The organism is Thermodesulfobacteriota bacterium (assembly GCA_034189135.1).
Classification (GTDB): Bacteria; Desulfobacterota; Desulfobacteria; order Desulfobacterales; family JAUWMJ01; genus JAUWMJ01.
In genome coordinates, this window is the sequence record JAXHVO010000081.1 from 1 (window position 1) to 57,671 (window position 57,671).

Sequence of the window (57,671 nt, forward strand, 5' to 3'; positions counted from 1 at the left end):
TTCCGTTTTAAATGAGGAAACTGTCTGAGTGTATTAGAAATCGTTGAGAAAGAACTTAAGTGCAATATGGTTTATTGAAGTAGTTGTAGTATTGAAATTAAATATAATACAGACAATTAGTTCTTTCTTTACGATTTCTTATATACGAGTTTTTCATCGTTTAAAACGGAATATATTTTTGAGAAACAGTATAAATATTGACACTATCAGCTGTTTTAGATAAATTTTATCTGGAAAGGAAAATGGCATGATTATCGGACTTGATGTTGGCGGCACCCATACGGATGTGGTTCTTTTAGACAAGGATGGTCTTCTTAGGGAGATTAAGGTAACCACAGACCCGTCAGATCTTTTTAACTCGGTATTGACCGGCCTGATAAAGATCACCGAGGGAATTGAACCTGAGAAGATCAAGCGCATTGTGCTAAGCACTACCCTGACAACCAATGCCATTGTCCAGAGAAAATTTTCCCCAGTGGGGATGATCGTCTCCGGCGGCCCCGGGCTTGATCCCGAACTGTATCGAACCAATAAAAATTATTTCGCCGTTTCCGGTTCCATTGACCACCGGGGGAAAGAAATTGAGCCGGTTAATGAGGACGAAATCAAAGAAATCGGAAACCGGTTTCAAAAAGAAAACATACCATGTCTTGGAGTTGTATCTAAATTTTCGGTACGAAATCCTGAGCATGAACGTAAAATTCATGAAATTTTAAAAGGCTCTTTCGAAAAAGTATTTTTAGGACATCGGATTTCCGGTAACCTGAATTTTCCCCGACGTATTGCCACCACTTACCTAAACGCAGCCGTTTACCCCATTCATAAAGCTTTTTATGAGGCCGTACAGAAATCTCTTGAAGCAAAGGGGCTGTCGCCTACGATTCGAATCCTCAAAGCGGACGGCGGAAATATGAATTTCAACTCATCCATCGATATTCCCGGACAGACCATACTTTCCGGACCTGCGGCAAGCATTATGGGGTCAGTGGCATTTAGTTCAAAAGATGAAGACACACTGATTATGGATATAGGCGGGACCACCACGGACATGTCCATCCTTATTGACCGTGTTCCCCTGTTGGCCCCTTTGGGTATCCGGCTGGGCCATTATAAAACGCTGATACGTTCTCTCGACACTCTTTCAATAGGCGTGGGAGGGGACAGCGCGGTAAAAATAAAAAACGGACAGCTTAACGTCGGTCCGGAACGACCCGGACCGGCCATGGCATTTGGCGGCCCGGTGCCCACTCCCACAGACGCTCTTTTTGTGCTGGATGAAATGAAAAATGGAGATCGGGAAAAATCTGTAAAGGGCATAAAACCCATGGCAAAACAACTCGGTCTTTCGGTTGAAGCAGCCGCTTTGGAAATATTTGAATTTACCTGCAAAAAAATCTTATCCGAAGCTGAAAAAATGATAGAACGGACGAATAAAAAACCGGTTTATACGGTTCACGAACTGCAGGAAGGGTACAAGATTGTTCCCCAGAAAATTCTGGTGCTTGGAGGACCCGCTCTCTGTTTTGCGACACATTTGGAAAGAATTTCTCCATATAAAGTAGAAGTTGTTTCCCGATGGGCAGTTGCCAATGCCATTGGGGCCGCCCTTGCCAGGACGACCTGTGAAGTTAACTTTTATGCCGATACCGAAAGGGGGGTTGCCACCGCCCCTGCAGAAAATTATTTCAGCAGTATTAACAGGGACTTTGATCGCAAGGACGCGGTTAAAAATGCCTTTGACCTTCTTAAACAAAAAGCGTTACAAAGAGGTGCAGATCCGGATCATATTGAAATGGAGGTGCTTGAAACCATGCAATTTAACATGGTAAGAGGGTTTTCTGCTTCCGGGAAAAATATCCGGGTGAAAGTTCAGGTAAAACCGGGGCTGATTCATGGATATGACGATATTTTAGCCAATCTGACACGGAGCAGCTGATCGCTTTACTTGAAGAGCACTGCGTTAGAGGCGCGCGACGCTTGAGGAACATTTCGCTTTAGGCTTAAAAGCTGACAGAAGCGGCTGATCTATAAGTCCCGCAGGAACGCTAATCGAGTTCACGGAGGGAACGCTCTTCAAAGCCCGTAGGGATGCTCCCAAAGTCCTGGAAGGACGCTTTTTATAATTATGATACATGCCAAACATAAAACCGGACTTGTTTTTTTCCCTGCATTTGACTGGGCGATAAGCCCTACCCATCCCGAGAGGGAGGAACGGCTTTTATATACGCAGGATCAAATATTTGAAGAAGGACTGTTTGACATTGAAGGGATCAGGGAATTTAAACCCGACCTGGTTACAGTGAAAGATGTGCAAAGAGTCCATTTTTGTGTCCCTGATGTATGGAATGTAATGACGGAGTCCCATTTTATTAGCGCCGGCGGTGCCAAAACCATCGGGATGGCTGTATTGGACGGAAAGGTGGAAAAAGGATTTGCTCTTGTCCGACCACCCGGGCACCATGCAAGGCGCATTGTGCACGGGGCAAGGGGTTTTTGCAATGTCAATATTGAAGCGATTATGATTGAATTCCTTCGGGAAGCATATCATATCGACAGGGTCGCTATAGTGGATACGGACTGCCATCATGGCGACGGGACCCAGGATATTTACTGGAATGATCCGGATACGCTCTTTATTTCCCTTCACCAGGACGGACGCACACTTTATCCGGGATCGGGGTTTCCCGATGAATTTGGCGGCTCGAACGCATTGGGAACCACCCTAAACATTCCCCTGCCGCCAAATACATCCGAAGAGGGATTTTTATACACCATAAAAAATGTAGTTAAGCCGGTTTTGGAAGACTTTAAACCGGATATTATTATCAATTCTGCAGGGCAGGACAATCATTATTCAGATCCTATCACCAATATGAACTTTTCCGCCCAGGGGTATGCCACCTTGACTGAAATGTTAAAACCGGATATAGCCGTACTTGAAGGAGGATATTCTATAGAAGGAGCGCTTCCATATGTGAATCTGGGGATCATTTTAGCCATGGCCGGAATCGATTACAGCAGGGTAAAAGAACCTGCCTATGACCCGGAAAGTATTCGGCAGACACCTCAGGTGACACAACTGATTGAGATCACAGGGCAGCTGGTTTTAAGCCAATGGAAACAGAGAGAGGCTGAAAGAGAAAAGATTATAGCATCAAAGGATTTTGATGAGACAAGCCGCAATGTTTTTTACGATACGGACGGTATCCACGAAACCCAGAAAGAAAAGATTCGAATTTGTAAAAATTGCAGCGGAACTTATAAAATAGATTCGACTTCTGACCGCGGCAGTCACATCATGGCAATTCATATTCCCCGAAAGGCCTGCAAGGAATGCAAAGCGCTAGGATACCGGTGGTATGATATGGCCGCTAAAGACAGCTTTGATATTGTTTTTCTTCGGGATAGAACTGAGGATGAATATCTGAGCAAGACTTTGTAAAATATAATACTCAAGTTTCGCACCTCTGATTCCCTTACCGTCTATGGTTTTGGGTAAACTATGGGGCGCGAAACCTGGGAATGGAAATGCAAAGAGATAGCTTAAAGCAATAGGCAATAAAAATCGTAAGAATAAATTTTAATATTTTCTGCTGCACATAAATGTACTGCTTATTTGCACTAAATAAGACATTTTATGAATAAACAGGTGCTCTAAATATTTAATTCCGTTTAAGTATCTGTATTTTTATATATATTATTCAATTAGTCATTTTGGAACAATTTTTGCTATTTATTTATAGGTTTAGGTTGCAAACGTTTTAAAATGAGGACTTAACCATTTATTTTTTTATTTCTGGGGTAAAAAAACAATAGAACAAAAATCGAAACATTCAAAAGTGAATACCACAATGGTAAAGAGGCAGTAACAAGCTTAAAAAGGAGACATTATCATGCGAAAAAATATTTCAGTCATAGTAGCGCTCATTGCTGCTCTATTTTTTCTGGGCGCCTGCGGAGGAAGCAATTTAAAAGTAAAACAGATCCCTATGTCGGAAAATCCGACGGAACAGATCAACCGTTTGAACAACGATCTTCAAACCGCTCGAAACAACCAGCTTTATGTTCTGTCGCCGACCTGGTTTGCAAAGGCCGAAGAGTCTTTCAATAATGCAGTCAAAGACCGAAATAGTGGCGCGGCACTTTCCGACATCCTGAACAATGTGGCTCAGAGCAGAGCCCAGCTCACGCAAGCCCAAAAAGTGGCCAATATTGCCAATAGTTCGCTACCAAGGGTGATCAAAAGGCGAAAGCTTGCCCGTGCTTCAGGGGCCACCAAAATGGGAAAGGATTATGTAAAAGCGGAAGAACAGTTCCTTGACCTCATGAGATCGGTGGAAAATAATAATGTGAAATCGGCCCGTAAAAATGAAGCCAAGGTGATCCGCTCTTTTCAGAACCTTGAATTAAGGGCCATTAAGGAAAAGACTCTGGGCGAGGTGCGCAAGCTTCTTAGGCAGGCGGAGAAGGAAGACGCAAGGAAATTCGCTCCCAGTACCTATGCTCTGGCAACCAATAAGCTAAAAGCAACGGATGCGTTTATCTCAAAAAATCCTTACAAGAAGGAAAAAATGCTGGAAAAGGCAAACGATGCGCTTTTTGAGGCCTGGCGCTGTATCAGGGTAACCAGGCAGTGCAAAAAGGTTAAAAACATGAGACCCGAACAGATTACACTCTGGTATGAAAAAGCCTTATATCAAACTGTAAACGCCCTGGATGCTCCTGATATGCGCGACGAGCCTTTTAAAATTCAGGTAGAGAATATTTTAAGCTCCATTACTAGTTTGAAAGAAGATCGTAATTTTATGATCGAGAAGATGAAAGAACAGCAGGCTGAAATCGATGCTTTAAAAAAACAGACCGCCTCTTTGGCAGACAGGAGCAGGAAAGAACAGGCTGCCAAAGAACGTCTGGCTGCTGAAAAGAAATTTAACAAATTATTCGGTGAGGTTCGCAACCTCTTTAAAACAAACGAGGCTGAAGTTTATAAGCAGGGGAACCAGCTTCTAATCAGATTAAGAGCCATAGAATTTCCGGTAGGCAAGTATGTAATTATGCCGGAAAATTATGGACTGCTTAGTACCGTTCAACGGGCCATTCGCATATTCGGTGAGCCCAATGTCGTCATTGAGGGGCATACGGACAGCACGGGATCGGATGAAATAAATGAACATTTATCGGAAAAAAGGGCTTACGCAGTCGGGCAATACCTGATAGCAAACCGAACCCTGCCGGCAAATAAAATCGTAACTGTTGGATATGGAGAGATTCGACCCCTGGCATCCAATAAAACTGCAAAGGGAAGGGCAGTTAACCGGCGTATCGACGTCATTATAAAACCCCAAAGCATGTTGAAGTAGTGATGAAACATTGAGGAGCGCTACATTTGATGAGTGCTTCGTTTGAGGCATCAAGCCTCGCACAGCGGAATGCTCATCAAGGCATGCAGTGCAATGCCGCTCTTCAATGACCGAAGGGACGCTCCATTATGCCCTTTTACAGACAAGCGGTTATAAATAAAAACCTTAACATAAGAGCCCGGACAGTTCAGGCTGTCCGGGCTTTTTTTATTGAAAAAGGCTACCTTGAAATAGAAACTCCCTGCCGGATTCCAGCTCCGGCTCCCGAAGAACATATCGATGCTGAAATTTCGCGCGACTGGTATTTGCAGACTTCTCCGGAACTATGCATGAAAAGACTTCTTGCATCCGGATACTCCCGCATCTTTCAGATTTGCAAATGCTTTCGACAAAACGAAAGGGGAAGCAAACACCTGCCAGAATTGACCATGCTCGAGTGGTATGCTTCAGGAACCGATTATTTTGATATGATGGCGCAGACCGAAGACCTGATATGCCATGTGGCTGAAAATATGAATTCCAACCGCCAACTGGTTTATCAGGGGGGTAAAATCGATTTACAAAAACCATGGCCCAAGATTTCTGTCACGGAAGCTTTTGATAAATTTACCGGAACCACTTTGAAAAATGTGATTTCAGAAGATTTGTTTGATGAACTATTGACGGCTGAGATAGAACCAAACCTTGGCCAGGAAAGACCTGTTTTTCTTTATGACTACCCCGCCTCCTTTGCGCCTCTCGCCAGGGTCAAACCAGACAATCCTTTCCTGGCCCAACGCTTTGAGTTATATATTGCGGGTCTGGAATTGTGCAATGCTTTTACAGAGTTGAATGATGCAGCAGAACAAAGAAAAAGGTTTGAAGTTGAGCTAAAGAAAAGACACCATTTGGGGAAGGGCGTCTACCCGATGCCGGAAAAATTTCTGGAATTTCTTAAGGTCATGCCGGCTGCGTCCGGTAATGCGCTTGGCATTGATCGGTTGGTGATGCTTTTTGCGGATACGGCAAAAATTGATGATGTGGTGGCGTTTACGCCTGAAGAGTTATGAGACTTTGATAAATAGGGCATAGATTTTGCCAGATTCGCACCGCTCTTCATAAGGTTGTTTTTTTCTTGGCATACTTACAAATAAAAACAATATCTGTGTAATCAGTGTTCATTTGTGTCCCCTTTTAAAAAGTTATTAGCTGAAGGACTAAATAAGCTAAATATTGCTCGACATAATAAGCTAAAAAAGCTACAACCTAATAAGCTAAATTTAAAACATCATAAAAAGCTAAAAACTACACGGCGCAATAAGCTAATGAGAGTACGAAAGCTATGACAAATCCACATGAAAAATTAGCCGAATCCCTTGAGAAACTGAAAAAGCTGCAAAACCAGGGTGTCGTCGCTGTGCGTTCAGGTGATCTGACCAGAACCCATCGGGAACGCCTGGTCAAAAACGGCTTCTTGAAAGAGGTCATGAAAGGTTGGTACATCCCTGCCCGCCCGGATGAGGCCGCGGGCGAGAGTACAGCATGGTACGCATCGTTCTGGGATTTCTGTGCAGCCTATTTGCAGAAGCGTTTTGGGAAGAAATGGAGTCTTTCTCCTGAGCAGTCACTATTGCTGCATGTCGGAAACATGACGGTTCCACGCCAACTTCTTGTGCGCTCTCCGAAGGCCCGCAACAAAATTACAAGGTTGCCGCACGAAACTTCTTTATTTGATACGCGTGCGGCCCTGCCTGAAGTTGGACAAATTGCAAAAAAGGAAGGCTTGCGTGTGTTCTCTTTGCCTGCGGGCCTTGTGAACTGTGGGCCAGAATTCTTCAGGCAGAACGCAACAGATGCACGTGCGGCTCTGGCCATGGTGCGCAACGCATCTGATGTGCTATCAATGCTCCTTGAAGGCGGACGTACCAAGGTTGCCGGCCGTCTCGCCGGCGCATTCCGAAATATCGGACGTGACCGTATTGCCAGCGATATTGTCAAAACAATGCGAGCCGCAGACTTCGATATTCGAGAAAGTGATCCGTTCGAAAATACAATAAATCTTATCCTGCCGGTACGCGAACAGTCGCCTTATGTGAACCGTATTCGCCTAATGTGGCGTCAAATGCGAGAACCAATCCTCAAACAATTTCCGATCCCGCCGGGTTTGCCCTCAGACATCGATGCCTATCTTAAGACTGCAGATGACATTTACGTTACGGACGCTTATCACTCGTTGTCTATTGAAGGTTACCGGGCCAGCCCTGAGCTGATTGAACGAGTTCGCAGTGGCGAATGGAATCCGGATGAAAACAAGGATGACCACCAACACCGTAATGCTTTAGCCGCGCGCGGATACTGGCAGGCCTATCAGGCCGTCCGCAAAAGTATGCGCAGAGTAGTAGACGGCGATAATCCCGGCGAAGTTTGTGATAATGATCATAGTGACTGGTACCGTGAGATGTTTGGGCCGAGCGTAATGGCCGGCCTCTTGAAAGCAGTGGATCTTGCCGGCTACCGAAACGACCAGGTATATATACGCCGCTCAATGCATGTACCACCACGTTATGAAGCTGTGCGGGACTGCATGCCTGCACTCTTTGATTTGCTGAGAGAAGAGTCAGAACCATCAGTGCGTGTTGTCCTGGGGCACTTCGTGTTCGTTTATATCCATCCATACATGGATGGCAATGGACGTATCGGTCGATTTCTTATGAACGTGATGCTCGCTGCGGGCGGGTACCCTTGGACCGTTGTCCCTATGGAAAAGCGAAACGACTATATGGCTGCGTTGGAAAGCGCGAGCGTAAAGCAAGACATCGTGCCGTTTGCACTGTTTCTTGGGAGCCTTGTTTCCGACAGCATAGAAGAAAAACCAGCACCAAAGATACCTAATTGATACCTGAATTAAAAAAAAGTATTGGAAATAGGTATTTTCCTATTTCAACATCGCTCTATCGTTGTTGACGGTCAGCTTGCCCCCACTGTTGTTCGAATATTCTTTGCCTAATATTTCGTGCATTTTTTTTGGCAAAACAACATACAATAATGCTCCGAATGCTATTCCTAAAGATGCTGATATTAATAGGTCGTTATGTACCCTAATAAAGAAATAGCTGTAAAGAGATGAGGCACCAGAAGCAGAAAGTAGCATAGTGATTAGACCAATTGCACGACTTTGTATTTTCTGACCCCTTCAGCCTAAACAGCTTCAGCCTGACTACGTGAGCAGGTAAGGTAAACTTATGCAAAAGTTGTTACAGCTATCCGGATTTTTTCCGGCTCATCACCTCCTTAATCCAGTTAATCCAAGGATCAAGGCCCTCTTTGGTTTTGGCCGATAATTCAAATACCGGGATGTCCGGGTGTACCTGATGAATATATTTTACCGCCAGTTCACTGTCATAATCGAGATAGGGGAGTAGATCTGTTTTATTCAGCAGGGCAGCGTCGCATTCACGAAACATCAAAGGATACTTAACCGGTTTATCTTCACCTTCGGTTACGCTGAGGACAACCACCCGTGCATCTTCACCGATGTCAAACTCGGCAGGACATACCAGATTGCCGATGTTTTCCACAATCAATAGATCGACCCCATCCAGATTTAAACTTCTCGCTGACTTTTCAATCACGTGGGCGGCAAGGTGACAGTCTCCACCGAACTCATCCGTATTGATCTGCACCACGGATGCACCTGTTTTGGCAAGGCGATCTGCATCATTGGTGGTGCATATGTCCCCCACAATCACAGCACATTTTATCTCCGGCATGACCTCATCAAGGGTCTTTTCCAGCAAAGTGGTTTTGCCTGACCCGGGAGAACTCATCACGTTGAGTACGAAAACGCCCTTTTCTTTAAACAGCGCTCTGTTTTGCTGAGCCATCTTTTGGTTCACATCCAGAACCCTGCGAACAACCTTTATCTTCCGGGTCCCGGATTGCATATTTTCCACATGGCCACCTGTCTGTGCATGGGTGTGGGATGGCTGGTGAAATTCATGGTGATGGCAATATTTAAAAGTTTTAAAACCAGCTATCTGCATCTTATAAATCCTTGTGTTGCAAAAAATTTGCCACGGAATTTCACCGAGAGTCACTGAATTTTAATTATATACGATTGAGAAATTTACGCGCTTTTTGCTGGCAAATCTTTTATTCGGCAATTTCTATGGAATCGATATCCAGCTCCCGTCCTGAAAGAATCTCTACGGAGCCGCTGTTGCATTTTTTGCAGGAAAAAACAGGTTCGGTAACAGTCCATTGCGTGTGACAGTCATTACACCTGGCAACCACATCGATTTCATTAATCACCAGCTTGGCCCCTTTAAGGGGAGTATCTTTGGCAACAATATCAAAACAAAAATGAAGACTGTCAGGGACAACTGCCGCCAGCTTGCCCACTTTAAGATTGATCCTTTCAACCCGAACATTTTTCATGTCAGCTGGGATTGAAGCGGTTGCAATTTCAACAATTTCCAGTGCGATACCCATTTCGTGCAAAACTAAAACACCTGTGCGCAAAGCTCCCCGAAGGTTCCGAGGTTTTCGCAGATATGAATCCCGCTTTTTCTCATTGCTTCAAGCTTGCCCTGGGCCGTTCCGCTTTTACCGCTGATAATGGCACCGGCATGTCCCATTCTTCGTCCAGGAGGAGCGGTAAGACCGGCAATAAAACCGACTATTGGTTTTGTCACGTTTTTGGTGATGAATTCGCTGGCCTGCTCTTCCGCATTGCCACCGATTTCTCCAACCATCACTATTCCTTTTGTTTCGGGGTCTTTTTCAAAAGCATCCAGGCAGTCAATAAAGTTGGTTCCATTTACCGGGTCTCCCCCGATGCCGATGCATGTGGTCTGTCCAATGCCCTGCATGGTCAACTGATGCACCACTTCATAAGTCAGTGTGCCTGAACGGGATATAACCCCAATGGGTCCACCGGGCTTGTGTGTCGGACCGGGCATAATTCCGACCTTGCACTCTCCGGGAGTGATGATTCCCGGGCAATTCGGACCGATGAGGCGGGAGTTTTTGCCCCCCATATAATTTTTTACCTTCATCATATCCATCACCGGGATGCCTTCGGTGATGGTGACGATCAGTTCTATTCCAGCATCTACCGCCTCCATAATGGCATCTGCTGCAAAAGGAGGAGGTACGAATATCAAGGAGCAGTTTGCACCTGTTTTTTCAGCCGCCTCTGTTACGGTGTTAAATACAGGTACCGCATCCATCTTTTGACCGCCCTTTCCCGGGGTTACTCCCGCCACTACCTTTGTGCCGTATTCAATACACTGTCTTGTATGAAACTGTCCCTCTCTGCCGGTGATTCCCTGAACCAGAATGCGTGTATTCTTATTCACAAATATGCTCATTTTCTACCCCTCGGTTTTTATCATCTTATAATTATCGGTGGTCAGTTGCGGGTGATGACGGGCTATTTTGTTGGCACAGTTTTTTACCATCCTGCCACTATCCGCCGACCAATTGTGCAACCTTTTGTGCAGCATCCTTCAAGTCAACAGCAGTAATCAGATTCAAACCCGAGTCGGAAAGGATCTTTCGACCTTCATCCACGTTGGTTCCTTCCATGCGGATGACTACAGGTATATTGATTCCCGTCTTCTGGGCGGCCTGGACGACTCCCTCTGCCAGCACATCGCACCGCAGGATTCCGCCAAAAATGTTGATCATAATTCCTTTTACATTTTTATCGCCAAGAATGATTTTAAAACCGTTTTCAACCATTTCAGCGCTGGCTCCGCCCCCTACATCCAGAAAGTTTGCCGGTTCGGCGCCGGCAAGTTTGATGATATCCATGGTGGCCATGGCCAGTCCTGCTCCGTTAACCATGTTTCCAACGTTACCATCCAGGTTGATGTAATTTAAGTTGAATTTAGAGGCTTCTACTTCAAGGGGGTCTTCTTCGTCCAGGTCACGATAGTCCACAATGTCCTGGTGTCGAAACAGGGCGTTATCATCAAAATTAATCTTTGCATCAAGAGCAATAACCGTTTCCTGTCTGGTAATTACCAGAGGATTTATTTCCAGCAGCGAACAGTCATAATTAACGAACAGTCTGTAAAGGCTTGCCAGCATCTTAGAAAACGGCTTTATTACTGAACCCGGAAGGTTCAGGCCAAAAGCAACTTCACGGCAGTGATACGCCTGAATACCGGTAAGCGGATTGATGAATACCTTGATTATTTTTTCAGGGGTTTTTTCCGCCACCTCCTCTATATCCATTCCACCGGCCGTACTGGCCATGATGACTATCTTTGCTGTTTCCCTGTCTGGTATGATACTGAGGTAAAGCTCTTTTTCTATATCAAGGCCCTGTTCAACCAGGACTTTTTTAACCAGTCTGCCTTCGGAACCCGTCTGATGAGTCACCAGTGTCATTCCGATCATTTCCTCAGCCAGGCTTTCAGCTTCCTCAATCGATTTGGCGAGTTTAACCCCACCGCCTTTTCCGCGACCTCCGGCATGAATCTGGGCTTTGATCACCACCGGAAATTGTCCAAGTTTTTCGGCGGCAGACTTTGCCTCATCGCGCGAAAAAGCAATACTTCCCTCTGGAATGGGGATATCGTATTGTTTAAATAATTCCTTTGCCTGGTATTCGTGGATTTTCATAAACCCTGTCTCCCTTTAGTTACTCACAAACAAGGGGCGGATAAACAACCCGCCCCTGCAATATTTTTATCAAAGAATCCTTAGATTATAAAATTATCCTATGACGCAAAGAATATCATTTTTAGCCACCGAATCACCACTGGAGAAATTAATCGATTTTATGGTACCACTGGCGGGAGCGGACAAAGCGTTTTCCATCTTCATGGCTTCCAGTACCACCACGGTTTCTCCTTCACTGACGGCATCTCCAACCTCTTTTTCATATTTGACAATCATACCCGGCATGGGAGCAGGAAGCGGGGTTCCATCAGCAGCCGGGGCTGCTGCCGGTGCAGCTTCAGGCGCGGCCTCTTTAGCCGGTGCAGGTGCGGCAGGGGCAGAGGGTTTGGGAGGTGTCGGTGCTGCAGGAGCAGCAGGAGCTGACGGAGCAAACTGCACAGGAGCTGCCGCAGGCGCAGAGGCAGGCATCTGTTGCAGATAGCTTATCACCGGGGACTCGCCAATTTCATCAACACCAACCTCAAAATAATCATCACCAACAAACACGTTGAATGTTCTCAGGTTTTCACCTTTTGGCGGAGCCTCTTTTCCCTGTTTTTCAACCAGCAACCCGGCCTTTGCCTTTTTAATAAGTTCCTGCTCGGCCAGGGCTTCCTCAAGAGTTTTAGCTCTTACCTCTTCAGGCGGTTCTTCCTTGCCGTATTTCCATTTTAAAAACTTCTTTCCGGTAACCGGATAAATGGCATATAAAATCTCATCATCGAGGTCAACCGCAAGCCCTTTGACCTCTTCCTTTGCTTTATCAAGTTCAGGTTCCAGCACCTCTGCGGGTCTGCATGTAATCGGTTCTTCTCCTCTTTCATAACCTTTAAGAGCTTTCTTCTGAACTTCCGGATTTATGGGTACGGCAGTTTTTCCATACAGGCCGTAGCACAGGTCTTTAACCTGGCCGGTAACCATCTTGTATCGCTCTTTTTCATCATCAAAAAGAACGTTATTAACCGTCTGGATTCCGACAATCTGGCTGGTTGGAGTGACCAGCGGGACCTGACCTAGGTCCTTTCTCACCCTGGGCAGTTCGGCATAAACCTCATCAATTCTGTCAAGCGCATCCATCTCTCTGAGCTGATTAACCAGATTTGAAAGCATTCCACCCGGTGTCTGATGGAGAAGAACATTTATATCAATAATAGACACTTTGGTATCATCCAGCAGATGCCGGTACTTGGGGAGTATTTCTTTTTCCAGGATCTCATTAATTTTGGCAAGGTGTCTGATGTCAAACCCGGTGTCCCTGTTCGTTCCCAATAGGGCCATCACCAAGGGCTCAATGGCTGGATGAGAAGTTCGGAATGCATAAGGTGACATGCATGTATCCACAATATCGACTCCGGCTTCAATCGCCTTTAAATGCGACATCTGTGCCATGCCTGAAGTAAAGTGACTGTGAAGGTGGATGGGAACTTTAACGGCTTCTTTTAAAGCCTTTACAATTCTATAGGCATCATACGGTGCAATCAGGCCTGCCATATCTTTAACGCAGACGCTGTCTGCCCCCATCTTTTCCAGGTCTTTGGCCTTGTTTACATAATAATCCAGGTTATAAACATCCCCTCCCAGCCTCGGTTCGGTCATTGAATAGCAGATACAGCCCTGGAAGTGCTTTCCGCATTCCTTAATGACCGGGACAACCGTTTCAAAATTTCTATAGTCGTTTAATGCATCAAATGTACGAAAAATATCCATACCGTTTGCTGCTGCACGGTCCACAAATGCACGGGCGACATCGTCGGCATAGTTTCTATATCCCACCAGGTTCTGTGCCCGTAGTAGCATGGAAAAGGGGGTTTTTTTCATATAACGCTTCAATGTCCGGATCCTTTCCCACGGATCTTCATTTAAAAACCGGTGCATGGTATCAAAAGTGGCACCCCCCCATGTTTCAACCGCCCAGAACCCGACTTCGTCCATCAGCTCTGCAACCGGGATCATATCTTCAGTACGTCCTCTGGTGGCAAACAAGGACTGATGGCCGTCACGCAAAGTTAAATCCTCAATCATAACAGGATTTTTTGCCTTAGGCCTGTCCTCGGCATAATTCATTTTTGTCATTTTTACTTGGTTTTGATCACTCATGTTAAAGTTCTCCTCTTATAAATGTTTTGCAGCATTTTATATGTTCGAAATAAATTAAAAACGTGTTTTGGTCTGTAAGACCGGTTGAGTTTTGGCTTCTTAAGCACTCAACCGCAGTCATTGTTATGGAAGCATCAGCTGAATTCGATCAGCCGAATGATTATTACCTGTGAAAGGCTTTTGCCTGCATCAGGTTCCTCATCTGCATCATCGCCTGTCGGCCGCTTATTCCCCAAAGTTTCGGGGGGGCCAAAGAAACAGGCGGAGGCTGCTGAGCAATGGGAGCAGCCTGCATACATACAATCTCTTCTTCAGTCTTTATATAATCCATCACCGCTGATATTGCAGCAGCTACTTTCTTGTTGTTTTCCATATGATCTCCATTGGTGAATGACGGGCTACGGTTAATCATCAACACGCAACACGTATCAAAATGCTACATCGGTATATTTCCATGCTTTTTGGGAGGTCTGATTTCTCGTTTGCTGCACATGATTTCAAGGGCCTCAATCAGGCGCGGCCTCGTTTCGCTCGGAACGATCACTGCATCCACAAACCCGCGGTTTGCCGCACAGTATGGGTTTGAAAAAAGCTCTTCATATTCCTTGATCTTTTCTTCACGTTTGGCTTTTGGATCATCGGCCTCTTTTATTTCTTTCCTGTGAATGATATTTGCCGCACCTGCCGCACCCATCACGGCAATTTCGGAGCTGGGCCAGGCAAAGGCCATGTCCGCTCCAAGGTCCTTTGAGCACATGGCAAGGTAAGAACCGCCATAATCCTTCCGGGTCACGAGAAGCAGTTTGGGGACGGTTGCTTCAGAATAGCACCAGAGAAGCTTGGCGCCGTGGCGTATGATTCCACCCCATTCCTGGGCACTACCCGGAAGATATCCCGGTACGTCGGCTATGGTCAGCATGGGGATGTTAAATGCATCACAAAAGCGGATAAACCGTGTGGCCTTGTCCGAAGCATTAATATCAAGGCATCCTGCCAGAACCTGTGGCTGGTTGGCGATAATTCCTACGGTTCTGCCATTTAACCTGGCAAAACATACAATCATATTGGCCGCGTAAAACTCATGGGGTTCAAAAATTTCACCATTGTCCACAATACTGAGAATTACCTCTTTCATGTCATAAGACTGGTTCGGACTGTCAGGGATGATGGTGTCCAACATTGGATCGGTTCTTTTCGGATCATCACCGGTTGGAACCAAAGGGGGATCCTCCATGTTGTTTGCCGGCAGGTAGGAAAGGAGCTTTTTAATTCTGTTTATGGCGTCTTCATCATTTTCACAGGCAAACTGGGCCACTCCGCTCTTTTCATTGTGAGTCATGGCGCCGCCAAGATCCTCGAAAGTAATCTCCTCACCGGTAACGGACTTTATGACTTCGGGACCGGTAATGAACATGTAGCTGCTTCCTTTTACCATAAAAACCCAGTCCGTCATGGCCGGTGAATAAACAGCGCCACCGGCGGTGGGTCCCATGATGGCAGATATCTGAGGAATAACGCCTGATGCCACTGAATTACGGTAAAAAATCTGTCCGTATCCTGAAAGGGCATCGACCCCTTCCTGTATTCTAGCTCCACCCGAGTCGTTAAAACCGACACATGGAACACCTGCTTTAAGCGCCAGATCCATCACTTTGCAGATCTTTTTTGCATGCATTTCACCAAGGCTGCCGGCCCTGGCGGTAAAGTCCTGGGAAAATGCAAAAACAGGCCTGCCTTCCACAAGACCGTGACCGGTAATCACACCGTCTGAAGGGATGTCCACCTTTTCCATGCCGAAATTCACACATCTATGCGTAACGAACATATCGATTTCCCGAAATGTTCCCTTATCAAAAAGCAGATCCAGTCGCTTGCGGGCGGTCAACTTCCCCTTTTCCTGTTGTTTGGCGACTGCTTTTTCTCCTCCCATCTGAAGGATTTTTGCTTCCCGATCTTTCAGACCTTTTATTTTGTCTTGAACAATACCCATCATCAATTTCCTTTCTTCATGTCACGAGACCTTGATAAAAATGAACATTTTTCGAAGGCCTCGCAATGTTGGTTTTTCATTTATTGAACCACAGAGTAAGGAGAACTCAAAAATAATTTAAAATCTCAGTGAGATCTGCGTGTTTTAAAGCAAAAAGTTACTTTATTAAATGGAGGTTTATTGTCAAGGAAAAAGTGATTTTTAAGAGCATCTATGTATTTCCTTCAAGGGCATTTAAGACTTTATTTGCAGAATCGGTAATAACGGTCCCCGGTCCAAATACCCCGACGACACCGGCATCATAAAGGAACTTATAATCTGCCGGGGGAATCACGCCACCGACAACCACTTGTATGTCTCCGCCGCCTTCTTTTTTCAGATTTTCTATCAGCTGGGGAATGAGGGTTTTGTGCCCGGCAGCCAGGCTTGAAGCCCCTACGACATGCACGTCGTTTTCCACGGCCATCTTTGCTGCTTCCTCCGGAGTCTGGAACATGGGGCTGATATCCACATCAAACCCAAGGTCTGCAAATGCGGTGGCAATCACCTTGATCCCACGGTCGTGGCCATCCTGACCCATCTTGGTGACAAGTATCCTGGGCCGTCGTCCCTCTTTTTCCAGAAAGTTATCCGTTCTTTTCCTAACGGAAGCAAAAATTTCGCTGTCGCCGAACTCTGCAGCATATATCCCGGATATACACTGGGTGGTAGCTACAAACCGCCCAAAGATCTTTTCCATGGCATCGGAAATTTCACCCACTGTGGCCCTTGCCCTTACAGCAGGGAGACAGGCTTCAAGCAAGTTTCCATTGGATTCAGCGGCACTGGTAATAGCATCTAGCGCTTTTTTAACGGCAGCAGTATCACGCGAGGCCTTTATCTCTTTTAATCTCTGAATCTGCTCTTCACGTACCGCCTCCGACACTTCACGAACATCTTCTAAGGGTTCTTCCTCTATCTGATACTTATTTACTCCAACAATGACATCCAGGCCCTGGTCGATACGGGCCTGTTTTCTTGCTGCGGATTCTTCAATTCTAAGCTTCGGCATACCGGTTTCTATAGCCTTAGCCATACCGCCCAACTCTTCGACTTCATTGATAATTTTTCTGGATTCTTTGATAATGCCATCGGTGAGGGCTTCGACGTAATAAGATCCGCCCAAAGGATCAACCACATGGCAAATCTGGGATTCCTCTTTGACAATAATCTGTGTATTTCTGGAAATTCGAGCTGAAAAGTCGGTGGGAAGCCCCACTGCCTCATCAAAGGAGTTGGTATGAAGAGACTGGGTCCCGCCGAGCGCGGCGGCCAGACATTCAAGTGTGGTTCTGATGATATTGTTATACGGGTCCTGCTCTGTAAGGCTCCAGCCCGATGTTTGAACGTGGGTTCTTAACATGGTCGATTTCGGATTTTTCGGATTAAACCGGCTGATCAATTCATGCCACAGAAAACGGGCGGCTCGGAGCATGGCGATTTCCATGAAAAAATTCATGCCAACTCCAAAAAAGAACGACAGGCGCGGGGCAAAGGCGTCGATATCGAGCCCCGCGTCAAGGGCCGCCCGCACATATTGAAGGCCGTCCGCCAGTGTAAAAGCGGTCTGGAGAACGGAATTTGCTCCGGCCTCCATCATGTGATAGCCGCTTATACTGACCGTATTATATTTGGGCATATTTTTAGAACAAAAAGCGATAATATCGGATACGATTCGCATGGAAGGCTCAGGAGGATAGATGTATGTGTTTCTGGTCAGGTACTCCTTTAATATATCGTTTTGTATCGTACCACCAAGCTGCTCATGCTTTACCCCCTGTTCTTCCGCAGCAACAATATATCCGGCAAGAATCGGCAGTACCGAACCGTTCATGGTCATGGAAACCGTCATTTGATCCAGAGGAATCTGATCAAAAAGGATCTTCATATCTTCGACCGAATCTATGGCCACTCCTGCTTTCCCAATATCACCGATCACCCTGGGGTGGTCTGAATCATATCCCCGATGGGTGGCAAGATCAAAGGCCACCGAAAGCCCTTTCTGCCCGGCAGCAAGGTTTCTCCTGTAAAATGCGTTTGAATCCTTTGCCGTTGAAAATCCTGCATACTGGCGAATGGTCCAGGGGCGTCCTGCGTACATTGTAGCCATGGGGCCCCGGACATAAGGTTCAAGTCCCGGAAGGGTGTTGACATGCTCCATTCCTTCCAGGTCTTCTGCGGTATAAAGGGGTTTTACCCGTATCCCCTCAGGAGTTTCCCAGTCCAGTGATTCCAGAGATTTTCCTCTGAGTTGTTTGGTGGCAAGATCCGTCCATTTTTGTTTGTCAGGATGTTCAGGCATGATATGCTCCTTTTTATCTTTCACACAGCTCTACCAAAACTCCGTGAGTTGCTTTTGGATGCAGAAATGCAATCTTTGCTCCACCTGCACCCATTCTTGGTTTTTCATCAATGAGTCTTACACCTTTTTCCTTTAATTCATTTAAAGCATCTTCGATGTTTTTAACACGGAAAGCGATGTGCTGGATTCCCTCGCCTTTCTTTTCCAGATATTTGGCAATGGGTCCGTCCGGTGCGGTGGATTCCAACAGCTCCACTTCACTTTCTCCTACCGGGAAAAAAGCCGTGGTGACTTTCTGCGATTCAACGGTTTCAGAGCCTTCGAATTCAAGCCCCAGAACGTCTGTCCAAAACTTTTTCCCTTCATCAATGCTTTTGACCGCAATACCAAGATGGTCGATTTTGAGTACCTTCATATCTTCTCCTTATATTGTATCGTATACGGATAAACAAAAAGATAAACCAAAACTCCGCAACAAAATCGAATAGCAAATGACCGAAACGCATATGTTAGCAATATGATGTTTTTGTCATTGGAGCATTTGTTTTCACAATTTTCAGTCTGTACCCTAGTGATACTTTTGTATAACCTTTTTAAATCCGGGGATTGCATTTTTAATGGTTTCATCTTCCACGCAGAATGCAATTCTAAAATAACCCGGACAACCGAATCCGCTACCAGGCACGGCAAGGATCAACTCTTCCTGCAGGGCTTGTATAAATTCTACATCATCTTTAACCGGCGTTTTGGGGAAAAGGTAAAAGGTACCGGGAGGGGTAATAAATTCGTACCCGCATTCACCAAGGCCATCGCATAAAAGCTTTCTTTTTCTGGCATAGGCGGAAATGTCTACGCATTCTCCCTGAATGGCACCTATCACCCGCTGCATGAGGGCAGGCGCGTTTACGAATCCGAGTGTTCGGTTGGCAAATGTGATGCCGCCTAAAAGCTCCTTTTTAAATGAAGCGTTTGGATTTACAGCGACAAACCCGATGCGTTCTCCCGGTATGGAGAGGTCTTTGGAATACGAGGTGCCGACGATGCTTTCATTGTAGCAGGCAAATATGCTCGGAACCGTGTGCCCGTCATATACAATCTTGCGGTACGGTTCATCCGATATAAGATATATAGTCCTGCCGTATTTCCCCCCCATCTTTTCTAAAAGCTCGCCGAGTTCTTTTAAGTTTTGCTTTGAATATATCTGTCCGGTCGGATTGTTGGGGGAATTGATGATAATGGCTTTTGTCTTTTCATTAACTGCAGATGAAATCGCATCTATATCAAGGGTAAAATCGGGCTTTGTCGGTACAGGTTTTAAAATTCCACCATGGTTATCCGCATAGAAATTATATTCCACAAAATAGGGGGTCGGCGTGATAATCTCATCACCCGGATCGGTGATGGCTTTAAGAGTTGCATTCAGCGCTCCTGCCGCGCCGCAGGTCATTATGACTTCGTTTTCCGTGACCTGCACACCCTGTTCCGTTGTCAGATAATCCGCCACAGCCTTGCGCACATGGGGATAACCTGTATTCGGCATATAGGCGTGACCCATCGCACCGGTTGAAGCAACCGTTTCTTTGAGCGCAGTCTTAAAACTATCAGGAGGTTCAATGTTTGGATTACCCAGGCTGAAATCATAAACGTTTTGGGCACCGTGTTTTTGTTTAAGACGCGTACCCTCTTCAAACATCTTCCTGATCCAGGAAGACTTTTCAAGTATAACCTCAATTTTTTTTGCGATTGTCATAATAAATGTCTCCGATACAAAATGGAACTCACCACAGAGCACACAGAAATCACAAAAATTTTATTTTTTTCTTTGAGTACTCGGTGGTTACAATTAATATTTTGCTCCCTCGTATTTCTTCATGAATGCCATGCTCATCAGTCTGCAGATTCTACCGATTTAACCTCCGGGATTTCCTTTTTCAATATTTTCTCAATTCCGTTTTTTAAAGTCATTTGGGACATGGGACATCCGGCACATGCGCCCTGCAACCGTACCTTTACCACCCCATCTTCCACATCAACAAGTTCCACGTTACCTCCATCAGCTTGTAACATCGGCCTGATTTTGTTTAAAGCTTCCTCAACTTTTTCTTTCATGTTGACCCCCTGTGTTGTTTGCTATAAAAATCCTTTCTAAAGGCTTCAAATGCATCATTTTCTATTTCATTTCTCATTTGTTCCATCAGACTTGTGTAATAATGGATATTATGAACCGTATTTAATCGATAGGCAAGAAGTTCTTTTGTCATATACAGGTGTCGCAAATAGGCTCTGGAAAAATTTTTGCATGTGTAACAGGTGCAACCGGACTCTATGGGGTCTGTATCATGTTTAAAGCGGGAATTGCAAATATTTATCGTTCCGTACCGGGTAAACAGCTGACCGTTTCTTGCATTTCTGGTAGGAAGAACGCAATCAAACATATCCGCCCCAAGGGCGACCAGTTCCACCAGATCTTCTGGAGTCCCCACCCCCATGATATATTTTGGTTTTGATTCCGGCAGCTTCGGAAGGGTAAAATCCGCCATCTCATACATAATCTCTTTTGGCTCACCCACGCTCAGCCCGCCTATGGCGAAACCGGCAAATCCGATTTTGACCATTGCCTCCGTTGACATTTCACGAAGTTCCTTGAACATACCACCCTGGATAATCCCAAACAGTGCTTGGCCGGAGCTGGAATTCCGTTGTTTAGCAAACTCCTGTTTGCATCTTTTTCCCCAGCGTGTGGTCAGTTCCATGGCATCTTTGGTATCATTTAGGCTTGCAGGGTACTTGATACACTGATCGAGACACATAACGATATCCGAGCCAAGGCAAGCTTGGATTTCAATTGCCTTTTCAGGAGCAATCAGGTGTTTTGACCCATCGATATGGGATTGGAATTCAACTCCTTTTTCATCCAGTTTTGTAAGTTTTGCCAGGGAAAATACCTGGAATCCGCCGCTATCCGTTAAGATGGGTCCATCCCAGTTCATAAACCGGTGAAGTCCTGAAAAATGCTGTATAACTTCACAACCCGGTCTCAGGTATAAATGATAGGTATTGCCAAGTATGATCTGTGCGCCACACCCAACCAGTTCTTCCGGAGACAACGATTTAACCGTTCCCAAAGTTCCCACCGGCATAAAAACCGGGGTCTTCACTTCGCCGTGGGCGGTCTTCAATACTCCTGTTCTGGCTCTTGACTCCGTAGATTTTGAAACAGCATTAAACATATATTCATATTTTGTAGTTCCAGGATTTCAGACATGTGGCAGCCCTATAATATTTCCAGTCCGGTGGGTATCGATTATTTTGCCCTCAATCCTATCCCGGGGAAGCCTGTTGCATGAAAATTTCGGGTATCGCTCGAATAAAAAGCTATATATAAAACCGGTTGCCATGTCAATTTATTAAAATAGTTCCAGTGCCAACATAAATTATAATCCAGTTCGTCTGTACTTTCGTTACCGTCCGTTATCCTCGTGAGACGGTAAGTATACGAGTTTTTCATCGTTTAAAACAAAATATATTTAGGAGAAATCGTATGGCTTTTATTTGCCGGTTTTAGCCGACGGACTTAACAATTTACTCACTTTTTGCAAAACCTGTGCATTGAAAAATGGCTTTGTGATATATGCATCAGCCCCGAGCGCCATTCCTTTGGTAACGTTGGCTTCGCCTCCCAAAGCAGTGAGCAGTACTATCCGAATATGATTCCACCTTGGGTTTTCCCGAATCCGCTGGCATACCTCAAACCCGTCGATAACCGGAAGCATGATGTCCAGCAAAATCAAGTCCGGTTCAACAATCGCGATCGTCTCCATGGCCTCTTCGCCACTGAAAGCCACCATGGTTTTATACCCATTTTGCTCCAGTAAAAACTGTAATGCTACAATGATGCTGGTATCATCATCAACAATGAGTATGCTTTTAGGCATTCGGCCGAAGCCTCTCAGAAAATTAATTGAGAAATTGCATAAATGAAGCCGACACAGAATTTACATGCTGTGCCGGCTTTTGAATACAACAAGTTCTCAATACGCGTAACCGTTTCAATTCTCCGGGAAAACTATTTTCTTGCTTTTGCATATCCAATTCCGACAAGTGCGTCTTCCATTTCAGCTAAAGTTGCAGGATCGTCGATGGTTGCAGGCATTTTCCATTCTTTGTTGTCGGCGATACTCTGGATCGTACCCCTGAGAATTTTGCCGGAACGGGTTTTCGGTAGGCGCTTGGCGACTGTCGCCGTTTTGAATGAAGCCACCGGACCGATTCGATCCCGCACCATCTGAACGACCTCCTTTAAGATGTCCTCATGGTTACGGGTGACACCGGCATTGAGTACAACAAAGCCAATCGGGACTTGTCCCTTGAGCTTGTCTTCAACACCCAAAACGGCACACTCGGCGACATCCGGATGGTCGGCCAGAACCTCTTCCATGGCGCCGGTGGAAAGGCGGTGTCCGGCCACATTAATAATATCGTCGGTGCGTGTCATCACAAAGACATAACCGTCCTCATCAATAAAACCTGCATCGGCGGTTTTATAATAGCCGGGGAATTCTTCCATATAGGCCTTCAGGAAGCCTTCATCGTTATTCCAGCAGGTGGGAAGCGTTCCCGGGGGCAGTGGCAGTTTGACAACCAGAGCACCGATATCACCCCGTTTGATCGGTTCTTTTGTTCCCGTATCGAGCACCTGCAGGTTCCACCCGGGGGCCGGCTTTGTGGGTGAACCTTCTTTTACCGGAAAGTGGTGAAGACCAAGGCAGTTGGCGGCAATGGCCCAGCCGGTTTCAGTCTGCCACCAGTGATCGATGACCGGCACCTTTAGAGCATTTTCGGCCCATTTTAAAGTGTCGGGATCCAGGCGTTCTCCAGCTAGGAAAAGGGCTTTAAAACAGGATAGATCATATTTTTTCATCATTTTTGCCTGAGGATCCTCGCGTTTAATGGCCCGAAAAGCGGTGGGGGCGGTGAACAGGCAGTTCACTTTATGCTCTGAAATGACGCGCCAGAAAACGCCGGCATCCGGTGTGCCCACAGGTTTGCCTTCGAATAGAATCGTGGTGCAGCCTCTGAAAAGCGGACCGTAAATAATATATGAATGTCCCACCACCCAGCCTACATCGGAGGCGGCCCAGTAAACATCACCTTGGTCGACATTATAAATGTTTTTCATGGTCCACTTCAGGGCCACCACATGACCACCGTTATCACGGACCACCCCCTTGGGTACGCCGGTAGTGCCTGAAGTGTACAGAATATAAAGTGGATCGGTGGCGGCCACCGGTACGCAATCATGGGGTCTGGCATCTGCCATGAGATTTGCCCAGTCATGGTCCCGACCTTCAATCATCCCGGCGGTTTCCATCGGCCGCTGGAGTATGATACATTTTTCCGGTTTTGATGACGACATGTCGATGGCGCCATCCAGTAACGGTTTATAGGGGATCACTTTTGCCACCTCGATACCGCAAGAGGCGGATACAATGACCTTGGGATTTGCATCATCAATGCGAACAGCCAGCTCTTTTGCTGCAAACCCTCCAAAAACCACTGAATGAACAGCGCCAATACGGGCACAGGCCAGCATTGCAATTGCCGATTCTGCAATCATCGGCATATAAATAAGAACTCTGTCTCCTTTTCTTACTCCCAGTGAAGCAAGTACGCCTGCAAATTTAGCCACCTCGTCTCGTAGTTCATTATAAGTATATTTTTTTATCGTATTCGTAACCGGACTGTCATAGATTAGGGCATCCTGATCACCCAGTCCGTTTTCAATGTGAAAATCAAGAGCGTTGTAACAGGTATTGATTTCACCACCTGTAAACCAGCGGTAAAACGGTTTGTTGGAAGCATCCAGAACCATGTCGGGTTTTTTATACCAGGCCACATTTTCCGCTGCTTCACCCCAGAAGCTATCCGGGTCGTTAATCGATTTTTCAAATGCCTCATTATACTGATTGGTCATTTTCACGCCTCCTGTTCCAGATTCAATTTTTTTGGAAATAAGATCAAATTACCCTTGTTTTACTGTTTGATCTTAAAACCGGCCGGAAGAAGATCAACCCTTCCGGTCGATTAAGCTTCAAACATATTCTTTATCCCCATAGACCCCATCCAAACGACAGGGAAAACAGTATAGAAAAAACGAGCAGTATGATCATCCATAAATCTTCGCTTTTCATAATAAATATCTCCTTTTCGTTGAAAAAATATTGACCATTTTATCCCTGCACGACAGCCATTCGTTCGGTTTCGGCGCGTTCCATTTGTGTTACAGACGTGGTTGCCATTTCGGCTTTAAAGCAAAGTGCCCACATCATGACGATGGCATAAAACCACCAGACCAGCTGCCAGGACCATATTGGGGGAAACCCGCCAAATGAAAACGCCTTGTGGGCGAGCAGCGCTCCGGGGCCGATAGCAAAAAAGAACCAGACGGGCACACTAAACTTGCTCAAAGTACGCCACTTTTTGCCACTTTCAGTGGGGGCATCCACATCGTCCAGCCAGGTCCGCACTTCGTTCTGCCGCTTAATTGTCTCTTCGTCGTCTTTTACGCCAAACCCTCTGCATAAATAAGCAACAATAAGTCCGATACCTGTTCCCCATGCAGCCGGATGAATGGTCAGTATTTTGTAATTATAGGTAACAATCACCGCGATCATTCCGGCTAATACGCCCAAAACAGCGCCAATCCGGGGAAACCTGAAACCCCAAAGTACACCCAGCTGAAGGATATACATCACTGCCCCGAAGGATGTGGCAAAAGCGCCGAGAATGACCAGCATGGATGATGACGTCAGCCCGACAACCAAAGCCAGAGCCGTAATAATTGTTGAAAATATCCGGTTTACCCAGATCTGTTCGGCATCACTGGCCTGTTGTTTTCGGATATAGCGCCAGTAAACATCCCGCAATAAAATCGAGCCTCCGGTGCCGACATAGGGGGCAGCGGTGGAATGAATGGCAGAAATGGCTCCCATGAAAACAAGACCCAGAACAAAAGGTGGCAGAAACTTGCTCATCAGCATCGGTACCACCATATTGCTTTTAATGCCTACAAATCCTTCCACGCCCTGCAATTCAAGGATGCGGGCACCGAGACCCTGGAAAGCGGCAAAGAAAAAGAGAGAAAAACCGACCACGAACACTGTCATGAAAGCCTGCTGCCAGGCCAGCGGTTTGGGCGATTTAATTCCGAAATTCCACATAGTGAAAGCCGGAGAGGATTGGATTCCCATAAGAGCGAACATGTAAGTGAGAATATAGATAGCGGTCCATTTGCGGTTCAGCTCAAAATGGATCAGGCCCGGAATCTCAAGATACTTGTTATCTAAATTATTGACCGCTGCCAGGAAACCGGACCATCCCCCGAACTGGGCGAGCACAAAGGCCCCCAGGGCAATGATGCCGGCAATCATCAGGACGAACTGGATCACGCCGACCCATGTACTGGCCTTAAGGCCGCCGGCAGCCACATAGAACCAGACGATAAACGCCATGAACACGGCTCCTACCGTAAAAGGGACGCCGCAGACCACCTGAAAAAGTGCGGCCGAAGCCATCAGTTGTACCGCAGAGTAGAAAACGGAGTATAAAACGGCCGTTAACACGGTCAGCCAGCGCAGGGCTTCGCTGTTATAGTAGTATGCATACATATCCCCGGGAGTCACAAAGCCATAACGTTTACCCATGAGCCAGTTGCGCTTGGCAAAAAAGGTGCCGGTCATTGGAATGATAACCACATAAAATGAGCAAAAAGCATACACCAGCCCTGCGGCCCAGATAGCTCCCGGGTGACCGACAAATGTCCATCCGCTGAAAGACGCGGCTGTAGCAGCCATTAAAAAGGCCACAAACGGAATCGACCGGCCGGCAATGGCATAACCGGAAGAGGTTTTTTCGGAAAAATATCCCTTAAGACCCCAGTAAAAACAGTAAACGATATAAATTCCCAGCATTATATAAACCCAAGTTGTTCCACTCATTCTTTCCTCCTTTAAGCAGTAGTTTGGTTTTACCCTATCAATAGCAAAACGATAGCCGCCCCTGACAGTGGTTTATGTTTGATCACCTCCTATCATATGAGTATTGATTTGGATGTCTGCGAAGTGTCGAATTTGAAGTAAAACTATCCGGAAACGCCATATTAGGTGCAACAGATGTGCCAGAAAAATTTAGTATGAGATGGGGAGCTTGGTCATACAACAGGAGGAAGAAAGTGGGCTTTTTTCCCAAAGGCAGGTTATTATAAATGGGACATTTGTGTCCCAAAAATGAAAAAACTATTTGGTTATTACTTGAATATAATACAAAAAACTCTATATGGGACAATAAAGCCCTGATTTGGGTTTAGTTAATCCCGTATTGTTTAATTTTTCTAAATAGAGTCCTTCGGTTGACGCCTAATATGGAGGCAACTTTGGCCCGGCGCCATTGGTGCTCTCGCAACAACCTTTCGATATAAATCTTTTCGAAATTTTTGGCTACCGAACGTAATTCCAGATTCCGGCTGTCTTTAAAAACCGTTGCCTCAGCTTCTGCTGCCGGATCTTCAATACCTTCCTGGTTGATATCTAAAAAATCGACCTTTTTCAGAGTGACATAACGGTGAATCTTGTTTTGCAGTTCCCGAACGTTTCCCGGCCAATCATATTTTTGCATCGCTGTCATAATTCTTTCCGGAATAGGGGGAATATTCTTGTTTTCTGCATATGTTTGCAGGAAATGGTGGATGAGCAACGGAATGTCTTTTTTGCGTTCTCTTAGCTGCGGAAGATAGATCGGGATAATATGAATCCGGTAATAAAAATCATCACGGAAGTCACCTTTCCGCACTCCTTCCTTTAAATCACTGTTGGTCGCCGCAATAATCCGGAAATCCGGCTTCTTGATTTCCTGGCTTCCTATCGGCATATATCCGCCGCCATCAATCGCCCGCAGCAGTTTCACCTGCATGTTTAAATTCAACTCACCCACTTCGTCCATAAAAAGGGTGCCGCCGTTGGCGCTATCCAAATAACCTGGTTTATCGGTATTGGCGCCGGTAAAAGCACCCTTTCTATAACCGAAAAATTCGCTTTCAATGAGATTATCCGGAATAGCTCCGCAATTGACGGTTACAAAATTCTTTCCGCCACGACCGCTTAAATCATGAATCGTTTGGGCCACCAGCTCCTTGCCCGTTCCGGATTCACCGTAAATGATTACATTGGCACTGGAAGACGCTGCCTTGAGAATAGTTTCATAGATATTCTGCATGGCTTTACTTTTACCGATAATATTGCAAAAGTGATTGCTCCCTTTAAAAGTCGATCGGAGTCTTATGTTTTCCTCTCGTAAATGGGCCTCACTTATCCGCAGCGCTTCTTCGTTGAGTTTTCGTTCGGTGATATCCACATGCGTTCCCACCATTCGAACCGGAATGTTCTTTTCGTCACGCTCAACCACTTTGCCCCTTGCCAGTATCCATCTCCAGGTGTCCTGTTTGGTTTTTAAACGGTATTCGACTTCAAAGGCGTCGATTTTCTTTTCCACATACCTGTTGAGCGTGCTGTCTGTATGATTCACATCTTCAGGGTGAATTAAATTCTTCCAGGTATCAAAACTTTGAGGCAGCTCGTTGGGCTGATAGCCCAACATGGTATAAAAACAACGATTGAAATAAGCTTTGTTGGTGATCAGGTCCCAATCCCACAGTGCATCACTGGTGGCTTCCATGGCCAGATCGAGGCGTTTTTTACTTTGTCTCAGCGATTCTTCAATACGCTTGCGCTCATCAATTTCTTTTCTCAATCTCTGGTTTACCTCGGAAAGTTCAGAGGTTCGCTGCTTGACACGCTGTTCAAGCTCCTGATGGGCTTTTTCCAGGTCTTTCTTGGCCTGCCTGGCCTGGGTGACATCCCGGTGGATCACTATACTGGTTGTATGCTTCCCCTTCCGGTTCTGCAAGATTGCTGTCCTGAGCTGGATTTCCAGGGTTTTTCCCTCTTTGGTTAGGCGCCGGGTTTCAAAAAGAACTTTCTTGCCCTCAAGCGTGCGCTTCCAGGCTTCCAGGGTTGCTTCCATCTCTTCCGGAGGAACAAAGTCGATCCGGTGACCCAACAACTCGTCCCGTTCCCATCCAAACACCCGAACGAATGCGTCGTTCACATAGGTCGCATTTCCTGCGGAATCGTAGACCACCACAGGGTCCGGAATGGCCCCCAGTAGAGCCCGGTAATGTTTTTCGTTTTCTTTCAGGGCAGCTTCAGCCTGTCGACGCAGGGCGGTTTCCCGCTCCAGCTCCCTGACCCGAATTTCGAGTTCTTTACAGGTGGGTGCCTTTTTCATGGTCTTGCCTTAAATTTTTGTCGGTTTTTGCGGTCCCTGTTTGTTGATGCGAATCAACTGGTTTTGGTCGGGCAGAGCGGTGACCATATGATACTATTATCAACCCAGGGCATTAATAATCTGTTTATTTTAATTTAAAAAAAGCAATAACTGTGCCAAAAATGTCCCATTAAAATGGCAGGAGCAAAATCAACCCTATTTACTGAAAAATCGGTTACTCTAAATCAATCAGGTCAAGGAACCCCTCCTTATCGCCAGTGTCGGTAAGGAGGGTGAGCAAATTTCCCCTTCATATCTTTTGCGAATCAAATCTTAGCCATCGGTCTGGAAAAATAGAACAGGACCTAAGCTTTTAGTTCAGCTCATTTTTTATAAAAAAGGCTCACCGAGAATTGCGGTTAGCCTTTTTACCCTAGATACATGGCATCTCCGTAGCTGTAAAACCGGTATTTGTTCTTTATTGCATCTTTATATGCACAAAGAACATTTTCTTTCCCTGCAAATGCGGATACAAGCATGAGAAGGGTAGATTTCGGCAAATGAAAATTGGTAATCATTGCATCGACCGCCTTGAAGGTATAGCCCGGATAAATAAAAAGGTTGCATGTGCCGTTGCCGGATTGGACTGTGCCTTTTTTACCTGCAGCGAACTCAAGGGTACGCACACAGGTGGTTCCAACCGCAATAATACGACGGCCTTCTTTTTTTGCGTGATTTATTAAAGCTGCCGTTGGTTCAGGTATAAAAAATCGCTCGGAGTGCATCCGGTGATTTCTAATGTCAGACGATCTTACCGGTAAAAAGGTCCCATAGCCGACATGGAGGGTAATTGCCGCAATCTCAACTCCTCTTGATTTTAGCTTTTCAAACAACGCTTTGGTAAAATGAAACCCGGCAGTCGGTGCTGCAATTGCCCCTTTTTCACAGGCATATACTGTCTGATAGGCTGTTTTGTCATTACATGGCGAAACTTTTTCTTTCCTTTTTATATAAGGAGGAAGCGGAATCTTCCCCATCTTGTATAACAGGCTTTCAAAGTTACCCCTGTAGTAGAACTTTAAAGAATGAACTCCGTTAAAAAAGCCGGTTACTTCTGCTTTCAAGTCATGGCCAAAAAAAATAAAGGCGCCTGTTTTGGTTGGTTTTGACGCATTTATCAGGCATTCACTGGTAAATTTACCGGAGCCTTCTTTTCCTCCGGCATAATCTAAAATCAGAACTTCCGCCTTGCCTCCCGTTTCCTTTTGGCCAAGCAGACGGCCTGGAATCACTTCGGTATTGTTTAAAATCAGGACGTCCCCTGGTAAGAGGAATTTATAGATCTCGGAAAACTGATGGTGGGACAGATCCCCTGTATTTCGCTTTAAAAAAAGGAGTTTTGATCTATCCCTTTGCTTTACCGGTTGTTGTGCAATAAATTCCTCGGGAAGATCGTAGTTGTAGTCACTTAAAGAAAACATAATCAACCAGGCCTACCTCTTTCCCATGTAAACCAGAAAAAGTCCGGCAATCATAAGCACAAAACCAAATTTTCGCATACTGCCGGCAGGCATGTCGAGGAACTTTTTAACCACCAGCTTCATTTTTTCCGGAAAGGCAAAATACGGAAGCCCTTCAACGATCATAACCATTCCAACCACGCAAAGAAAAAATTCCATAAAATCCTTCTTTCAGCAATCAACGAGTTAAGTTCTCGCTGAAAAATATAAACACCAACACGAAATGTCTCCGATAATATCAAAAACCACTCTTGAATATTTATACCCTTTTCAGGAAAAGGTTGTCAAAGTCTAATGTTGCCTTTACATATCTTAATTGTAATGGTAATTGGTTGAATAATTTAGCAATGGAAAGGAAAAACAATGGAATTTGTGCCTGTAATAGGCTTGGAAGTTCATGCCCAACTTAAAACAAAGACAAAGATTTTTTGCGGATGCTCAACATCTTTCGGAGCCCCACCCAATACACATACGTGCCCGGTATGTCTTGGGTTGCCCGGAGTCCTCCCTGTTTTAAACAAAAAGGTGGTTGAATATGCCCTTCGCATGGCCATTGCAACAGACTGTAAGATTGCAGGAAAAAGCAGGTTTGCCCGGAAAAACTATTTTTATCCTGACCTTCCAAAGGGCTACCAGATATCCCAGTATGAACTTCCCATTGCCGAGTTCGGACATGTTGAGGTTGAGATAAACGGTGAAAAAAAGCGAATTGGTATCACACGGATACACATGGAGGAAGATGCCGGTAAGCTGAACCATGATCCAGACAGGCCGGTGAGCATGGTGGATTTTAACCGGACAGGCGTTCCCCTTATCGAAATTGTCAGTGAACCCGATATAAGGTCTTCCCAAGAGGCGGGCGCTTATTTGAGGCAACTTAGATCCATTGTGAGATACCTGGATATATGTGACGGAAATCTTGAGGAGGGAAGCTTCAGGTGTGACGCAAATGTATCGGTGATGCCCGCAGGAAGCAAGATATTCGGAACACGCACAGAACTCAAAAATCTCAATTCTTTCAAAAATGTTGAAAAAGCAATTTTATACGAAATAGACAGGCAGAAAGAAATATTAATGGAGGATGGTGAGGTTGTCCAGGAGACAAGGCTCTGGGATGCAGTTAAAAACAGGACAACTTCCATGCGGAGCAAGGAAGAAGCCCACGATTACCGGTACTTCCCCGATCCGGACCTTTTGCCCCTGATGATCGATGCCGGGTGGGTGGATTCAATAAAAAAAAGCCTTCCTGAATTGCCGGATAAAAAAAAGAAACGATTTATCAAACAATACGACTTGCCTTCTTATGATGCCGGCTTTTTAACATCAGGCCGCGATCTTGCAGAGTTTTTTGAGAAATGCGTCAAAATATTTCCCGATTCCAAGCAGGTGAGCAACTGGGTGATGGGCGCCCTTTCAGCCCTTTTGAATGTACAGGGAAAAACAGTAAGCCAGTCCCCCATTTCTCCTGAGAACCTTGCCGGACTTCTCAGACTGATCGATAGGGGTGTCATCAGTGGCAAGATTGCCAAAACCGTGTTTGAAGAAATGGCTCAATCCGGTAAAACTCCAGAAGAAATCGTTGAAAAAAAGGGCCTGGTTCAAGTCACCGATGTTTCCGCCATTGAAAAGGTTGTCTCCGATGTGCTTGGGCGATCTCCTGCCGAGGTGAAAGCTTACAAAGGGGGAAAAACTAAACTTCTGGGCTACTTCGTGGGCCAGGTGATGAAAGAAACCCGGGGTAAGGCAAATCCAAAAATAGTCAATGATTTGCTGAGAAAACTACTCGAAGCCGGTTGACCAGGGATGAAGCCGCCATTTTGTGTTATCTCCTGACCGTTTTTTATTCAAGTTGAGCTAACCAAGCCGATATCAAGCTGCCTATAAAGAGTGTTGCTATATTTCCTGATTTAAAATGGAACATACTTATGACCACTACTATATAGTAATTCTCAAAAATATGTTCCGTTTTAAATGAGGAAACTGTTTGAGTGAATTAGAAATTGTTAAGAAAGAACTTAAGTACAATATTGTTTATTTATTGAAGTAGTTGTCATACCGAAACTAATTATTATAAAGACAGTGAGTTCTTTCTTTACAATTTCTTATAAACGAGTTTTTCATCGTTTAAAACGGAATATATTTTTGAGAAACAGTGTAAACAGATTCTATTTTTCCTGATACATTTACTCTGACCATTTTTGAACAAAGCTGGGAAAAGAGTCCACGGTTTTCACCTGCCTTTGAGTGAAAGCAGTATATACAAAAGATGCTTGACTGTTAGGGGCAACTGACCTAATTTATGCATGCGTAAAAATATAGATATTCAAACATTGAACTTAAAATAGCTTAACCCATAAAACGTATTGCCAATGGATAAATAGAAGGTTCCATGAACAAGATGCAGCGATTTTTCAAGGACAGGCCAATACATGTCGTATGCCGAGTGTTTGAGAAACCGATGCCATGCAGCAGATGGAACTTTCTACGATGCCAGCAAACTTGACGGGAGGGAATTTTTTAAAATGCCATTTTCAATTGCACTGGCCGGAAAGGGAGGTACCGGTAAAACCACCCTTGCAGGCCTTCTGATAAAATACCTGGTAAAAAATGGGAAAACACCCATTTTGGCCGTAGATGCCGATTCCAATGCAAATTTTAACGAAGTGCTCGGACTTAAATATGAGCAAACCCTGGGAAATGCCAGGGAAGAAATGAAAAAGGGAATCGTTCCGGGTGGTATGACCAAAGATGTTTTTATGTCCATGAAACTGGAGCAGGCCATTGTCGAAACAGATGGGTATGATCTCATTGTCATGGGGCAACCCGAAGGGCAGGGATGTTATTGTGCTGCCAATACTCTGTTGACAGGATTTCTTGACAGATTAACGGGCAACTACCCATATATTGTAATGGATAACGAAGCCGGCATGGAACATATAAGCCGACTGACCACCAGCAATGTTGATATTCTTCTCGTTATTTCAGATACATCCAGGCGAGGGATTCAGGCAGCGGTAAGAATCAACCAGCTTGCAAAAGACCTCAATATCGGTGTAGGGAAAAGCTATCTTATCATCAACCAGACCAAAAACGGTATTCCCGAGGCTGTTTCAAGCATTCTCAATGCAGAGGATCTTGAACTGGCAGGGATGATCCCAATGGATAACACCATATATGATTATGATTTAAACGGACAACCCACCATAGAAATGCCGGAAGATAATCAATCGGTAAAAGCGGCATTTGAAATATTTGAAAAAATTATCAAATAGTTTTATAATAATGATGGTTCCAACAATTAGTGATTTTTGGGTGCGCCTTGTTTTTAGGTTGGGATATGATCCAAGTTTTTTAATTACTCCGGGACAGGAATAGATATGAAAAAAACAGGCTTCTTATTTGATCGAAGATATATGCTTCATGAAACGAGTGATTATCATCCCGAAATACACCAAAGACTTGATGCGATTTATAAAGGGATAAATGATGCCGATCTTCTCCCCAAGCTTACCTTAATAAATGGAAGCCGGGCAGACTTAAAATGGGTGGAAGCTGTTCACGATAAAGATTATATTAACAGTTTCCAGGATGCCTGTATGTCCGGGAAAAAAATATTCCGCCATCCGGATAACCAGATGTGCTGCGAGACATTTGAGATAGCGCTGCTGGCTGTCGGTGGCATACTTGATGCTGTAGATCTGGTTATGAAAGACGAATTAGACAATGCTTTCTGTGCCGTCCGTCCTCCGGGGCACCATGCAGAGAGATCTGAGGCCATGGGGTTTTGCTATTTCAACAACGTGGCGATTGCAGCAAGATACCTTCAGTTACAATGGAAAATAACCAATGTGGGAATCGTTGATTTCGATGTTCATCATGGAAACGGCACACAACACATTTTCGAACAGGATCCCAGTGTATTTTATTACTCTATCCATGAACATCCGTCATTCGCCTATCCCGGTACAGGCAGGGAATTTGAATACGGCTCAGGCCTGGGGTATGGCTTTACTAAAAATTCTCCGGTTCTTCCGGGCCAAGGGGATTCGGAATACAAAAAACTGATTAAAAAAGACCTGCTGGCTGATTTTGAAAAATTCAGACCGGAAATCATTCTTGTTTCGGTGGGCTTTGATGGCCATGTGGACGATGACATGTCCGGCATTAAGCTTTCAACCGAATGGTATTCGTGGGTCATGCAAAAAATTCTGGAAATGTCTGACAAATACTCAAACGGAAGGCTTATTACCATACTTGAAGGAGGATATTCGCTCAAACGCCTTCCTGAGCTTGCCAAGAATCATGTTAGTATTTTGTTGGATGGCTGATTTGACCAACCTTATAAGAATTGATGAATTGGTAGAAGTACAGAATCACACTAAAACCGTCAACTAAAACACCCGCCATCATTACGAATGGGGTTTGGAGGATAAAATGTTTGTCGGAAAATCAATGACAAAAAAAGTCATTTCAATCGGCAAAGAGGTTGGCATTTTTGAGGCATATGAAAAAATGTTGCAGCATAACATCCGGCACCTTCCCGTTGTTGAAGAAAATAATGCTTTAATCGGCATAATAACGGATCGCGATATCCGAAGTGCTCTGCCATATAAGCTTTTTAAAAAGGATAATTTTGCCAAAGAAAAGGAAAAATTTTCCGATCTTAAAGTAAAAGACGTTATGACAAAAGATCCATTTACAATTTCTCCGTTACATACCATTCAAGATGCCCTCTTGCTTATTCAGGAAAAACGGGTGGGCGCTTTTCCTGTTGTTGATGAACAGGGCAAACTGAAAGGTATTCTTTCGGTCCGGGATCTTCTTCGCACATTCACCAACGTACTGGGAATCGGTCAACCCGGCACCCTGCTGTGTCTTCTGGTGGAAGAAAAGATTGGCCAGCTTAAAAAAATTGTTGGTGCCATTACCGAAGAGAAGATTTCCATTGGGAGTATCCTGGTAGCCAAATACTGGGAAGAAGGAAAGCGAGCTGTTTTCCCTTATCTTTTGACTCAAAATGTTGCCCCGGTAAAAAGAAAATTGGAAAAAATGGGCTATCAATTACTTGATCCAATGGAATGGTATATGGATCAGTTGCCAAAAAATGACTGAAACACGATACAGATTGAGCCGCGCCGATAACTATCTGAATATACCATATAAAGATCTGTATATATACTATCTTAAAGGACATTTAACCTCTGATAGCAAATTTTTTTATAAAGACTTTATTGGCAACTGGGAAGAGGATGAATTTTCCTTTCTTTTTTTTTCCCGGCCGTCAAAAAAGAAGGTGGAAGATCTTTTACATGCTCAGCCGCAATTAACCCTGCTTGATCATTATCATATGACCTATGATGATTGGCATGGTGAAAAACTTGCTCCTTTCAGAGCAGGGAGGTTCTTCATCACGCATCCATGGGATAAAATAGGGGACAACTTAGATGCGGGAATGAATGGACTTCACATCACACTAGATCCTGGTGTGGTGTTCGGCACAGGAGCACACGCCACCACTTACAACTGTCTAGAGGCTCTTGAACTGGTATTTTCCAATTCAAAAGTGCAATCGGCTTTGGATCTCGGAACAGGAACGGGCGTACTGGCAATTGCCGCTGCCAGGCTGGGATGCAAAAAAATTTTAGCGGTTGATAAAAATTTACTTGCCGCCAGGACAGCTGAAAAAAATGTTCAGCTAAATAACGCAACAGAAAAGGTGGTGGTGATTCAAGGATCCGCTGAAATTTTCGTAGACAACCATGCAGATCTTGTGATAGCAAATATCCATTTTGATGTAATGAAAAACCTGCTAAATTCAGAGGGTTTTTGGTCCAAAAAATGGTTTATCCTGTCAGGACTTTTGCACAGCCAGGCAGAAGAGGCTGCGTACATGCTGGAACAAAAAGGGGCTAAAATAATAAAAAATTGGGAACGTGACGGTATCTGGCATACTTTTTTCGGAAACATATGCTGAATTTTTAATTCATTCCGAAAGGTTAAGACATGTACATTAAATGCTGGGGTTCAAGAGGTTCTATTCCTGTTTCAGGAAAAGAATACCTTAAATATGGTGGTGATACGACCTGTCTGGAAATCCGAACAAAGAGCAATGACATCATTATCGTTGATGCCGGTACAGGAATCCGACGACTTGGCAACCTGTTGACTGATGAAAAACAAAATAAGTATCATTTCCTTTTTACTCACGCTCATTGGGACCATGTGATGGGGTTTCCCTATTTCAAACCCCTCTATTCCAAACATGCCGAATTCAGGATGTATCGATGCCCTTTTCACGATGAATTCGTGGAAAAAATCATCTCTAAGGTCATGGCTCCTCCCAACTTTCCTGTTAAATATTCCGATATAAGAGCTGAATTATCTTATGAAAAAGCCCGTCCAGTGGAGTTTGAAATCGGCAGCGTTAAAGTCGTTCCCATAGCGATTAGTCATCCCAATGGCGGCAGCGGATACAAATTCATTGAAGGCGGAAAGTCCTTTGTGTTCTTAACGGATAACGAACTCGGTTTTATCCATCCTGGTGGGCTTCCCTACAAAGACTATGTCAATTTTTCTTCAGGCGCAGACCTTCTTATTCACGATGCAGAGTACACACCCAAAGAGTACAAAACGTATATTGACTGGGGGCATTCCGTATACACTGATGTTCTCAATCTGGCCTTTGAATCCGGGGTTAAAAAAGTGGGCCTTTTCCATCTAAACCAGGAAAGAACCGACCGGGAAATGGATAAAATCGTCAAAACCTGCGGAAAAATAATAGCCGACAAAAGCAAAAAATTGGAATGTTTTGCCGTAGGATGTGATATGACGTTTGAGTTGTAACCTGATTCGGAAAACAAAACAGCCTCTTGGCCTACACTTTTCGGCTTTTGTAATACTTATTCATACGAAATGCAGCACAAGGTCCTGCTGAAATGAAGCGGGAGACTTGTTATGATGCCGTCAAGGATTATTTATGGATGACCTGATAAAACGAGCAGCCAAAGATCTCGCTTCAGCAAAAAATGTGGTCGCCTTAACGGGTGCGGGTATTTCTGTAGAAAGCGGAATTCCACCTTTCAGGGGAAAAGGCGGGATATGGGAAAAATTCGATCCCATGGAATTTGCTCATATCGATGAGTTTATGAAGGATCCTGCAAGAGTATGGAATGTACTTATTAAGGAAATGAAGGATATCGTTGACACGGCAAAACCAAATGATGGTCATTATGGCCTGGCTAAGCTGGAGCAAAAGGGAATCTTAAAAACGGTTATTACGCAGAATGTTGACGGACTTCACCAGAAGGCAGGGAATACAGATGTAATTGAATTTCATGGAAATTTTGCATGGCAGAAATGCATGACCTGTGATAAGCGAGTGGAAACTATCCGGGTAAATATGTCGCAAATACCCCCACGGTGTGAGTGCGGAGGTATTTTAAGGCCCGAATGCATTTTTTATGGCGAGATGATTCCAACAAATCACCTGCTACGTTCCAGGCTGGTGTCCTCCCGGTGTGATATCATGCTGGTAGTGGGAACTTCAGCAGTGGTACAACCTGCATCCTTTATGCCGGTTATGGCAAAACAATCAGATGCCAAAGTGATAGAAATCAATCCGGAAAAAACCCCTCTGACAGGTGATATCAGCGACTACCTTATCATGGGAAAAGCAGGACCTGTAATGAAACAAATCATAGAAGAACTTGAGGTACTCCTTGTTTAAAGCATCGGAGAGTTTTTCAATCTCTGCTCTGTCCACCAGTGAAATAGCCCAATAACCTACCAATTGAAACCTGCCTTTAAAAATTTCGATGGCAAGAAGATCGGCGTGCCTGTGCGATGCATACAGACCGGTGAGCTAAGTTCAAACTGGCCTGAAATTGCCATTCCAGTGGAGTAAAATAAGATTGACAACAAAACCTACTTCAGCAATCTGAAAGCTTATGGTTTGTGCCAACGGCTGCTTCAATATGTTGGGTTGCAGTTGAAGGTGATACACAATTCAGAATTTTCGTTTGGTCCATACTGGAAAAGCAATGCCTTATCTTTTTTTTAAGATAAACATCGTCATATCATCAAACTGCTCTCTTTCGATCTGAAAAGCATTTACATCTTCAATTAACTTTTCGCACATATCTTGTGCAGGCAGGTCTGCATACTTATCAAGAAGCCGGGCAAAACGCTTTTCTCCGAACTCCTCATTCTGCTTATTTATCGCTTCAGTTATTCCATCGGTATACAGTACGATGGCTCCCCCTTTGTTCAGATTGATTTCGGCCAAATCCATGGACATACCTTCCATCATTCCTGCTACCATGGTCTTCATCTGGGGCAACATGGCAAAATTTTCACCAGGAGCCATTGATGTTTTAACAAAAGGCATATTGTGTCCGGCTGTTGAATAAATAAATCGACCGGTAGTCATATTGAACACACCATAAAATAAGGTGATAAACATATTTGCTCCCTGGTCCAAAGCCACAAGTCTGTCGTTGAACTCGGTGAGCACCATGTCGGGGGGCAAGTCTCTGGAGCTTAATATGCGAAATAATGTACGGCTTACAGCCATAAAGAGGGCTGCAGGAACTCCTTTACCGGAAACATCGCCGATAACTATTCCACAATTATTGTCGTCAATTTGAAAAAAATCAAAATAATCTCCTCCAACCTCCCGTGCAGGATCGCATTTACCCCACACTTCAATTTCTTTAAACCGGGGGAATTCTTTAGGAAGAAAGCCCTGTTGAATCGTCTTGCCGAGTTCCAGTTCGCTCTCTACCCTTTCCTTGGCCTTGGTGGTTTCCGTCAGTTTGTCAATATACAAACGAAGATCATCCACCATTTTATTAAAAGCGGCGGACAACTCACCAATTTCGTTTTTTTGTTCTTTACCTTCAATACGGGTCGAAAGATTACCTTGCGAAATTTGGCGCGCAGCCCGTGTCAGTTTCAGCAGGGGTCTTGTCAAAGAGACGGAAACAATAATTGCTCCAACCACGGCGACGGAAAAACCGAAAACGATCCAGATAAAAAGGTTGCGCTGCATCTCTGCTGCGGCTTGGTAGGCGTCTTCTTCATTCTTTTCCACAATCACTCCCATCTTCAGTATAGTTGGGATACCATATGCACCCAACATTTTTTCGCCTGAGGGCCGCTGATAGGGTTGGGCGCCAATTGTGCGGATATTCGAAGCCAGCAATTCTTTCACTGTTTTAACCAGTCGGTTCTTACTGAGATCCGGCATGCCTGAGGCAAAAATCTTTCGTCCCTGAGGATTAATTAGGGTGATGGGAATTTTTTCAGCAGATTGATTGTTTTCAATGCGTTTTCTAAGGCGATCAAGATTGATTCTGGCGGAAAGGGTTGCCCTGCGGCCGAAGGTTCTTTGGTCCAGTTCCAGGATCAGGGTAATTAGCCATGCATCTGCATCGTTTAGATAGGTTAAATCGCCTGCAAAGATCACTCCATCCTTTTTTAATGTTTCAATCTGTTCGGGTGTTAGTTTGAGGAATTGCTTTGAATCGACAGATATTTTGCTAAGCTTATGGGAAAATTCATCTTGAGTCACCAGGAGCGGAGTCGAAGCACCCTGAACAGAAATTTGAAGCGCGACAATATCAGCAATATCTTTGATTCCCTCGGTTAGAAGAGAAAGCTTTGCATTGACACCCAGATCTTCATTCTCAACCGCTTTTTTGATTAACCTGAGAGGCGCCAACCACGAATATTTATAAAAATCCTCAATTTCCTGGGTGACCTTCTTGGCCGTTATGATAAGTTTGTCGTTGGCAGAGCTTTTTAACTCATCCCTGGTTATCTTGATCAAGCTCCTTCCGGCAATTCCCAAGGGAATCAATGCAAGAATAATAGAGAAAACAAGCAATTTGGTTCTTAGACTCATTTTTTTACCTATTGGTTTTAAGCTTCAGACAAGTTGTCGTGAGACCTTGGTAAAACATCACTTTATGTCCGATTTCAGTGTTGGTCTTATCTTTTAATCTTCAAAAGATTCTATATATTTCTGAGGTTAAAATATTTGCCCTCCTTGAAGGCGAATATAAATTACCATTCGTCAAAGGTTTCGTCTTTTAGAATTTTTCCAACATCATAGACCCCAAAAACAGATCGCTTTGGTTGAAAACCCTGCGTTCAGTTATGATCCGGATGATATCTGACGCTGTTTCTGCCTTCCTTTTTAGCTCGATAGAGCGCTTGGTCGGCCGAAGACACAAGCTCAACCGAAGACCTGTGCACCAGATTGTTATACAAGGCAATGCCGATGCTGATTGATATGGAAAAATCTGATGAATCATATTTAAACTTGTGGTTTAAAATCTTCTTTCTTAATCTTTCACATACGGTCATGGCATTTTTTAAAGATGTATCCGGCAGAATAACGGCAAATTCTTCACCTCCGTACCTGCAGATGAGGTCTCCCTGGCGAAAATGTTCGTCTATCATCCTGCCAATAGCAGAAAGGGCCATATCGCCGGCAAGATGCCCATACCTATCGTTGATATTTTTAAACTTGTCCAGGTCGATCATGCAGAAGCCCAGATTCCGTTTGTATCTTTTCGCTCGTGCCAGCTCCCGCTTCAGGGATTCAATGAAATATCGACGGTTATATAGGCCGGTTAATTCGTCTCTGGTTGACATCTGAGCCAGCTGTATCTGGGCCTGTTTCATTTCTCTTTCCAGGCTTGACATTTCAGCCAATTTTTCCTGGGCCAGTTTTATTTCTCTTTCCAGGCCAAATTTTTCAACCGTATTGGTTATACTTCGGGAAAGGGATTTTTTGCTGATTTTATTTTTAGGCAGATAGTCATAAGCCCCTGCGTTAATGATTTCAGAAGCGATCGTTTCATCTTCCAGTTGGGAAATGATTACTACCGGTATTTCAAGTTTGCTATCGCTTAATGACTGCAGAATATCCAGTCCGGTGCCGTCAGGAAGAAAATGTTCCGATAAAATCAAATCAACCGAGCAATTATTCAACTGAGTGATGGCCGCTTTTATATTTTTAACACGGGTCAAGTCGAGTTGTATAAAGGTTTTTAAACAGTTGGATATTTTCTTAAAGTCAGCATCAGATTTTTCCACCGACATGATTGATATTTTTTTATCATGGCTCTGTGTAGAGTGGTCGTTGTCATCTGATGCTAAGTTATCTTGAGGGATGGTCTGAATTCGCTTAATTATTTCAAAAATCTGTTGTCCGGCGTCTTCTATGCCACACATGTATTTTTTAAGTTCAGGGGGAATTTTTTTTTCAAACCGCATCAACTCCACATTATCCATGAGTTCTGTCAGTGGCTGATTTAATTCATTGGCGGTTGCTCCAGACAAAAGAAGCAACATCTTAAGCCTTTCTTCTTCAATGACTGATTTTTGTTGATTTATGATTTTCTGATTGGCTTTTTTCAGCTTTTCCACAGTTCGTTTAAGATGGGCAGTGGTTTTTTTTAAGGCCTTCTTCGCCTGGTGGCGCCCCACCGCATAACGTATTGCACGGACGAGGGCCTTGCTGTCTGTCTGGCCCTTTATCAGATAATCTTCCGCCCCTGCATTGACAGCCTTGATACCAAGAGTTTCATCATTTTGCCCTGTAAACACGATAATGGGAATATCTGAAGTCTGGGCATACACTTTATTTAGCGTCTTAATTCCACTGCTGTCAGGAAGTCCAAGGTCAAGCAGAATAATAGCAAAATGTTCATCTTGCAAATGTTCGAGTCCCGAAGAAAGACGGTCGGCATGAACCAGCTCAAATGAGATATCTCTGACTTTGTTCAGCATACGCCGTATCATTTGAGCAATATAGGGGTCATCTTCAATTATCAAGGCGCTTACCGACTTAATTTTCATTCCTTCTCCAGTTCATTTTTATTCATTCATAACCATAGCACATAAATCGCTTTAAGTTCAAGAAAACATTCAACATGCAGCAGACCAATTCAAAAAGATTAGATCCTATTAACCACTCGCTGCACGCCATCGGCCATTCAAAACACTTAACCATTCAAAAAAAAATACAAAAAAATATGGTTTGACTGTAACCAAAAATACAGTATAAAACAAAATCAAAAAATTTGATTTTATAAACAATATTATTTCCGCAACAATTTTATAAGGACATACCATGGCTACAAAGGTACTAAAACGTAAGCTTGCCGCCATCTTTAGTGCGGATGTGAAAGGATACAGTCGCATGATGGGTATGGATGAAGGCTCCACTGTCATCACCCTGACAACTTATCGTAAAGAAATTTCTTCTCTCATTAATAAACACAGGGGTCGGGTGGTGGACTCTCCCGGTGACAATCTTTTGGCCGAATTTGCCAGTGTGGTGGATGCAGTTCAATGTGCGGTTAAAATACAGGAAAGACTCAAGACGAAGAACAAGGAACTGCCCCGAGACCATAGGATGGAATTTCGTATCGGTATCAATTTGGGGGATGTAATAGAAAAAAGAAAGCGTATTTATGGTGATGGAGTTAACATTGCAGCCCGGATAGAAGGGCTTGCAGAAGCCGGAGGTATCAGCATTTCAAGCACCGCTTACGACCAGGTAAAGAACAAACTGGGCCTTGAGTTCGGGTATATGGGAGAACACAACGTGAAAAATATCGCGGAGCCTGTAAGAGTGTATAAGGTTCTTATGCAACCCGGAGCTGCCACCCCAATGTTACCGGCACAAAAAATAGAGGTTCTGCTTTATACTGCCGTCACCCTGGGAGCACTGTATTTTCTCTATTTTAAGTATTTAAGATATATTATCGCCGATTTTAAATTTATGGCTTTGTTGCCAATAAACTTTATATCTTTGATAAACATTCATCCGATAGTTTCTATAGCCATTGGTGTTCTTTTTATGGCTGTGATTTTATTGTTAATGAAATTTAAAAAAAAGGCACCCCAACTCTTCTTTAAAATGCTTAAAGGTGGATTCGGTTTTTGTGCCGGTTTTCTTTTATTTTACCTTCCTGCAGCGTACCTTCCTTTTGATGCAGGAGCAGGATTAAGGAGAACCGTTTATCAGTCTGAAAATCTATTTGTTGAGGTGGTGGAAAATAATGTCCATATCTACAAGGAACCCAACAGTGATTCCCCCATACTGCGTAAAGTTAATAAGGGCAATTTATTACTGTTGGCAGATGTGAGTAAAAAAGGCTCGCTGACATGGAATAAAGTGCTGTTGGGGAAAAAAGAATACGGATGGATCATGCGCGTGGTTCCTCCCAAATTCGGTGCATCGGAAAAAAGGCTTACCTTTACTTATAAATTTAACTTTAGATATACAGATATAGGCGCATTCCTAATCGGAATTTTCGGTTTTGTTTGGGGCTTTATTAAATTCAGAATCAGGACTACCTGAAAGAGTTTATTATAGCAAATAAGAGCTGACCTTATTTGAAAGCTCGTCAAATACAAACGGATAGGCAAAAGCGATTGACCCGTCACCGGCAACAGGTGACATTTTCAATACAGCTCCTCGGGCGCAGATTACCTAATTTTCCAACCGCCTTACAAGATCGTCCTTATCTTCCGCTTTGCTTAAGGCTTCCTTATAATCCACTTTTTTACGCCTTACCAGCTTGGCCAACTCTTCATTCATAAGCATATTTCCCTGTGCTTTTCCGGTTTGCATGGTAGATTTAATTTGATTTATTTTTTCTTCACGAACCAGGTTGGCAACTGCCGAATTAACCACCAGAACTTCCACAGCAGCTGCTCGACCACCACCGATACACTTGCAAAGTACCTGAGCCACTATACCTTTTAACGAGTCACAAAGACCCACACGAACACGGCTTTGCTGATCGGGTGGAAAGGAATCGATAATACGATCAAGGGCGCTGATTGCCGAATTGGTGTGCAGGGTACCGAAAACCAGGTGGCCGGTATTTGCAGTCTCAATGGCAAGGGAAATGGTCTCTGAGTCACGCAATTCACCTACAAGCACAATGTCCGGATCCTCTCTGAAGGCAGCCCTAAGGGCACTGGAAAAACTATTGGTATGGCGTCCTATCTCCCGTTGATTAATTAAAGAAAGTTTACTTAGATGTACGTATTCAATTGGATCCTCCATGGTGACGATATGCGCACGGCGAGTGCGGTTAATATAATCTATCATTGCCGCCAGGGTAGTCGACTTCCCGGAACCGGTCGGACCTGTAATAAGCACCAACCCTTTGGGATGATCGGACAGCTTCTTTAAAATCAGCGGGAGGCCCAACTGCTCGAAAGAAAGAATTTTAGTGGGAATAAAGCGAAATACAGCCCCTATACCAAGATCATCGCGAAAAAGGTTTACACGAAACCTTCCCACATCAGATACCGAATATACAAAGTCCGTGTCATTTTGATCTAAAAATTGATTTTTACTTCGTTTACCCATAACAGGATCCAATAACTCAAAAACCTCTTTAGCTCCGACTTTCTTTGTGTCGGCGATGTCCTGGATTTCACCATCAATACGCCAATGTGGAATCTGACCGGCTGAAAGGTGGAGATCGGAAGCCCCTTCGGCCACCATTCTTTTAAGCAAAGTATCCAGTTTGGGTGAAGACTTGTCTTCACCCTTTTTTTCATCTTTTTCAGGTTTTTCTGTAGATGCGGACCACTCTTCCACCCCGGCTTGTGAGCCCAGCACCGTATCGAAAAAATCGTTGTCGATACGAACCATCTGGAGCTCCATGCTTGGCAGAAAACTTCGAACAGCCCCGAGGACCTTGGAACTGGGATCGTTGACTAATCCTATACGCAAAACATTTTGGGTTGCCTGTAATGGTAAAACACGGTGCCTGATAATAAAATCCAGCGGAAGCATTTGTATGATATCAGGCGACGGGAGATCTGAGTCTTTATCGTAAGCCGGAAGGGGAATATTGGTGGAAAGCTGCTCCACCCTTCTGGCAAGGTTTTGGCTGATACTCGGTCCGAAGGCGGGTATGTTTTCAAACATATATTCAAAAAGGGCTCTGTCAAACTTCAAGATCAGTGTCTTTTGAGTCGCCTGAACCGTTGCCGTGCGTGGTTCCTTTAACAAAAGGCCTATTTCCCCGATAATACTGTTTGGTTTAATCCTTCCCAGCTCTATCATTCCATCGGTGGATTTATGGTGGTGCAGAATAGAAACTTCTCCCTTAATAAGCATGAAGAATGCCTCTGACGGCTCGTTTTCTTTTACAATATTTTCCTGCGGATCATAGTGACAAAGCTTTGCACGGCTGGCAATTTTAATAAGCGAGTCTTCCTTAAGAGCACCAAACATCTCAGTCTTGCCCATTGCTGCGGCAACCATTTTCAATGCATCAGTTTCAATCTTTAGAATTTTCATAGATCAATCTCCTTAATAGTGGTCATTTTCTGCAACCCGGTCAAAATTATCGTATTTTTTGTACCTATAGTCAAGTCCCATCCTTTATCCAAGGGAAAACCTCATTGGTGCGTTCAGTGGTTGACTATTTAATCATTTGTTATCATAGTATCATTAACCGTTTTTAAACGAGTGGATTCCATAAAAGATGGGGGCACACAACAGGATGACCATATGGATGTCATCAATATTATTCCTTTGACGCGCTGTTGTTTTAATATTATACTCCCAATGTTTTTTACAGCCATAAAATAAACTGGGAATTATCTCCAAAGGAAAATAATGGGTCAGCTGAGATGTAAAAAATGCGGTAGGGAAGTAACCGGTAAAGATAAATACTGTCCGGTTTGTGGCAAATTAATTAAAAAAAATGCTGTGGCAAGAGCGGTTCTTTTTATCATTGCAGTGTTGATTGTTTTTTATGTATATCCAAGGCTGACCAGTAAAATAGACGAAAAACCGCAGGTCCAATACTCCGAACCGGCTGTTTCGATCACAGCGTTCCGGTTGTATAAAATATACCAGCAGAATGAACCTTCTGCAGATAGAAAGTTTAAAGGAGAAATCGTTTCGGTCAGCGGCGAGATAGGCAGTATTGGCAAAGATATGATTGGAAAATTTAACATCTGTCTGAAAATAAAAGATAGCCGCTGCGGTGTCCAATGCTTTTTTGATAAAGCATATAAAAAAAAGGTGTTGGCTCAGGAAAGGGGAGCCCGTATAACCATCACCGGAAGATGTGACGGGAAAACAGGAAGAGTTATTCTTAGAAAATGCGTCATCCTTATAGCACATTGAAGATTTGATTGTTTTCATTACTTGGGCATTCATAATTCCTGGTTCGATATTTTGCTGTTCAAAACAAATCCGTAAGTTTGACGTTTTAAAAAGATAACGTATTATAAAACGGTCTGTTTTTACACCGGTTATGACTTATTTACTCAAGTTTCGCACCCCTTATCAACGGTGGAGCCGGAATTGTTAAAGCGCCGATTGATGTTAAGGGTGTGAATCGAGACAGTTATATTATTTTCTTCCAGGGGATATGAATTGAATCAGTTGCAGCGTGTCCGGATATTTAGGATACAGTCTATCCATTGCTAAACAATATAAAAGGGACGGTCTATCCCAAATATCCGGACACGGCAAAAAGGTGCAATAGATCACCCACATATCCCCTTACAGAAAAAAACATAACCGTTTCGATTGACATCTGATTTTATATGTTACGTACCGTCAGGGCATTACTTTCCGCCAAACCGGGGTGCGAAACTTGAGTTATTTATTTTTATCTGCCCACGGCTCAACTTAACAGATTTGGCAGGTGTGCCTATGTCAGACTCAAAATCAGATATGTCTTCCATAACAAGCACAGTAGATTCGGTAAAACATCTTTTTACTGCTTTTCGTTTTAAAGGCCTTACGCTGAAAAACAGAATTGTATTGCCCGCCCTTGCGTCCTTTCTATTAGACGATGATGGTGCTGTTACCGAAAAAGCGGTTAATCATTACAGACTCAGGGCTGCCGGTGGCCCGGCCATGGTTATAACGGAAGCCTGCGCTGTTTCACGGGAAGGCATTGTCTCTCCCAATCAGGCCAGGATTTCCCACGACCGATTTATAGAAGGTCTTTCGAAAATAGCTCGTGCCGTAAAAGCTGAAGGAGCGATCCCCGCCATTCAGATACACCATGCCGGCAGACAGACCTCGGTTAAAATAATCAAACAAAAACCCTATGCCCCGTCACCGCTGCGTTGCCCGGCAATTAGGGGTGATGTAGACCCATTGACTAGTGAAGGCATACAGGTACTGGTGAAAAAATTCGGAGATGCTGCCGTGAGAGCCATGGAAGCCGGTTTTGAACTTTTAGAGATTCACGGCGCACATGGTTATCTGATTAATCAATTTATTTCCGGATTTTCCAACATCAGGGAAGATGAGTATGGCGGGAGTACGGTTGGGAGGACGCGATTTGCCAGAGAGGTTGTACGGGAAATCAGGAGTAGGCTTGGCGACGGATTTCCCTTATCATTTAAAATCAGTGCCCAAGAATTTGTACCCGGCGGTCTAACGGTGGAAGAGAGTGTTCAGGTGCTGAAAATACTGGCTGATGCCGGGATCGATATTGTTCAGGTTTCTGCGGGTAATGATGCAACACCCGAATGGATATGCCAGCCCGCTTTTATGAAAAAGGGTTGTCTGGTAGATTCTGCCGAGAAAATCAGGAAAGAATTGGATATTCCCGTGATGGTGGTGGGAAGGATCAATGATCCGTTGATGGCCAACAAAATTATACAAACCGGAAAGGCCGATCTGGTTTGTATGGGCAGGGGCCTTATGGCGGATCCGAAAATGCCCAAGAAAGCGATACAAGGTCGTTTTGATGATATCAGAACCTGCATCGCCTGTAACACCTGCATGGAATCTATCTTTAGAAAAGGCCGCGTGGAGTGCCTGGTCAACCCCGCTTTGGGCAGGGAAAGGGAGATGGAAATCCGTCCTGCTGAAACGCCTAAAAAGGTGATGGTGATCGGTGGCGGCCCGGGCGGGTTAAACATTGCCTGGGTTGCAGCCAGAAGGGGTCATGATGTGCAACTTTTTGAAAGGCAACCACAGCTGGGTGGTCAGCTGAAAATAGGGAGTGTATCGAACTTCAAAAAAGAACTGCTGAACCTAATCAGGTTCCAGAAAAGACAGGTTAAGAGATTCAAGGTCAAATGCCATCTCAATCATGAAGTGACGATAGAAACCATAAAACAGGTTAATCCGGAGGTGGTTGTTCTGGCAACCGGGTCTATTCCCTTGGTGCCATCGGTTGAAGGGATTGAGAACGAAATTGTTGTTCCCATTCATGCGGTTTTAAACCGTGACCGACCTCTTTGTAAAAAAACAATTATCATTGGAGGTGGCGCTGCCGGTTGTGAGATTGCTCTGCATCTTTCCGAATGTGGATCTTTGGTTACCATGGTTGAAATACTTCCCAAAATCGGGGGTGATCTGGAAACAATGACCAAAAAAATTCTTGTCCAAAAGCTTAAAGAACATAACGTGCAAATAAAAACTGAATCTAAGCTGTCAAGGATTGAAAATAATGGAGTTGTGATTACCGACCAAAACCAAAAAGAAACCTTTATTGAAACTCAAAGAGTGGTGATTGCCATCGGATATCGCTCTGACAACAGGCTTTACGATCAAATCAGATCTTTGGGATATGAAACCCATCGTATCGGCGACTGCCTTGAAGCCAGAAGTGCCAAAGAAGCGATCTATGAGGGAATGGCCTTAGGCTGCTCGATTTAGCCCAACTGCACCGGCAAAGTGGCACGCGGTAAAGTGGCCTTTTTCAACTTCCTGTAGTTTCGGTTCTTTTGAACTGCATATATCCCGTGCGTACATACACCGGGTGTGGAATCGGCATCCGGCCGGAGGATCTATGGGGCTGGGCACATCTCCTTTTAAAATAATGCGTTTTCTTGTTAAAGTCGGGTCCGGCATGGGAGAAGCCGACAGCAGAGCCTGGGTGTAAGGATGAAGCGGCCTGTGATAGAGTTCTTTGCTGTTCGCAAGTTCCACCAGTTTTCCCAGATACATTACCGCCACCCGGTCACTGATATGTTCAACCACATGCAAATCATGGGAGATAAACAGATAGGTGAGTTCAAATTCATCCTGGAGTTCTTTAAGAAGATTAAGCACCTGGGCCTGGATTGAAACATCCAGTGCGGAAACGGCTTCGTCACATACGATCAGTTCCGGATTAAGCGCCAGTGCTCTGGCCACCCCGATCCGCTGGCGCTGTCCTCCCGAAAACATATGGGGATATCGGCGCATGTGCTCACGCCTTAAGCCGACCACATGCAAAAGCTCCAGCACCCGTTCCTCTCTTTCACTTTTATGCTTAACTCCGTGTATCAGCAGCGGCTCTCCGATAATTTGCGATACATTTTTACGGGGGTTCAAAGAAGAGAATGGGTCCTGAAAAATAATCTGCATCTTTTTACGTAAAACGCGCATCTTGTTTTGATCATAGGACAGGATGTTTTCGCCTTCAAAAAGCACCTCACCGTCTGTAGGTTCTTCCAGCCTGAGAATGACCCGTCCGAAAGTGGTTTTACCGCAACCCGATTCACCCACCAATCCCAGGGTTTCTCCCTTGCGAATGTTTAAGCTGATGCCATCCACCGCTTTAACAGCTGCCACCTGTTTTAAAAAAACACCCCCCAGTATCGGGTAGTGTTTCACCACATCGTTTGTTTCAAGCAAGTATGGGGTTTTCCAATGGTCAGGCATATTTTAAGCACCTTGCAATATGGTTTTCACCAACTTTATACATCTTTGGTTCGGTTTTGAAACAGTCCTCAAAAGCATCCGGGCATCTGTCACTGAACAGGCAGCCTTTGGGTAGGTTGAACAGCGATGGTACGGTACCGGAAATGGTGCTGAGTTTTCCATCGGTGGTTTTGCGGCCGACTGACGGTATCGATTCCAGCAGTCCAATGGTATACGGGTGTTTGGGATTGGAAAAAAGAGTGTTGACGTCGGCGAATTCAACCCGTTTTCCGGCATACATAACCGCAACGTGCTGGGCCATCTCTGCAATGACACCCAGATCATGGGTGATAAACAGGATGGCGGCCCCGGTTTCCTCTTTAAGTTTGTTCATCAGGTCCAGGATTTGTGCCTGAATGGTCACATCCAGGGCTGTGGTCGGCTCATCGGCAATCATCAGTTTGGGATTGCACGCCAGCGCCATGGCAATCATTACCCGCTGGCGCATACCACCGCTCATCTGGTGCGGGTAATCGGACAACCTAGTTTCCGGTGCCGGGATACCCACCTTGTGAAACATTCCGATCACACGCTCCTGGGTGTCTTTGCGCGACAGTTGCTGGTGCAGGCGGATGACTTCACCGACCTGTTCTCCCACGGTGAAGACCGGGTTCAAAGATGTCATGGGTTCTTGGAATATCATGGAAATCCGGTTGCCGCGAATTTTACGCATCCGGGCCTCGGAATATAACAATAGGTTGTCGCCTTCAAAGAATATCTTCCCGCCCATAATTTTTCCCGGCGGGTCAGGAATGAGCTGGATAATGGAATGGGCCGTCACACTTTTGCCGCAACCGGATTCTCCCACCAGTCCCAGGGTCTGACCGGCCTGGATGGTCAGGTTGATATCGTCTACAGCCTTTGCAGTCTGTCCCCGAACAGAAAAATAAGTTTTCAGGTTTTGAATGTCTAGTAGGTTACTGTTTTGCATCAGACGTTATGGGTCACGGTGAACATTTTATAAAAAGATTTATTGGTTTTAGTCTCTAAGTCTCGGGTCAAGTGCATCTCGCAGGCCATCACCCAGCAGGTTGAAGCCGAGAACAGCCAGTAAGATCGCAATACCGGGAAATGTCATCACCCAGGATGCCCGTAAAATCAATCCCCGGCTCATGGCAATCATCCCTCCCCATTCGGGAGTGGGTGGCTGGGCGCCCAGCCCTAAAAAACTCAAGGCGGCTGCATCCAGAATTGCCGAAGCCATACTCAAGGTGGTCTGGACAATCAGAGGACCCATACAGTTGGGCAAAATCGCCAGGAAAATGATCCGCCAGTTATTGGCACCGATGGATTTGGCGGCCATCACATAATCCTTTTCACATTCTTCCAGCACACTGCCGCGCACAATGCGTGCAAACCGGGGAATATAAGTAAAGCCGATGGCCATCATGGCATTCCGCAAGCTCGGTCCGAGATAGGCCACCACCACAATGGCCAGCAAAAGATAGGGAAAGGCAAGGATCATATCCATGATGCGCATAATGATGCTGTCAATCGTTCCTTTATAGTATCCGGAAATAGAGCCGAGCAGGACGCCGAAAAAAAAGGCCAGGCCCACACTGATCACCGCCACAGCCAGGGATACGCGGGCGCCATAAATGATACGGGAAAGGGTGTCCCTGCCCAGATCATCCGTTCCCAGGATGTTTTTCCATGTTCCTTTTTCGTGCCAGACCGGGGGTTTGATCTGATCATAGAGGGAGACCTCCAGTGGATCATGAGGGCTAAGCTGCGGAGCGAAGATGGCCGCTAATATAAATACGGTAATAATCACCAGACCGATAACGGCTGTCTTGTTTCGCCACAGCTGACTGAGCTGTTCCAGCATCGGGTGCCGGTCAAAAGGATTTTTTTGTGCTGTTTCCTTAGTCATTATTGGACACTGATTCTCGGGTTAATAACCGCATACAGTATATCTACACATAAATTGATGATCACAAACATGGCGGCAATAAACAGTGTTCCCCCCTGGATGACCATGTAGTCGCGCTGCATCACGGCATCATACATCCATTTGCCCACACCGGGCCAGGCAAAAATTGTCTCGGTTAATATCGCCCCCCCCAAAGCCACACCAAACTGCAGGCCCACCGTGGTTACTACCGGGATGAGGGCATTGCGCAGGGCATGCTTGAAAGTCACCATAAACTTGGAAAGACCCTTGGCCTTGGCGGTTTTAATATAATCCTGGCGAAGAACTTCAAGCATGGCCGAACGCGTCATCCTGGCGACAATGGCCATGGGGATGGTACTCAGGGTTACGGCAGGCATGATGATATGCCAGAGCGCATCTTTCAGAGCCGCCCAGTTTCGGGTCAAAACAGCATCCAGGATATAATAATTGGTGATGATTTCCAGATCGATATCGATACTCAACCGTCCGGACATTGGGAGCCAGCCCAGGTTGAGAGAAAAAATCAGCATAAAAATCAACCCCAGCCAGAAAACGGGCATACTGACACCGGCCAGTGCGCCAAGCATGCTGACATAGTCAAAAATGGAGTACTGTTTGGTTGCCGAAATGATACCGAAAATAATACCGAAAAAACAGGCGATGCATAGGGCCACCACAGTCAGTTCAATGGTGGCGGGAAAACGCTGTTTGACCTCGGTCCAGACCTTCTGGCGGGTCCAGATGGTTTCGCCCAGATCACCTTTCATCAAACGCTTCATGAACATTCCGTATTGGACGTAAAGAGGTTCATTCAGTCCCAGGTGCTCTCTAAGTTCAACCAGTGTTTCTTCAGTGGCTCTTTCACCCAGAAGCAGCATGGCAGGATCGCCGGGCGTCATATGCAACATTAAAAAAACAATGATAGACACCCCGAGAAGGGTGGGGACCAGAATCAATATGCGTCGGATGATATAAGACAGCATGAAAATATAGATGGATAGGTTTGATCAGTTTTAGATAAAAGCGCACGAGCAAAGGGGAAGAGGTTTAACCTCTTCCCCCGATTACTTATTTTACATCTGTTTTTTATGGCTACTTGAGCCACACGTTTTTCAACCGCACAGATCCGGTGGGATGAAGTTTGAAATTCATTACGTTTTTCCGTGCGGGCCAGATGACCGTTGAGTGGGCAATACTGATCACCGGACACTCATCGTAAATCAGCTGCAGCGCCTGCTTATATATTTTGCTACGCTTTGCCTGGTCAATCGTTTGTCTGCCCTTGACCATCAGATTGTGGTACTTTTCATTGTGCCACTGGGTCCTAATGGAGCTGGACGCCAACCCGTCGAATAGGACCGCCAGGAAGTTATCCGGGTCACCATTGTCACCGGTCCAGCCAAGCTGGAACAGATCCATGTCTTCCGGTTGTTCCCGCTGCCGTTTCAAGTAAGTTCCCCACTCAAAAGTGACAATCTTGGCCTTGATACCGACTTTTGCCAGATCAGCAGCCATGGCCTCACCGATCTTGCGCCCGTCCGGATTATACGGACGAGGAACAGGCATGGACCATAGTGTAATTTCCCCCAATCCTTTTCCATTGGGGTATCCGGCTTTGGCAAGGAGCTTCTTTGACAGGGCAGGATCGTATTTAAACCCGGGGATCTTCTTGTTATAACCCCACATGGTGGGCGGGATTGGATTTTTAGCGGTCTGTCCCATACCCTGATAGATATTATCGACAATTGCTTTACGGTTGACCGCATGGGCGATGGCCTTACGCAGGTTAAGATTGCTCTTCCAGGGTTCCTTGGTGTGATTGAATGAAAGGTAACCGACATTCATCCCCGGTTGGGTTGGGAGTTTCAAGTTGCGGTCTTTTTTTGCCAGATCAATATCAGCCGGATTGGGAAACTGGCAGATATGGATATTGCCGGTCTTGAGCTCAAGGAAGCGAACCGAATTTTCCGGAATTGATCTAAAAACAATTCTTTCCAGGTAAGGGCCGCCTTTTTTGTCCCAGTAATCGTTGTTTCTGGTCAGTACGATACGGTCGTCTTTGATCCATTTTACGAATTTAAAGGGACCGGTTCCCACAGGATTTCTCAAAAACTCTTTGGGGTTGCTCAAAAAAGCCTCGGGGCTGATAATATTGGCAAAATCCATCCCCATGTTTGCAATAAATGGTGCTTCAACTCTTTTCAGCTTAAATACTACCGTGTATTCTCCAACAGCTTCAATGGAACCAACCGTCTTGTCCATTTCCATGGAGACCCAATACTCCGGCGGACGTTCCTGAGCCGGAATTTCCCATCCTTTACCAAAAAATTTTACATTGCGTTCTTTCATCATACGGCCGATGGAAAAAACGACCGTATCGGCGTTGAACGGCGTGCCGTCATGAAATTTTACCCCTTTTCTCAGATTAAAGGTATATGTTTTGCCGTCCGGAGAAATTTTCCATGATTTAGCCAGACCGGGTTCCAAGGCGGTGGATTCATCTTTGTAGAATACCAGAGCCTCAAAAATATTATCACAGACCAAAAAAGAGTTTCCGTCTGTTTCATAAGCCGCGTCCAGCCCCACGCTGTCCCCGCCCCTGCCGAATACCAACGTGCCGCCTTTTTTAGGCGCTGCCATGGCCATACCTGTTACGGCAAACACAAATACGGTCATAATGATTAAAACCTTTTTCATCATCTGTGCCCCCTCCTTTGACAATTAGCAGTTATTGGATTTTACTTCTCAAAAAACACCCCCGGTGGGTGATAATCCAATTTATAAACACGTTCGTTTCTTATCAAAACATTTTAAGCATGTCAAAAGATATATCACCGGGTTGTCATGGCACTTATCGGCCATATTTAAATATAAGCGTATTAAAAAAAGCGACGCCAGGCGTAAACAGGTATAGAGTTATAACTCAAGTTTCGCACCCCTTATCAACGGTGGAGCCGGAATTCTTAAGGCACTGATTTGTGTTGAAGGTGTGAATCGAGACAGTTATATTATTTTCTTCCAGGGGATATGAATTGAATCAGTTGCAACGTGTCCGGATATTTGGGATAAAGTCTATCCGTTGCTAAGCAATATAAAAGGGACAGTCTATCCCAAATATCCGGACACGGTAAAAAGGGGTAATAGATGACCCACATATCCCCTTACAGAAAAAAATATAACGGTTTCGATTCACATCTGATTTTATATGTTACCTGCCGTCAGGGCATTACTTTCCACCAAACCGGGGTGCGAAACTTGAATTATAACTTTAAAGTTTATCGGGGCAAAAGATTCGATTTTCTATGCGGAGAAAAAAACCACAAGATTTAATCATCATGTTGGTTTTTATTACTTGACCTGATAGGGATTCCGAATGTAAAACACATATTAGAGGCTGATGGAGAGAGTGAAACGGACTTTTTTAAGTTCAATATTAACTTTGGAAAACTAAAAGGGGGTAGGAATGAAAAGATTATTGGTAGTGTTTTTAGCAATTTTGTTGCTTTTTTCTTTTGGCATGACGGCAAGTGCAAAAACTTTGAAGCTTGCCATGGACGCGGATCCGAAAACCATGGATATCCAGGAACAGTTATCCGGTGGCATGCTGCAGTTTTCGCATTGGGTGTTTGATCCCTTGGTACGCTGGACCCAGGACGGGAAATTTGAACCGCGTCTGGCAACCAAATGGGAGCGGATCAATGATCTGACCATGCGCTTTTATCTTCGCAAAGGGGTAAAGTTTCACAGTGGAAATCCGTTTAACGCCAAAGACGTCGTATTTACCATGAAGCGTTTTAGAAAGAGTGCGGACTTCAAGGGACTTTTCGAGCCTTTCGGAGAAACCAAGATTGTAGATAATTATACCATTGATATTACAACCAAAAAACCTTACGCGCTGCTTTTAAATATGGCCACCTATATTTTCCCGTTGGACAGCAAATTTTATACCGGTACGGATGACCAGGGAAAGCCCAAAGACGCTATCCTGAAAGTCGGGTATACCTTTGCCAAAACAACCCTTCCCAGTGGAACCGGTGCGTTCAAATGTACCTTCCGTGAGCATGGGGTAAAACTGGTCATGGAAAGAAACCCTGACTACTGGGACACCCAATCACCGGGAAATGTGGATAAAATTATTTTCACCCCCATCAAAGAGGAAGCGACCCGGGTGGCGGCCCTTCTTGCCGGAGATGTCGATTTTATTTCTCCTGTCCCGCCGCAAGATTTTAAACGGATTAAAAAGGATAAAAAAGTCGATTTGCTTACCTACACCGGCGGCAGGATCATCACGGTGCAGATGAATCAGAAACGTCTGGAACCGCTCAGAAACAAAAAGGTGCGCCAGGCTATTGTACATGCGGTGAACAACGCGGGTATTTGCAAGAAAATCATGAAAGGGACCGCCACAGTGGCCGGTCAGATGAGCCCCAAAGGCTATTTCGGATACAGGGAATCACTAGTTCCCAGATATGACCTGAGAAAAGCCAAAAAACTGATGAAGGAAGCCGGTTACCCGAAAGGTTTTAAGGCAACCATGATCGCGCCCAACAACCGTTATGTGAACGACGAAAAAATCGCCGAAGCATTCTGCGCCATGCTGGCCAAAATAAAAATTGATGTCAGTTTAAAGGCCATGCCAAAAGCGCAGTACTGGGATGAGTTTGACCGGCAGCCTGCGGATTTCCAGATGATCGGATGGCATTCCGATACCGAGGACTCCGGTAATTTTTATGAGTTCCTGGCCATGTGCCCCAACAAGGAAACCGGTTACGGACAGTACAACAGCGGAAACTACTGCAATCCCGCAGTTGATGTGTTGACACTGAAATGCCAGTCAGAAACCAACCTGGAAAAGAGATCACAGATGCTTCAGGAAATTGAGCAGATTTTGTATGATGATGCGTCTTTTGTACCTTTTCACTGGCAGAACCACTCCTATGGAGTTAAAAAAGGGGTGAAAGCCGGACCGATTATCAACACCTTGAATTTTCCGTACCTGGGAGACCTGGTAATAGAATAATTCATTATTATTCTCTAACAACTTAATTCCCAACGGGGCAGATTGATTCAAGTTGAACGTTAATCTGCCCCTGTATTTTTAAAAAATAAAAGATACTATGTTTGCATTTATTATTCGACGGATCATCCAGGCCGTTATTGTGATGCTGGTGATTAGTTTCATTGGTTTTTCCGTCCAGCATAATCTTGGCGATCCGGTCAGGGATATGGTTGGGGAACGGGTATCGGTAGCCGAACGTGAAGCATTAAGGGACAAACTCGGTCTAAACGATCCTTTCTTCACGCAGTACTTCCGGTTTGTAAAAAACGCCTGTCAGGGAGATCTGGGAATTTCATATTTTCATAACAAACCCACCGTGGAAGTCATTCTCAGAAAAGCCCCGGCAACCCTTGAGCTTGTTTTTGTTACATCCGCCATCATTCTACTAATCACTTTCCCAGTGGGTGTATATTCGGCGCTTTATCCCAAAAGCTGGTTTTCCAGGTTTGCCATGGGGGCGAGTACCATTGGAGTTGCGGTACCGGTGTTCCTAACGGCAATTGTCTTGATTTATATCTTTGGCGTAGAGCTTCAGTGGCTTCCTGCCTTTGGTCGAGGAGATACGGTTAATGTCTGGGGCTGGGAAACAGGACTGTTAACCAAGGACGGCTTACTCCATCTCATCCTGCCAAGTTTTTCCTTGGCGTCCATCATGCTTCCTTTATATATCCGTCTGATTCGCAGTGAAATGATGGAAGTGCTTGAAACAGAATATATCAAATTTGCCT

General features: G+C 44.8%; 43 protein-coding genes (1 of these 43 running past the window's edge). 17 read left to right on the forward strand and 26 right to left on the reverse strand.

What is annotated here, in order from left to right; genetic code table 11:
- Window positions 1-247 precede the first annotated feature (247 nt).
- The 5 genes from SWH54_11750 (at window position 248) to SWH54_11770 (ending at window position 8,235) form a co-directional block, all read left to right on the forward strand.
- Complete coding sequence (locus SWH54_11750) at window positions 248-1,936, forward strand: hydantoinase/oxoprolinase family protein (protein MDY6791929.1); 1,689 nt, start codon at window positions 248-250, stop codon at window positions 1,934-1,936.
- Window positions 1,937-2,125: 189 nt separating this feature from the next.
- A complete protein-coding gene (locus tag SWH54_11755; GenBank protein ID MDY6791930.1) occupies window positions 2,126-3,442 on the forward strand; it encodes a histone deacetylase in 1,317 nt (438 codons plus the stop codon).
- Window positions 3,443-3,893: 451 nt separating this feature from the next.
- Complete coding sequence (locus SWH54_11760; GenBank protein MDY6791931.1) at window positions 3,894-5,360, forward strand: OmpA family protein; 1,467 nt, start codon at window positions 3,894-3,896, stop codon at window positions 5,358-5,360.
- Between the two features lie 128 nt (window positions 5,361-5,488).
- Complete coding sequence (gene epmA, locus SWH54_11765; protein MDY6791932.1) at window positions 5,489-6,409, forward strand: EF-P lysine aminoacylase EpmA; 921 nt, start codon at window positions 5,489-5,491, stop codon at window positions 6,407-6,409.
- Window positions 6,410-6,681: 272 nt separating this feature from the next.
- Complete coding sequence (locus SWH54_11770; GenBank protein ID MDY6791933.1) at window positions 6,682-8,235, forward strand: Fic family protein; 1,554 nt, start codon at window positions 6,682-6,684, stop codon at window positions 8,233-8,235.
- A gap of 364 nt (window positions 8,236-8,599) precedes the next feature.
- Here SWH54_11770 and hypB read toward each other — a convergent pair whose 3' ends face one another.
- From hypB to SWH54_11860, 18 genes are all read right to left on the reverse strand, one after another.
- Window positions 8,600-9,283 (reverse strand): hydrogenase nickel incorporation protein HypB, encoded by a 684-nt coding sequence (gene hypB, locus SWH54_11775; GenBank protein ID MDY6791934.1) that lies wholly within the window; start codon window positions 9,281-9,283, stop codon window positions 8,600-8,602.
- Window positions 9,284-9,491: 208 nt separating this feature from the next.
- Window positions 9,492-9,830 (reverse strand): hydrogenase maturation nickel metallochaperone HypA, encoded by a 339-nt coding sequence (gene hypA / locus SWH54_11780; GenBank protein MDY6791935.1) that lies wholly within the window; start codon window positions 9,828-9,830, stop codon window positions 9,492-9,494.
- Window positions 9,831-9,841: 11 nt separating this feature from the next.
- The gene (gene sucD / locus SWH54_11785; protein ID MDY6791936.1) at window positions 9,842-10,711 is read right to left on the reverse strand and encodes a succinate--CoA ligase subunit alpha; all 870 of its coding nucleotides are present in this window, start codon (window positions 10,709-10,711) and stop codon (window positions 9,842-9,844) included.
- A gap of 97 nt (window positions 10,712-10,808) precedes the next feature.
- On the reverse strand, window positions 10,809-11,972 hold the full coding sequence (gene sucC / locus SWH54_11790; protein ID MDY6791937.1) for an ADP-forming succinate--CoA ligase subunit beta: 1,164 nt from the start codon (window positions 11,970-11,972) through the stop codon (window positions 10,809-10,811).
- A 93-nt stretch (window positions 11,973-12,065) separates the two neighbouring features.
- Window positions 12,066-14,108 (reverse strand): pyruvate carboxylase subunit B, encoded by a 2,043-nt coding sequence (locus SWH54_11795; GenBank protein MDY6791938.1) that lies wholly within the window; start codon window positions 14,106-14,108, stop codon window positions 12,066-12,068.
- Between the two features lie 163 nt (window positions 14,109-14,271).
- Complete coding sequence (locus SWH54_11800) at window positions 14,272-14,481, reverse strand: hypothetical protein (protein MDY6791939.1); 210 nt, start codon at window positions 14,479-14,481, stop codon at window positions 14,272-14,274.
- Between the two features lie 63 nt (window positions 14,482-14,544).
- A complete protein-coding gene (locus SWH54_11805) occupies window positions 14,545-16,098 on the reverse strand; it encodes a carboxyl transferase domain-containing protein (protein MDY6791940.1) in 1,554 nt (517 codons plus the stop codon).
- A gap of 211 nt (window positions 16,099-16,309) precedes the next feature.
- Window positions 16,310-18,439, reverse strand: coding sequence for a methylmalonyl-CoA mutase (gene scpA / locus SWH54_11810; GenBank protein ID MDY6791941.1), 2,130 nt, complete (start codon window positions 18,437-18,439; stop codon window positions 16,310-16,312).
- 13 nt (window positions 18,440-18,452) lie between these two features.
- On the reverse strand, window positions 18,453-18,854 hold the full coding sequence (gene mce, locus SWH54_11815) for a methylmalonyl-CoA epimerase (protein ID MDY6791942.1): 402 nt from the start codon (window positions 18,852-18,854) through the stop codon (window positions 18,453-18,455).
- A 153-nt stretch (window positions 18,855-19,007) separates the two neighbouring features.
- The gene (locus SWH54_11820) at window positions 19,008-20,189 is read right to left on the reverse strand and encodes a pyridoxal phosphate-dependent aminotransferase (GenBank protein ID MDY6791943.1); all 1,182 of its coding nucleotides are present in this window, start codon (window positions 20,187-20,189) and stop codon (window positions 19,008-19,010) included.
- Window positions 20,190-20,326: 137 nt separating this feature from the next.
- Window positions 20,327-20,548 carry a NifU family protein gene (locus tag SWH54_11825; GenBank protein ID MDY6791944.1) on the reverse strand — a complete coding sequence of 74 codons (222 nt, stop codon included), beginning with the start codon at window positions 20,546-20,548 and terminating at the stop codon, window positions 20,327-20,329.
- The gene (gene tgt, locus SWH54_11830; GenBank protein MDY6791945.1) at window positions 20,545-21,669 is read right to left on the reverse strand and encodes a tRNA guanosine(34) transglycosylase Tgt; all 1,125 of its coding nucleotides are present in this window, start codon (window positions 21,667-21,669) and stop codon (window positions 20,545-20,547) included. The genes SWH54_11825 and tgt overlap by 4 nt, the downstream gene beginning before the upstream one ends.
- A 318-nt stretch (window positions 21,670-21,987) precedes the next feature.
- Complete coding sequence (locus tag SWH54_11835) at window positions 21,988-22,374, reverse strand: response regulator (protein ID MDY6791946.1); 387 nt, start codon at window positions 22,372-22,374, stop codon at window positions 21,988-21,990.
- A gap of 131 nt (window positions 22,375-22,505) precedes the next feature.
- On the reverse strand, window positions 22,506-24,413 hold the full coding sequence (locus SWH54_11840; protein MDY6791947.1) for a propionyl-CoA synthetase: 1,908 nt from the start codon (window positions 24,411-24,413) through the stop codon (window positions 22,506-22,508).
- A 256-nt stretch (window positions 24,414-24,669) separates the two neighbouring features.
- Window positions 24,670-26,436 (reverse strand): sodium:solute symporter family protein, encoded by a 1,767-nt coding sequence (locus SWH54_11845; protein MDY6791948.1) that lies wholly within the window; start codon window positions 26,434-26,436, stop codon window positions 24,670-24,672.
- A 364-nt stretch (window positions 26,437-26,800) separates the two neighbouring features.
- On the reverse strand, window positions 26,801-28,780 hold the full coding sequence (locus SWH54_11850; GenBank protein ID MDY6791949.1) for a sigma 54-interacting transcriptional regulator: 1,980 nt from the start codon (window positions 28,778-28,780) through the stop codon (window positions 26,801-26,803).
- 407 nt (window positions 28,781-29,187) lie between these two features.
- Complete coding sequence (queA, locus tag SWH54_11855) at window positions 29,188-30,240, reverse strand: tRNA preQ1(34) S-adenosylmethionine ribosyltransferase-isomerase QueA (protein MDY6791950.1); 1,053 nt, start codon at window positions 30,238-30,240, stop codon at window positions 29,188-29,190.
- A gap of 12 nt (window positions 30,241-30,252) precedes the next feature.
- Window positions 30,253-30,438 carry a DUF2065 domain-containing protein gene (locus SWH54_11860; protein ID MDY6791951.1) on the reverse strand — a complete coding sequence of 62 codons (186 nt, stop codon included), beginning with the start codon at window positions 30,436-30,438 and terminating at the stop codon, window positions 30,253-30,255.
- A gap of 204 nt (window positions 30,439-30,642) precedes the next feature.
- Between SWH54_11860 and gatB the strand changes: the two genes are divergently transcribed.
- The 7 genes from gatB (at window position 30,643) to SWH54_11895 (ending at window position 38,005) form a co-directional block, all read left to right on the forward strand.
- Window positions 30,643-32,076, forward strand: coding sequence for an Asp-tRNA(Asn)/Glu-tRNA(Gln) amidotransferase subunit GatB (gatB, locus tag SWH54_11865; GenBank protein MDY6791952.1), 1,434 nt, complete (start codon window positions 30,643-30,645; stop codon window positions 32,074-32,076).
- A 725-nt stretch (window positions 32,077-32,801) separates the two neighbouring features.
- The gene (locus tag SWH54_11870) at window positions 32,802-33,551 is read left to right on the forward strand and encodes an AAA family ATPase (GenBank protein MDY6791953.1); all 750 of its coding nucleotides are present in this window, start codon (window positions 32,802-32,804) and stop codon (window positions 33,549-33,551) included.
- Between the two features lie 105 nt (window positions 33,552-33,656).
- On the forward strand, window positions 33,657-34,607 hold the full coding sequence (locus SWH54_11875; GenBank protein MDY6791954.1) for a histone deacetylase: 951 nt from the start codon (window positions 33,657-33,659) through the stop codon (window positions 34,605-34,607).
- 106 nt (window positions 34,608-34,713) lie between these two features.
- Complete coding sequence (locus tag SWH54_11880) at window positions 34,714-35,391, forward strand: CBS and ACT domain-containing protein (protein ID MDY6791955.1); 678 nt, start codon at window positions 34,714-34,716, stop codon at window positions 35,389-35,391.
- Window positions 35,384-36,253 (forward strand): 50S ribosomal protein L11 methyltransferase, encoded by an 870-nt coding sequence (locus SWH54_11885; protein MDY6791956.1) that lies wholly within the window; start codon window positions 35,384-35,386, stop codon window positions 36,251-36,253. Before SWH54_11880 ends, SWH54_11885 begins: the two co-directional genes overlap by 8 nt.
- A gap of 29 nt (window positions 36,254-36,282) precedes the next feature.
- Window positions 36,283-37,122 (forward strand): MBL fold metallo-hydrolase, encoded by an 840-nt coding sequence (locus SWH54_11890; protein MDY6791957.1) that lies wholly within the window; start codon window positions 36,283-36,285, stop codon window positions 37,120-37,122.
- A gap of 133 nt (window positions 37,123-37,255) precedes the next feature.
- Window positions 37,256-38,005 carry an NAD-dependent deacylase gene (locus tag SWH54_11895; GenBank protein ID MDY6791958.1) on the forward strand — a complete coding sequence of 250 codons (750 nt, stop codon included), beginning with the start codon at window positions 37,256-37,258 and terminating at the stop codon, window positions 38,003-38,005.
- Between the two features lie 318 nt (window positions 38,006-38,323).
- Here SWH54_11895 and SWH54_11900 read toward each other — a convergent pair whose 3' ends face one another.
- A complete protein-coding gene (locus SWH54_11900; GenBank protein ID MDY6791959.1) occupies window positions 38,324-40,183 on the reverse strand; it encodes a SpoIIE family protein phosphatase in 1,860 nt (619 codons plus the stop codon).
- Between the two features lie 248 nt (window positions 40,184-40,431).
- Window positions 40,432-42,147 carry a diguanylate cyclase gene (locus tag SWH54_11905; protein MDY6791960.1) on the reverse strand — a complete coding sequence of 572 codons (1,716 nt, stop codon included), beginning with the start codon at window positions 42,145-42,147 and terminating at the stop codon, window positions 40,432-40,434.
- 274 nt (window positions 42,148-42,421) lie between these two features.
- Between SWH54_11905 and SWH54_11910 the strand changes: the two genes are divergently transcribed.
- A complete protein-coding gene (locus SWH54_11910) occupies window positions 42,422-43,657 on the forward strand; it encodes an adenylate/guanylate cyclase domain-containing protein (protein MDY6791961.1) in 1,236 nt (411 codons plus the stop codon).
- Window positions 43,658-43,789: 132 nt separating this feature from the next.
- Here the strand turns inward: SWH54_11910 and SWH54_11915 are convergent, their stop codons facing one another.
- On the reverse strand, window positions 43,790-45,622 hold the full coding sequence (locus tag SWH54_11915; GenBank protein MDY6791962.1) for a PilT/PilU family type 4a pilus ATPase: 1,833 nt from the start codon (window positions 45,620-45,622) through the stop codon (window positions 43,790-43,792).
- Between the two features lie 321 nt (window positions 45,623-45,943).
- Here SWH54_11915 and SWH54_11920 point away from each other — a divergent pair, with 321 nt between their 5' ends.
- Together SWH54_11920 and SWH54_11925 are read left to right on the forward strand one after the other, a co-directional pair.
- Window positions 45,944-46,459, forward strand: coding sequence for a hypothetical protein (locus SWH54_11920; protein MDY6791963.1), 516 nt, complete (start codon window positions 45,944-45,946; stop codon window positions 46,457-46,459).
- A 534-nt stretch (window positions 46,460-46,993) separates the two neighbouring features.
- The gene (locus SWH54_11925; protein ID MDY6791964.1) at window positions 46,994-48,961 is read left to right on the forward strand and encodes an FAD-dependent oxidoreductase; all 1,968 of its coding nucleotides are present in this window, start codon (window positions 46,994-46,996) and stop codon (window positions 48,959-48,961) included.
- Here SWH54_11925 and SWH54_11930 read toward each other — a convergent pair.
- From SWH54_11930 to SWH54_11950, 5 genes are all read right to left on the reverse strand, one after another.
- Window positions 48,944-49,951 (reverse strand): dipeptide ABC transporter ATP-binding protein, encoded by a 1,008-nt coding sequence (locus SWH54_11930; GenBank protein ID MDY6791965.1) that lies wholly within the window; start codon window positions 49,949-49,951, stop codon window positions 48,944-48,946. The genes SWH54_11925 and SWH54_11930 overlap by 18 nt on opposite strands.
- On the reverse strand, window positions 49,944-50,921 hold the full coding sequence (locus SWH54_11935; GenBank protein MDY6791966.1) for an ABC transporter ATP-binding protein: 978 nt from the start codon (window positions 50,919-50,921) through the stop codon (window positions 49,944-49,946). Before SWH54_11935 ends, SWH54_11930 begins: the two co-directional genes overlap by 8 nt.
- Window positions 50,922-50,969: 48 nt before the next feature.
- Window positions 50,970-51,863 (reverse strand): ABC transporter permease, encoded by an 894-nt coding sequence (locus SWH54_11940; GenBank protein MDY6791967.1) that lies wholly within the window; start codon window positions 51,861-51,863, stop codon window positions 50,970-50,972.
- A complete protein-coding gene (locus SWH54_11945; protein ID MDY6791968.1) occupies window positions 51,863-52,867 on the reverse strand; it encodes an ABC transporter permease in 1,005 nt (334 codons plus the stop codon). The genes SWH54_11940 and SWH54_11945 overlap by 1 nt, the downstream gene beginning before the upstream one ends.
- Window positions 52,868-52,976: 109 nt before the next feature.
- Window positions 52,977-54,584 (reverse strand): ABC transporter substrate-binding protein, encoded by a 1,608-nt coding sequence (locus tag SWH54_11950; protein MDY6791969.1) that lies wholly within the window; start codon window positions 54,582-54,584, stop codon window positions 52,977-52,979.
- A gap of 763 nt (window positions 54,585-55,347) precedes the next feature.
- Between SWH54_11950 and SWH54_11955 the strand changes: the two genes are divergently transcribed.
- Together SWH54_11955 and SWH54_11960 are read left to right on the forward strand one after the other, a co-directional pair.
- Window positions 55,348-56,904, forward strand: coding sequence for an ABC transporter substrate-binding protein (locus SWH54_11955; GenBank protein ID MDY6791970.1), 1,557 nt, complete (start codon window positions 55,348-55,350; stop codon window positions 56,902-56,904).
- 97 nt (window positions 56,905-57,001) lie between these two features.
- On the forward strand, window positions 57,002-57,671 hold the 5' portion of the coding sequence (locus SWH54_11960; protein ID MDY6791971.1) for an ABC transporter permease. Its footprint extends 305 nt past the window's final position; the window shows 670 of its 975 coding nt (coding positions 1-670); its start codon is at window positions 57,002-57,004; its stop codon lies beyond the right edge, outside the window.

Excerpts from the sequence above, each read along its gene's own strand:
- SWH54_11750 (MDY6791929.1), top strand. The coding sequence starts at position 248 with ATGATTATCGGACTTGATGTTGGCGGCACCCATACGGATGTGGTTCTT.
- SWH54_11755 (MDY6791930.1), top strand. The coding sequence starts at position 2,126 with ATGATACATGCCAAACATAAAACCGGACTTGTTTTTTTCCCTGCATTT.
- SWH54_11760 (MDY6791931.1), top strand. The coding sequence starts at position 3,894 with ATGCGAAAAAATATTTCAGTCATAGTAGCGCTCATTGCTGCTCTATTT.
- epmA (MDY6791932.1), top strand. The coding sequence starts at position 5,489 with ATGCCCTTTTACAGACAAGCGGTTATAAATAAAAACCTTAACATAAGA.
- SWH54_11770 (MDY6791933.1), top strand. The coding sequence starts at position 6,682 with ATGACAAATCCACATGAAAAATTAGCCGAATCCCTTGAGAAACTGAAA.
- hypB (MDY6791934.1), bottom strand. The coding sequence starts at position 9,283 with ATGCAATCCGGGACCCGGAAGATAAAGGTTGTTCGCAGGGTTCTGGAT.
- hypA (MDY6791935.1), bottom strand. The coding sequence starts at position 9,830 with ATGGGTATCGCACTGGAAATTGTTGAAATTGCAACCGCTTCAATCCCA.
- sucD (MDY6791936.1), bottom strand. The coding sequence starts at position 10,711 with ATGAGCATATTTGTGAATAAGAATACACGCATTCTGGTTCAGGGAATC.
- sucC (MDY6791937.1), bottom strand. The coding sequence starts at position 11,972 with ATGAAAATCCACGAATACCAGGCAAAGGAATTATTTAAACAATACGAT.
- SWH54_11795 (MDY6791938.1), bottom strand. The coding sequence starts at position 14,108 with ATGAGTGATCAAAACCAAGTAAAAATGACAAAAATGAATTATGCCGAG.
- SWH54_11800 (MDY6791939.1), bottom strand. The coding sequence starts at position 14,481 with ATGGAAAACAACAAGAAAGTAGCTGCTGCAATATCAGCGGTGATGGAT.
- SWH54_11805 (MDY6791940.1), bottom strand. The coding sequence starts at position 16,098 with ATGGGTATTGTTCAAGACAAAATAAAAGGTCTGAAAGATCGGGAAGCA.
- scpA (MDY6791941.1), bottom strand. The coding sequence starts at position 18,439 with ATGCCTGAACATCCTGACAAACAAAAATGGACGGATCTTGCCACCAAA.
- mce (MDY6791942.1), bottom strand. The coding sequence starts at position 18,854 with ATGAAGGTACTCAAAATCGACCATCTTGGTATTGCGGTCAAAAGCATT.
- SWH54_11820 (MDY6791943.1), bottom strand. The coding sequence starts at position 20,189 with ATGACAATCGCAAAAAAAATTGAGGTTATACTTGAAAAGTCTTCCTGG.
- SWH54_11825 (MDY6791944.1), bottom strand. The coding sequence starts at position 20,548 with ATGAAAGAAAAAGTTGAGGAAGCTTTAAACAAAATCAGGCCGATGTTA.
- tgt (MDY6791945.1), bottom strand. The coding sequence starts at position 21,669 with ATGTTTAATGCTGTTTCAAAATCTACGGAGTCAAGAGCCAGAACAGGA.
- SWH54_11835 (MDY6791946.1), bottom strand. The coding sequence starts at position 22,374 with ATGCCTAAAAGCATACTCATTGTTGATGATGATACCAGCATCATTGTA.
- SWH54_11840 (MDY6791947.1), bottom strand. The coding sequence starts at position 24,413 with ATGACCAATCAGTATAATGAGGCATTTGAAAAATCGATTAACGACCCG.
- SWH54_11845 (MDY6791948.1), bottom strand. The coding sequence starts at position 26,436 with ATGAGTGGAACAACTTGGGTTTATATAATGCTGGGAATTTATATCGTT.
- SWH54_11850 (MDY6791949.1), bottom strand. The coding sequence starts at position 28,780 with ATGAAAAAGGCACCCACCTGTAAAGAACTCGAAATTCGGGTCAGGGAG.
- queA (MDY6791950.1), bottom strand. The coding sequence starts at position 30,240 with ATGTTTTCTTTAAGTGACTACAACTACGATCTTCCCGAGGAATTTATT.
- SWH54_11860 (MDY6791951.1), bottom strand. The coding sequence starts at position 30,438 with ATGGAATTTTTTCTTTGCGTGGTTGGAATGGTTATGATCGTTGAAGGG.
- gatB (MDY6791952.1), top strand. The coding sequence starts at position 30,643 with ATGGAATTTGTGCCTGTAATAGGCTTGGAAGTTCATGCCCAACTTAAA.
- SWH54_11870 (MDY6791953.1), top strand. The coding sequence starts at position 32,802 with ATGCCATTTTCAATTGCACTGGCCGGAAAGGGAGGTACCGGTAAAACC.
- SWH54_11875 (MDY6791954.1), top strand. The coding sequence starts at position 33,657 with ATGAAAAAAACAGGCTTCTTATTTGATCGAAGATATATGCTTCATGAA.
- SWH54_11880 (MDY6791955.1), top strand. The coding sequence starts at position 34,714 with ATGTTTGTCGGAAAATCAATGACAAAAAAAGTCATTTCAATCGGCAAA.
- SWH54_11885 (MDY6791956.1), top strand. The coding sequence starts at position 35,384 with ATGACTGAAACACGATACAGATTGAGCCGCGCCGATAACTATCTGAAT.
- SWH54_11890 (MDY6791957.1), top strand. The coding sequence starts at position 36,283 with ATGTACATTAAATGCTGGGGTTCAAGAGGTTCTATTCCTGTTTCAGGA.
- SWH54_11895 (MDY6791958.1), top strand. The coding sequence starts at position 37,256 with ATGGATGACCTGATAAAACGAGCAGCCAAAGATCTCGCTTCAGCAAAA.
- SWH54_11900 (MDY6791959.1), bottom strand. The coding sequence starts at position 40,183 with ATGAGTCTAAGAACCAAATTGCTTGTTTTCTCTATTATTCTTGCATTG.
- SWH54_11905 (MDY6791960.1), bottom strand. The coding sequence starts at position 42,147 with ATGAAAATTAAGTCGGTAAGCGCCTTGATAATTGAAGATGACCCCTAT.
- SWH54_11910 (MDY6791961.1), top strand. The coding sequence starts at position 42,422 with ATGGCTACAAAGGTACTAAAACGTAAGCTTGCCGCCATCTTTAGTGCG.
- SWH54_11915 (MDY6791962.1), bottom strand. The coding sequence starts at position 45,622 with ATGAAAATTCTAAAGATTGAAACTGATGCATTGAAAATGGTTGCCGCA.
- SWH54_11920 (MDY6791963.1), top strand. The coding sequence starts at position 45,944 with ATGGGTCAGCTGAGATGTAAAAAATGCGGTAGGGAAGTAACCGGTAAA.
- SWH54_11925 (MDY6791964.1), top strand. The coding sequence starts at position 46,994 with ATGTCAGACTCAAAATCAGATATGTCTTCCATAACAAGCACAGTAGAT.
- SWH54_11930 (MDY6791965.1), bottom strand. The coding sequence starts at position 49,951 with ATGCCTGACCATTGGAAAACCCCATACTTGCTTGAAACAAACGATGTG.
- SWH54_11935 (MDY6791966.1), bottom strand. The coding sequence starts at position 50,921 with ATGCAAAACAGTAACCTACTAGACATTCAAAACCTGAAAACTTATTTT.
- SWH54_11940 (MDY6791967.1), bottom strand. The coding sequence starts at position 51,863 with ATGACTAAGGAAACAGCACAAAAAAATCCTTTTGACCGGCACCCGATG.
- SWH54_11945 (MDY6791968.1), bottom strand. The coding sequence starts at position 52,867 with ATGCTGTCTTATATCATCCGACGCATATTGATTCTGGTCCCCACCCTT.
- SWH54_11950 (MDY6791969.1), bottom strand. The coding sequence starts at position 54,584 with ATGATGAAAAAGGTTTTAATCATTATGACCGTATTTGTGTTTGCCGTA.
- SWH54_11955 (MDY6791970.1), top strand. The coding sequence starts at position 55,348 with ATGAAAAGATTATTGGTAGTGTTTTTAGCAATTTTGTTGCTTTTTTCT.